Consider the following 40,432-nt stretch of genomic DNA (forward strand, 5'->3'; position numbering starts at 1 on the left):
CGCGCGGCCCGGCCCGGCTGCCGCTGCGCCGCCTCCGGTCCGCCGCCGCGGACGGCCCGGTCGGCCCCGCCGTCGCGCCGCTCCTCGCCGTCCACCGGTCCGCCTGCCCGGGCGGCGACGAGGCGGAGCTGCTGCGCGGCTACGAGGTCGCCGAGCGGCTGCACCGCGGGCAGCTCCGCAAATCGGGCGCGCCGTACATCACCCATCCGCTGGCCGTCGCGATGATCCTCGCCGGGATGGGGATGGACACCACCACCCTCGTCGCCGCGCTGCTGCACGACACCGTCGAGGACACCCCCTACACGCTCGGCGAGCTCCGCGCCGACTTCGGCGAGGAGGTCGCCGTCCTCGTCGACGGCGTGACGAAGCTGGACGGCAGCCGGTGGGGCGAGCGCGCCGAGGCCGAGACGTTCCGCAAGATCGTGCTCGCGGCGGCCGCCGACCTGCGCGTCCTGGTCATCAAGCTGTCGGACCGGCTGCACAACCTGCGGACCCTGCGCTACCGGCCCGCGCACAAGCGGGCCCCGTACGCGAAGGCGTCGCAGGAGCTGCTCGTCCCGTTCGCCGAACGGCTCGGCATCCATGTGCTGAAGCGGGAGATGGACGACCTGGCGTTCGCCGCGCGCGCCCCCGAGGCGCACGCCGCGACCGACCGCGCCGTGCGGGCCGCGCTGCGGCGGGCCGACGCGGTGTTCGCACCGGCGGTCGCGCGGATACGGGACGCGCTCGCCGAGCACGGCGTGCGCGCGCGCGTCCAGATCCGTCCGTCGCACCTGTACGCGGTGCACGTGTCGTCCGGCGGCGACCTCGCCGGGCTGCGGCCCTGCGAGGCGGCGCGGCTCCTGGTGCTGGTCGACGGCGAGGAACGCGACTGCTACATCGCGCTCGGCGCGGTGCACGCCGCGCTGCACCCCGTCGCCGGGCAGGTCCGCGACCACATCGCGATGCCGAAGGACAACATGTACCGGTCGCTGCACACCCGCGTCATCAGCCCGGACGGCGACCCGTTCGACGTGATCGTGCGCAGCGAGGCGATGCACCCCGTCGCCGAGTACGGCATCGTCGCGCACATCCGGCAGGCCCGCGACGACGCCGCCACCGCCGACGCCGTCGCGGGCCGCCGCGACCTGGCGTGGCTGAGCCGGCTGCTCGCCTGGCAGTCCAACGCGCCGTCCGCCGACTTCCTCGACGGCCTGCGCACCGACCTCGCCGCCGGGCACCTCGCCGCGTTCACCCCGGACGGCCGCGCCGTGCCGCTGCCCGAGGGCGCGACCGCGCTCGACTTCGCCTACGCGCTGGACCCCGGCACCGGCGACCGCTGCATCGGCGCCGTCGTCAACGGCCGGCTCGCACCGATGTCCGTGCAGGTCCGCACCGGCAACGTGGTGGAGGTGCTCACCGACCCGGCCGGCTCCCCGTCCGAGGACTGGCTCGACTTCGCCGTGACGGTCCCGGCGCGCATGCACATCCGGCGGAGCCTCGCGCTGCGGCGCGCGGAGGAGGCCGCGGACGCCGGGCGCCGCACCCTCGTCCGGGCCCTCGCGCAGCGGCGGCTCGACCTGCTCGCCGCGGAGGCGCGCGGCGACTCGCTCGCCGTCGCCCGCGACCTCGGCTACGGCGAGATCGACCAGATGTACGGGGCGCTCGCGGCCGGGGCGCTCGGCCTCGACGACCTGGTGGCCCGCTTCACCCGACTCTGACATTCCCGACTACTGTGGTCGGCGTGATGATCGCATGACCGGCGAGGGGCCGTTCGAGTACGGCGTGGACGGGCCGAAGGTGATCGTGGCCGGCGTCGACGGGTCGGAGACCTCGCTGCACGCCGGCGCCTACGCGTGGGGCCTCGCGCGCCGCGGCGGGGCACGGCTGATCCTCGTGCACGTCGAGCGGATCGCCGCGCTGTCCACCCTCACCGCCGGCGGCGCCGCGGTGATGCGGGAGGCCGGCGAGGCCGTCGCCGACGACCTGCGCCGCGAGCTGGAACGCGCCGCCGCGAACGCCGACGTCCGCTACGAGTTCGTCACCGAGCAGGGCGACCCGTTCACCGTGATCTCCCGCATCGCCGACGAGAACCGCGCGGACGCGGTGATCGTCGGCGCGTCCGCGCAGGCCGGGCACCGGCTGATCGGGTCCGTCGCGGTCAAGCTGGTCCGCACCGGCCGCTGGCCGGTGACCGTCGTCCCGTGACCCGCCCGCGCCCCGCGGAGCGGCGGTCAGGTTGGACGGCGGCGGCGGGGGAACGGGTCCGGTGAACCGTGCGGAGGACGAGGCGGGGGCGGCGATGTCGGAGCCTTACCTGACGGAGGTCGGCTGGGCCGGCTCCGCGCTCCGCGTCGCCGGCGCGATCAGGCGCGACGACGACCTGCCGGCGGCACCGGAGATGGAGCTGCTGCTGCACGAGCGCGACGGCGACGGGCTGCTGCGGCTCCCCGCGTCCGTCGGCGCCGAGAACGGCCTCGTCACCTTCGAGGCGCTGGTGGACGTCGCGTCCGTCGAGCGCGGCGAACCGCTGCCCGGCGGGCTCTGGGACGTCGGCCTCGCGATCGGCACGCCGCCCGGGGGCCGCGTCGTCGAGCTCGGGCCGGAACGCGCGCCCGGCCTCGACACCTCCCCGCAGCGGCGGTTCCTGCCGGGCGCGGTCACCGTCGCCGCCTACTTCGGCGGGCGCGGGACGCTGTCCATCGACGTCGGCGGCCGCTCGCACGTCGCCGGCACGACGTCCGCCGACGGGGTCGCCTGGGACGAGCGCCGCGCCGAGGTCGTCATCACCGGGCACATCGACCGGCGGTGGCTCAGCATGCCGGTCTCCGGGACGCTGATCCTCACCGAGCGGGACACCCGCCGCACCTTCGAGGTCATCGCCGCGCTCGAGGAGACCGACGACCGGCTCGGCTACCGCGCCGCGCTGCCCGTCACGCGGGCGTTCGTCGACGACCCGCTGCCGCGCGGCACCTGGGACGTCTCGCTCTGCCTCGGCTTCTCCGGCATGCACCGCGAACTCGGCGTCCTCGCCCCGGAGGGCACGGTGGACGTCCAGGTGTGGAGGCGGCTCCGGCACGTGCGCGTGTCGTCGTCGTCCGCGCCGGACCCGCTGGCCATCACGGTCGGCCGCGCCTGAACGCCCGGTCGGGCCAGAACGGCCGCGAGCCCGCGGCGACCACCCCCGCGAGCAGCACGACCACCGACGTCCCGCCGATCAGGTTGACGCACGCGGTCGCCACCGCCGCGTCGGGCGGGCCGTTCAGCAGCAGCGGCAGGAGCGTCAGCAGCACGACCGCGAACCCGCCGATCCACGCGAACGCCCGGATCGGGCGCGCCGCCGTCGCCAGCAGCAGGTGCATCAGCGCGGTCGCCTGGATCGTCCCGGCCATCGCGACCAGCGCGTAGCTCGTCGCCGCCGGTCCCGCCGCGGTGTGCCCGCCCGCGAACACGGGCACGTCCAGCCCGAACAGGCCGCGCAGCCCCATCACGGCCGCGAACGCCATGCCGCCGGCGGCCAGTGCCGCCGCGATCCCCGCCCACCACAGTGGCCGGAGCGGGAGCGCCGAGCCCGCCGAGATCTCCTCGTGCAGGGCGACGAACTCCTGGTACCTCCTCGCCGGAGCCTCCGCCCGGCGCCGCCGCGCCGTGGAGGGACACCGGAACGACCGCTCGTACGGCCGTGGCGCAGGACGGCCGGCGTGCCTGCCCGGCAGGCCGCCGGGGTACCGCCCGAATGGCGTATCGGGCATGTTCCCTCCCCCCGGTGCGAACGATGTAGGTGCTACCCGGCACCGATAGGGGGAACTCTCACAAGCACAACAATTTGCAGATGTTTGGCCCCGTCACCGGTCATAGCGGCGTTCTTCGCGGAACGCGAAGGGCCCCGGGAAGCGCGCTTCCAGGGGCCCTTCGACGTGCGTTCGGTCAGACCTGGCCGGCCTTCTCCAGCGCCGCGCAGCAGGTGCCGGTGATGAGCCGGGCCACCACGTACGGGTCGACGTTGGCGTTCGGGCGGCGGTCCTCGATGTAGCCCTTCTTCTCCACCTCGACCTGCCACGGGATCCGCACGGACGCGCCGCGGTTCGACACGCCGTAGCTGAACTCGCTCCACGGCGCCGTCTCGTGCATGCCGGTCAGGCGGCGCTCGATGTCGGCGCCATAGCCCTGGACGTGCTCCTGCGCGCGCTCGGCGAGGGCCTCGCAGGCGGTGATGATGGCGTCGTAGTTCTCGCGCATCGCCTTCGTCGAGAAGTTGGTGTGCGCGCCGGCGCCGTTCCAGTCGCCCTCGACCGGCTTCGGGTCGAGCGTCGCGGACACGTCGAACTCCTCGGCGATGCGGTAGAGCAGCCACCGCGCGATCCACATGTGGTCGCCGACCTCGAGCGGCCCCGCCGGGCCGATCTGGAACTCCCACTGCCCGGGCATGACCTCGGCGTTGATGCCGGAGATCTTCAGGCCGGCGTCGATGCAGGCGTCCAGGTGCCGCTCGACGATCTCGCGGCCGAACACCTCGTCGGCGCCGACCCCGCAGTAGTAGAAGCCCTGCGGCGCGGGGAAGCCGCGCTCGGGGAAGCCGAGCGGGCGGCCGTCCTTGAAGAACGTGTACTCCTGCTCGATGCCGTACCAGGAGTCCTGGTCGGCGTACTGCTCCGCGATCGGGCGCAGCTCGGCGCGCGTGTTGGTCTTGTGCGGCGTCCCGTCGACGAGGTACACCTCGCACAGGACGAGCTTGTGGTCACCGCCGCGCAGCGGGTCGGGGCAGGAGAACACCGGCTTGAGCACGCAGTCCGAGTGGTCCCCGGGGGCCTGGTTCGTGCTGGAGCCGTCGAAGCCCCAGTCCGGCAGGTCGGCACCGTCGGGGAGGATCCTGGTCTTGGACCGCAGCCGCGCGGTGGGCTCCGTGCCGTCGATCCAGATGTACTCGGCCTTGTAGCTCAACGTCGATCCCTTCGCTCACTGCCGGGCCTTGTGGGTTCCGCGGCACCCACCACGCTGCCAACCAGCCATTTCGCACCTGTTGCCCAAATGTGAACGCCATGTAACACGCCACCCCGTCCCCGAGTCCCTCCTCACATCCCACGAGCCGGGATCAGGACCACCGAAACCACCAAGGCGCGGCAACAACTCCTGTTAGCGTCAGTCAACACCGCCGTCCTCCATGGAGTGGGACCGACGTCACCCGCCGGGCCGCCCGCATAGGCGAGGCCCTGGGCCGGTCGAACCACCAGCTCATGCAGACCGGCGGCCTCCCCGAACCGCCCGACGTCCCGCCCGACCCCGGACCCGCCACGACGATCCGCACCGACGTCCCCATGCCTTCGCCCGGCGCCGCTCTCTCGGTGCCTCCGAAGTCCACCCCGAAACCGCATCCGGCGCACACGTCCTCGACGCCCGCCACCCCGAACCCCCGGCCCGACATCGCGCCCGACGCGAACGCGTGGAAGAAGACGGGTTCCCTCTCGAGCGGCGGCCCCTGGCCGTCAGGCGACGTGTCCAGGATGGAGGAGGCCGCCGACGCCTGGAAGGACCTGGCCGGCGCCCTCGACGCCGGCATCGCCGCGAGGATCACCTACGCCATCGAAGACTTCGCGCTCAACGGCGGGAAGCTGACGGCGGCGATGGAGAACGCGATCAGCACCCTCTCCTCCATCACTGCGAAGACGATCGTCGGCGGCGGCAAGGGGGCGCTCACGGCGGGCATGGCGCTTCCCTTCAACAACTCCGTCGCCGGGGCGTTCGGCGACGACCCGAAAGCGGGCAACGCGACGCTGGAGTCCCTGATGTGGGGCGGGCTCCTCGGGAGCGCGGGCGGAGCGATCGGCGGTTCGGCCTCGGCGATGTCGTCCACGCTCCGATCTCTGGCCGCGCAGGGCGGCCCCGGCGCCATGAGGCTGGACGCGCTGGCAAGCGACCTCGACAGCGGCTCGATCAGCGTCACCGCGGCGAGCAACACGCTCGGTCAGCTTCTCCAGAAGGGAACCGTGGATCCGGCGGCACTCGCGTCCGCGGTCGTCGGCACGAAACTGCAATCGACGATCCAGGCGCGCAGGAACGGCTGACCCGCGATCACGGGGCGTCCGAGTTCGCGCCCGGAGATTCCACGGCGTGGGAGGTATCGAGTATTTCGAGGCGCGGCCCCGCGACCTGCTTGATTCTTTCGACTGCTTCCGCCATGGGGATGTCGACGTCGTAAGGCAGGACGCCGACCACTAGCCACCGGCCTGCAGGGGGACGAACCTCGCCGCCGCGCAGCAGTGCGGCGTCCGGAACAAGCCGGATGCGGACCGCGGAAACCGGCTTCCGCCCTTTCAGGGCATGTCGCAGGACCATCTGCTCAATGTCCGCCCAGGGGACGGCGACGTCCCCTCGGCGCGCCTGGAACCGTACCCCGTCCGCTCGGAGCACGGCAGGCGGGCGCCGATATCGGCCCCAGATCCGCCTCGTCTTGATGGCCCCGAAAGCGAGGAGACCGCACCACGTCAGCGAGAAGAGGGTGAGGAGACCGCCGAAGATCAGCGATCGCATTTCAAGCAGAACACCCATGTGGAAATCCGAGCCTCCCCAATGGCCCATTGCCACGCCACCCCAGAAAAGGGCGGCGGCGGCCGCCGGGACCCCCGCCCAGGCGAGCCCCCCGCCGTACAGCGTCCAGCCGGAAGGCCGGAAGCGCACCTCGGAACTCACGTCCTGGGGGCCGGTCATGGTCTTACCTCCGGGGGCCGGGAGCCTTCAGAGCGTAGACCGGGAGTGCGGGCGGTGGTCGACCTTCGTCTGAATCCGGGGTTTTCCGTGTCGACGGGCGGCGGTCAAGCCGCCGATCACCACGCGGGGATTTGGGCGGTGAGGGCGGTTGGGGTCATTGAGCCGGGGGCGCGGGTGGTGCGGGCGAAGTCGTTCGCGACTCGCAGGAGGGTTTCGTTGACGGGTGTGGCGATGCCGTGGAGGCGTCCGAGGAGCACGATCTCGCCGTTGAGGTAGTCGGCCTCGACCGAGGTGCTGCCGCGTCGCAGGCTCTGCCAGGTGGAACCGCCGGCGGGGTCGCCGCCCTCGACCGGCCGCACCTCGACCCGGCCGGACCGCAGGTCGCGCTGCTCGGCGTCGGTGGCGCGGTCGATGCCCGCCGCGTCCAGGACCTCGACGGCCTCCGCGCGCGCACGCGCGATCAGGGACTTCGCGTCGTCGCCGGCCAGCGAGCCGCAGACGGCCTCGACCGCGTTCGCGAGGTTGCCGAGCAGTTTCGCGTACTTCCAGCGCATCACCTCCGGTGTGACGGGCGCGAGGAAGTTCGCCTTCTCCAGCCCTTCGGCGATGCGGTGGGCGGTCTCGTCGGCGCCGGACGGGTAACGTCCGAGGTTGAGCGCCCCGGTGTACGGCGCGCAGCGGACGGTGACGGCACCCGGCTCGAGGTAGCTCGCCGGGAGGAACACGCACATTCCGTAGACGCGGCGGAAGCGGCGCAACGCCAGCCGTTCGGCTTCCACGCCGTTCTGGGCGCACACCAGCGGCAGGCGCTCCGCCGCCGTCCCGCCGCCGGCGACCGGGCGCGGCGCCCACGCGTCCAGGGCGGCGACCGCGTCCTGGGTCTTCACGGCGAGCATGAGCACGTCGTCGGGGGTCAGGTCGAGCGCCTCGGGTCCGTCGACGGCCGGGACCGGCAGGTCGAAGGTGCCGTCCGGTCCGACGAGCCGCAGCCCGCGCTCGCGCAGCGCCTCGTACTGCGCGCCGCGTGCGACCAGCACCACGTCCTGGCCCGCCTGCTGCAGCCGGCCGCCGACCGCGCCGCCGATCGCCCCGGCGCCGATGATGACGTAACGCATGTAAGCCCCGTTCGACCTGGACGTCCGTGACCTCCACACCTTATGCGTCGAGATCATCGGCCATGTGCCCGGCCGAGGGGTCCTGCGTCAGGAGGTTCCGGCGGGCCAGTCCCAGCGGGGGACCTCGCGCAGCGGATGCAGTTCGTCGTCGGTCTTGGCGTGCGAGTTCTGCTTGGCGACCTGCGTACCGAACTCGACGTGCTCGAGCAGCGCCTGCCGGAACGGCGCGTCGTCGGGCAGGCCGGTCGCGTCGGCCGCCGCCATGTACAGCTCGACGAACCTGCGCCGCTGCTCCTCGGTGATCTGCAGATGGCGGTGCACGTCAATGAGGTGGGCGAAGCCGCCCATCTCCCGGGAGAAGGTGTCGGGGCCGCCGAACGTCTCGGCGGTGAAGGCCGTCAGGTGCTCGACGTGCGTGGGCCGCCCCTCGCCGAAAAGCGGCTTCAGCAGCGGGTCCGCCAGCAGCGACCCGTAGAAGACATCGATGAACCGGTGCAGGCCTTCGTGGCCGCCCGCGTGCTCGTACAGCGTCCGCATGTCCCCGCCTGGGCTCGCCGTGTCGCGTACAAGCCGTTTATCGCAGCCGCCGGTTCCCTTGTCCACCGGATCGCCGCTTCCGGCCGCCGGGCAGGCCCGGTGGCGCCGCCTCACAATCCGGCGGCCCGTCTCGTCATAGAGGCGAGGAACGAGGTTAGGAGAGCACCATGACCGATCTGCAGGCCATCGCCAACCGCGTCGAGATCGAGGCGCTGCGCGCCGAGTTCTCGGACGCGGCGATGATGCGCGACCGCCCCCGCATGGCGTCGCTGTTCACCGAGGACGGCGTGCTGCGGATGCCCAACGTCCCCGTCGAGATGACGGGCCGCGAGGAGATCCGCACCGGCGGCGAGAAGCTCCAGGCCCGGTGGGACTTCTTCGTCCAGACGACGCATCCGGGCGTGATCGAGCTCGACGGCGACACAGCGACGGGCCGCGCCTACATCCAGGAGATCGTCCGCACCCTCGACGGCATCGAGGGCGTGAACTTCGCCGTCTACCACGACCGCTACCGGCGCACCCCGGACGGCTGGAAGTTCACCGAACGGGTCTACGAGGTCAGGTACCTCGACACGACGCCGCTCGGCGGCTCCGCGCCCCGCCCCGTCCGCGAGGGCAGGATGTGACGTAGGTCATAGCGTTGCCGCGTCGGATCCTCCTCGGGCGCACGGTCTTGATATCGACCGTCCCCCCGAAGGGAGCCCGAAGGGAGCCCGATGCGATCCGACACGGAGTTCGCCGCCCTCGCCGAGCCGTTCCGGCCGGAACTGCTCGCCCACTGCTACCGGATGCTCGGCTCGATCCACGAGGCCGAGGACCTCGTCCAGGACACCTATCTGCGCGCGTGGCGCGCCTTCGACCGGTTCGAGGGGCGCTCCTCGCTGCGCCGGTGGCTGTACGCGATCGCCACCCGGAGGTGCCTGACCGCGCTGGAGAAGCGGCCGCGGCGGCCGGTGCCGTCCGGGCTCGGCGCCCCGTCCGACGACCACCGGACGGCCCTCGCGCCCGACGAGTCGGCGGTGCCGTGGCTCCAGCCCGTGCCGGACGCGCTGCTGTCCGGCGACGATCCCGCGACGGTGGTCGCCGGACGGGCCGGAGTGCGGCTCGCGCTCATCGCCGCGCTCCAGCTCCTGCCCGCGCGGCAGCGGGCGGTGCTGACGCTCCGCGACGTGCTGGCGTTCCGGACCGCCGAGGTCGCCGAGATCCTCGGGACCACGACCACCGCGGTCGACGGCGTCCTCCGCCGCGCCCGGGCCCGCCTCGCCGAGGCCGGCCCGGTCGAGGAGGACCTCGCCGAGCCCGACGAGGAGTCCCGCCGCGCCCTGCTCGACGACTACGTCGAGGCGTTCGCGCGGGCCGATCCCGCCGCGCTGATCGAGCTGCTGAGGGCCGACGTCGAGCTGGAGATGCCGCCGACCCCGACGTGGTTCACCGGACGGGACGCGGTGCTCGGATTCCTGTCCGCGGTCGTCCTGCGAAGCCCGGGCCTGTGGCGCATGGTCCCCACTCACGCCAACGGCCAGCCCGCGTGCGTCGTCTACCGCCGCTCCGCCGCGGGCCGGTACGAGGCGTACGGCGTCCAGGTCCTCACGCTGATCGGGCCGCGCGTCGCCCGGATCACGTCCTTCAACGACCCGAGCCTCGTTCCGACGTTCGGGCTCGCTCCCGCGCTCACCAGCTGACCCGGCCGCGTCCGCGACCGGGCCTGTCCCGAGGAACACCTAAGGAGAGCGGCAGCATGCCGACCATCACCGACAAGTCAGTACTGATCACCGGAGCCAACCGCGGCATCGGCCGCGCGCTGGTCGAGGAGGCGCTCCGCAGGGGCGCACGGCGCGTGTACGCCGCCGCGCGCGCCCCCCAGCCGCACCCGGACGAGCGGGTCACGCCGCTGACCCTGGACGTGACGGACCCGGAGCAGGTCCGGCGGGCGGCCGAGGCGGTCGACTCGCTCGACGTCCTCGTCAACAACGCCGGCGTCGCGATCTACGACGACCTGACCGACCGGTCCGTCCTCGAACGGCACCTCGCGGTGAACTTCTACGGCCCGCACCGGGTCACCGAGGCGTTCCTGCCATTGCTGACCAGCGCCAACGGCGCCATCGTCAACAACCTGTCGGTGAACGCGCTCGCCGCGCTGCCGCTGGTCCCGGGCTACTCGATCTCCAAGGCGGCCGCGTTCTCCATGACGCAGTCGCTGCGCGCGCTCCTCGCCCCCCAAGGGGTGTCGGTGCACGCCGTCCTGACGGGGATCGTGGACACCGACATGTCGCGCGGGGTGGAAATGCCCAAGGCGTCGCCGGAATCCGTCGCGAGCGCCGTCTTCGACGGCCTGGAGAAGAACGAGGAGGACATCTTCCCCGACCCCATGGCGGAGGCGATGGCCGTGGGCTGGCACGGCGGCCCCATCAAGACCCTGGAGCACCGGTACGCCGGCCTCGCCCAGGGGGCGTCCGCCGCCACGTGACCGATGACTTCCGGGGACGGGCGCGGTCTACCTCTGAGGACGCCGAACCGTGAACCCTCGGAGGAGACCATGACCACCAAGGCACTGCCGCCCGTCGTCGACGCGGAGACCTGGCGACGCCATCTCGACGAGCTGCGCGCCCGGGAGAAGGCCGCGACCCGGGAGCTCGACGCGATCGCCGCGCAGCGCCGCCGGATGCCGATGGTCGAGATGCCCGCCTACACCCTGGAGGGCGAGGAGGGCCCGGTCGCGCTGGCCGACGTCTTCGACGGCCGGTCCCAGCTGATCGTCTACAACCACATGTGGTTCCCCGGCAAGACGTGGCAGTGCCCGGGCTGCACGGGCTTCACGTCGCAGTTCACGCGGCTGGAGTTCCTGGACGCCTACGACGCCCGGTTCGTCATCGTCACGCAGGGCCCGCTCGACGAGGCCCTCGCCTACAAGCGGCGGGTCGGCAACAAGATGACCTGGTACTCCACGGCGAACAGCCCGTTCGGCACGGACGTGGGCGCCCCGCCCGGCGGCGGCTTCGCGGTCAACGTGTTCCTGCGCGACGGCGACACCGTCTACCGCACCTGGCACACCGAGGGCCGCGGCACCGAGCAGCTCAGCCACACGTTCCCGCTGATCGATGTGCTGCCGTACGGGCGCCAGGAGGAGTGGCAGGACGTCCCGGACGGCTGGCCCCAGTCCCCCACCTACAGCCGCTGGCCCGGCAGCAAGGACATAGCGGCCCTCTACGGCGAGGACGCCTAGAGCCTCGGGTGCCTGCGGCGTGAACCACGGCCGAGGGCGGGTTCCCTCCCGCCCTCGGCCTGTGCGCGCCGCCGTCACGTGGAACCGTGAGTTCCGCACGTGCCCGGGGTGCCGCCGTCACGGATCGGGTGTGCGGAACGCCCATATGATCGACTCGTGGTGGGGATGGCAGCCGGGGGCGCGGCGTGATCCGCGTGCTGATCGCCGAGGACATGGACCTCCTGCGGGAGGCGCTCGCCGAACTCCTCGACCTGGAGGACGACGTGCAGGTCGTGGCGCGGGTGGCCGCCGGCGACCGGATCGTCCCGGAGGCCGAGCGCCACGCGCCCGACGTGGCGATCGTCGACATCGACCTGCCCGGGATGGACGGCGTCACCGCCGCCGCGCTCCTGCGGTCGCGGGTGCCCGGCTGCCGGGTGCTGATCCTCACCGCGCTGAGCAGGCCCGGCGAGCTGCGCCGCGCGCTGGAGGCCGACGTCGCCGGGTTCCTGCCCAAGGACGTCCGGCCGGACGAGCTGGCGGCGGCCGTCCGCACCGTCGCCGCGGGCGGCACGACGATCGACCAGGCGCTGGCGGTGTCCGCGCTGAGGGCGCCGCAGAGCCCGCTCACCCAGCGGGAGACCGAGGTCCTGCGCCTGTCGGCGACCGGCGCCCGGCCGCTGGAGATCGCCGAACGGCTGTTCCTGTCCCACGGGACGGTGCGCAACTACCTGGCGTCAGCGGCCGGCAAGCTCGGCGCCCGCAACCGGGTCGACGCCATCCGCATCGCCACCGAGGCCGGCTGGCTCTGACGGGAACTCGGCCACCACCTCGAACCCGCCTTCCGGCCGCGGACCGGCCGACAGCCGTCCCGCGGCCCGCGCCGCCAGGCTCTCCAGCCCCACGCCCCCGGCGCCCGGCCCCGGCGGCGCGCCGGCGCCGTCGTCGACGATCCGCAGCCGCACGGCGCCGTCCGCGCCGGTGACCGTGATGGAGCAGGTGCGCGCCCGGCTGTGCCGCAGGACGTTGGTGACGCCCTCGCGGAGCACGGCGGCCAGGGCGGTGCCCGTCTCCTCCGGCGGCGGCCCCGCCGCTACCTCGGCCTGGACGGTCACGCCTGCGGCCTCCAGCACCTCGACCGCCGCGCCGACCTCCCGGCTCAGCTCGAGCCGGACCCGTCCGCCCGCGATCGAGCCGAGTTCGGCCTCCGCCTTCTCCAGCACCGGGACCAGCGCCGCCAGCTCCGTCGCGGCGCGGACCGGGTCGCGGTCGAGCAGCCGCAGGGCCAACTCGCCGCGCAGCGCGACCGCCGACAGGCTGAAGCCCAGCACGTCGTGCAGGTCGCGGCCGATCCGGACGCGTTCGGCGGCGACGGCCGCCGCCGCCAGCTCGTGCCGCGTCCGTTCGAGCAGCACCACCAAGTCGGCAAGCCGCGACAGGCTGTAGAACAGCCACGCGAGGATCATGGTGGAGAGCAGCTCCGCCACCACGCCCGCCGGCGGGGAGACCGGCGGCGGGGTGACCGACAGCACGGCCACCAGCGCCAGCACGGCCGCGGCGATCGCCCACGACCTGGGCGGACGCACCCGGACCAGCACCGCGCCGACGAACAGTCCCCACAGGCCCTCGACCACGCCCAGGACGTTCGCGACATAACTTCCCGGCCAGGCCACCGGAACCACCAGCAGGCCGAGCACGATCAGCCGCCCGCGCCCCGGCCTCGACAGCAGCAGCGGCACGGCCACCGCCAGCAGCGGGACCAGCAGGAACAGCCAGCGCGGGTCGCCGGCAAGAAGGAAGACGTTCACGACCGCCCTCACCGCCTGGATGAGCACCACCACGACGAGGATGACGCGGACGAACCTCGGCGACCTCACCGGCGGCGCCGCACGGCGGCCGCCCGCTGCGCGGTAGCCGCTCGCCATCGAACGCACCTCGGCCAGCGTCCGTCTCGCCGTCTCGGTCGCCTCCCGCACCTCGGCGCGGGCGTCCTCGGGCGGCGCGCCGGCCGCCGCGGCCAGCCTGCCGGCGATCGACCGCAGCCCGGTCCCCACGGTCCCGCGCAGCTCGGCGTCCATCCGCAGCCGTTCCCGGAACGTCTCCAGCGTGGCCAGCTCGTCGCGTGCGGCGTGCAGGTCCATGACCATCCTGCTGATGGTGTGCAGGCTGAACACGATCAGCGCGTCCGTCGCGACGGCCAGCGGCCGCCACACCCAGACACCGATCGGGTCGCCGTCCATCAGACCGGCGACCGCCGTGCCCGCCAGGACGACACCGAGCAGCGGCCAGGACACCCGCGCCGGAAGCGCGACCAGCACGCCGGCCCCGATCGTCCAGGGCAACCACTCCCACTCCATGCCGACCAGCGCGAACGGCATGAGGGCGAGCATCACCAGCACCGCCAGCAGCCCGTACCGCACGCCCGCCCGCCACCGCCGCGCCAGCAACGCCACCAACGGCGGATAGGGCGCCATGGCCACCATCCACACCTCGACGCCCAGGCCCTTCTGGACCGCATTGAACAGCCGGATGCAGAAGACCATCCCCAGCGCGGTCCACAACATCGCCCGCGCAACCCGCGCCCGAAACTCCCCAGCCCCCACGCCGCCTCCCGGCAAACCCCACCCCCACCCCCACCCCATTCTCCCCCGACCGACCAGACCCCCACTCGACCAGGAACGCGGCACAGTGACCAGCGCGGACAGGGACGAGCCGGCTCGGCTGCGGCGGGAGGTCCGCCAACTGCGGGAGGACCGGGAAATCTTGAAGAAGGCTGCGGCTTTCTGCGCACCACCCGGCTTGAGGGTGTGCACCGGCGCCGGTGCAGGTCGGCGGGCATTCGCACCTCGACCGGCAGCGTCGCGGACTGCTACGACAACGCCGTCACCGAGAGCTTCTTCGCCACCGTCGAGACCGAACCGCTCGCCCCGCACCACTTCACCAACCGCGCCCCAAGGCGGTCTGCTTCGACTTCAGCGAAGGGTTCTACAACCCACGCCGCCGCCACTCCAGCCTAGGCATACTCAGCCGGCCGGATACGAAAGGAGAAACGCCCACCAACACGCTCACGCTGCCGTGTCAGCATAAGCCCCGGCCCATCCACAGAACCGGCGCAACTTCAGGGCTTCAGCTCAGGCGCTGCCTAGCTTGGTGCCATGGCTGTGGCTCTGAGAAATCATCACTCGTCGCGGCTTCTTCCATGTACCACCCTGCGTCCGAGAGCCAGGTCTGTAGCCAATCAGAGAGGCTCTCGGCATCCAGGAACCATGCAGTGCTCCAATCGTCATCTACGGCGTTCGGCTCGAAGAGCAGGACGGGTGCTTCGGAGCTGGTGCAGTCGATCGCCGCGTACATGCCGCAGCCCCAGTCGAGGACGGGAAGGATCCCAGTCGGCCATCGGCCGGGCTTCTGCTCCTCCCGGTAGGCACCCACGACAGTGCGGCCTTCAGAGCCGATAAGGGGAAGTAGTTGGTAGTCGGGTCCGAACCCGCCGTTACCAACTTCCTGGTATAGCCGTGCCAGTAGCGGAGGCAGCGGGAACCCGAGCATCGCTTCGGCCTCTCTGATCTGCTCTTGTGTGGCGCAGGAGAGCTCGCCGTCGGACTGGTGCCTCGCGCGCTCGGTGACCCGGTTCAACAACTCGTCGTGGTTCGTCACGCGGCTCATGATGGCATTCGCCGCTGATATAGGCGGTCGGCATCTCCATCGAGGACATCTCGCGGCTGGTCGGCCACCGCAGCACGGCCGTCACCGAGACCGTCTACCGCCTGCAGATCCGTCCCGTGATGGAGAAGAGCGCGACCGCCATGGACCGGATCTTCACCACGGATGCCGGAGTCGAGCAGGAAGGCTAGAGCTGCAGCCACTCGCGTTCGCCCTACGCGCGACATGCCAGACGGCATGTCGGAGAGGCCCAGAGCAAGGACCCATATGCGTCAGTTGATCAGCTCAAGGCCATCAGTGATGTCCTGAAAGCTGTCCGGCAACGTCAGCCAGTCCCCACTCGCTCGGCGGTCCAGGAACAACGCAACCTGAATCACTCCGCGCACCATGGCCCGCAGTGGCTGCGAGCCGCTCTTGCCCAAGTACTCGAAGACCGTCTGGAGGAACGCCCGGAGCTTCACCGGGTCGATGTGGACCTCGTCGTAGCCGGTGTCGTGCACGCCGCTTGGTTGCCGGACGAGCTTCTCGAGCAACAGGATCTGCCCGCAGAACATCTGCGATGTGCGAAGGCCGCGATCCCAGATTTCCCGGCCGTCCACCTCGAAGCGCATCCCCACCGGTGAACTCCCGTCGTCTCGCAGCCGCACCGTCCAACCAGCCATTGGCCTGGGCTGGACGCCCATGGTCCGGGCCTTAGTCACTCACTTTGTCACTCGGATGAGGAAGGGCCATGATCCAGCTTGCCGGGTCACGGCCCTGACCTTGGTGGGCGCGGACGGGTTCGAACCGCCGACTCCTCGCTTGCAAGGACTCGTGATCACCCGGAAACATCCCTGACCTGCACCGAAGCATGCTCTCGGACGGCCCGCCTCCCCCACCCGACGCAACCTAATGGCACGCGCATGGCACGCCCGCGGCGCCCGATCACCAGCATGATCACGCCCGCGACCTGCCACGACCCACGGACCACCCTCTTCCAAGTGGCACGCGAATGGCACGCTCACCCCTTGAGCGTCCCCACCCCTGCCTGCCCCCCCCGGACAGCGCTCCCCGTGGCGGCCGTGGGTGTGCGGCGTAGCCGCTGTTCTTCCCCCACCTTCCTCCCCCGGCCCTGACGAGACCTGCACTTAGCGGCGGACGGGTTCTGTCAGGGGTGGCGTAGCCATCACGCAGTGACGCCCGAAGAGCGCCCTTGACGGGTTCCGGCCGCCGCCATCCTCGACAGCTCGGGGCCGGGGGAGCCCCACACCCTTCCAGCCCAGCTTGTGATGTCCCTGTGGTTGGGGCCTGGTGGGATGCGGGGATGGACGAATCCCCTCGGCTGGTCACGCAGTTGCTCAAGGCAGTGGTCGCGTACACGTGGTTCTTCGAGACCTGTGACGAGACGGTCTTGGACGATGACACGGCGCTCAAGCAGCAGGAGTACGCCGGTTACCTCCTCAACCAGCTCTCCGACACGGACAAGCAGCGGGTTACTGACGAACTGGCGGCCCTGGCGGCGAGTGAGACGGACCCGGCGTACCGAGAGTTCGTGGAGACGTTCGCCTTCGCCATGGGCCTGGTGGAGTCGGAGGACGGCTGAGATGGCGGCGCGACCCCCGCGGCGAGCGGTTGGGGCGGCGCCGGCGGATGCGTCGCGATGCGCGGCCCGGCGCGGCCGCCCGGTGACCGGCGCCCACGCCGCACGCTCCGGGCGGCCAGGTTCGCGCGCAACCCGTGCCGGATCAGAGGGGCCGGCGAAGAAAGCCGGACGAGCGGCCGGTCCTCACGGTCGCCCAGGTCTTCAAGCTGGCCGAGATGGTTCCGGAGCACTTGCGTGCGCTCGTGCTCCTCGCGACGTTCGCGAGTCTGCGGTGGGGCGAGGTCGCGGCGCTCCGGCGCATGGACCTGGACCTCAACGCGCGTACGGTGACCGTCCGGCAAGCACAGGTCGAGCTGGACACCCTTTCGCGGCGGACTCCGGCGCATCCCTGCGGGACCTCATGGAACGGATGGGCCATGACAGCGTGCGGGCCGCGCTGATCTACCAGCACCGGACGGCGGGCGGGAACCGGGCGATCGCTCAAGCGATGGGCGACAAGATCAACGACGACGGGACCGCCGGAGGGCTCGCGCGCGTCGGCTAATGGCACGAAGACCCTGTTCCCTTGATCGGGAACAGGGTGTTTTGGCTGGTGGGCGCGGACGGTTTCGAACCGCCGACTCCTCGCTTGTAAGGCGAGTGCTCTACCCCTGAGCTACGCGCCCGCGTGCTCGTGACCGGGAAAGCGTACCTGGTTCGGTGGGGCGATCGCGAAACGGTGGCGGGACGGTCAGGAGGCGGGGACCAGGCGGGTGAGGGCGGCGGCGAGGCGGTCGGCGGACGGGTCGGTGAGGTTGCCGAGGAGCTTGAGGACGAAGCGCATCAGGGGCGGGCTGCCGAGGCCGGCGCGGGTGGCGGCGCGCATGACCGCGGGGTTCTCGATGGCGCGGGCGAAGGCGCGGCCGAGGGTGAAGGGGCGCCCGTTGGCCTGGCGGATCGCGGACGGGTAGGTGTAGAGGGCGCGCTCGCGGGCGCCGGGGGTGGGGGCGGCGAGGGCGGTCGTGACGGTCTCGGCGGCGATGCGGGCGGCTTCGAGGGCGTACGCGATGCCCTCGCCGTTGGACGGGTTGATCATGCCGCCGGAGTCGCCGGTGAGCAGGAGGCCGGGGAGGTAGTGGGGGCGGCGGGTGTAGCCCATGGGGAGGGCGGCGCCGCGGAGGGGGGACGTGGCGTTCTCCTCGGTGAGGCCCCAGTCGGGCGGGGTGCGGGCGAGCCAGTCGCCGAGGAGGCGGCGGTAGTCGGCGTGGGCGGTGCGGAGGAGGGCGACGCCGACGTTGCAGGTGCCGTCGCCCATGCCGAAGACCCAGCCGTATCCGGCGGGGACGAGGTCGAGCCACGCTTCGAGGTACGGGTCGTCGTGGCGGGGGCTGCGGTAGTAGCGGCGGGCGGCGGTGCCGATGGGGCGGTCGCGGCGGGGGTGCAGGCCGAGCGCGACGGAGAGGCGGGAGGACGCGCCGTCGGCGGCGATGACGATCGGCGCGCGGTGCTCGCCGGCGTCGGTGCGGACGCCGGTGACGCGGCCCGTCCGGTCCCGGAGCGGGGCGGTGACCTTGGTGTTCTGCGACAGGACCGCCCCGGCCGCGACGGCCTGGCGGGCGAGGATGTCGTCGAAGTCGTGGCGGGTGCGGGTGAGGCCGAAGGACGGGTAGGGGCCGCCGGACGGCCACGGGAGTTCGAGGAGGCGGCCGCCGGCGATCAGGCGGAGCCCGCGGTTGCGGAACCAGCCTGGGGCGTCGATGTCGATGCCCAGGTCGAGGAGTTCCCGGACGGCGCGCGGGGTGAGGCCGTCGCCGCAGACCTTCTCGCGGGGGAACGCGGACTTCTCCAGCACGTGGACGTCGAGTCCGGAGCGGGCGAGGTGGCAGGCGGCGGCCGAGCCGGCCGGCCCGGCTCCGACCACGATGACGTCGGGCATGCCGACATCGTGCCCCGGGGGCCGGTTCCGAATCAGTTTCCGTGGTCGAGGTGGCGGTTGAACCAGTCGGCGGCCTGCGTGGTGACCTCTTCCAGCGCTCCCGGTTCCTCGAACAGGTGGGTGGCGCCGGAGACGATGTGGAGTTCGGCGGCGTCCAGCTGCTGCCGGGCCTGCTCGTTGAGGCGCAGCACCTCGGGATCGGCGCCGCCGACGATCAGCAGGACGGGCGCGCGGACGCGGGGCAGCGACGGGCCGGCGAGGTCGGGGCGGCCGCCGCGCGACACGACGGCGCCGATGTCCGGGCGGGCCGCGGCGGCGGCGAGCGCGGCGGCGGCGCCGGTGCTGGCGCCGAACAGCCCGATCCGCAGGCCCGCGGTGTGCGGGGCGGACTCCAGCCCTTCGGCGAGCGCGTCGACGGTGCCGATCAGCCGCATCGCCAGCAGCTCGATGTCGAAGCGGAGCGCGGCGGTGACCCGGTCGACCTGGTCCTCCTGCTCGGTGAGCAGGTCGAGCAGCAGCGTGCCGATGCCGGCGGCGTTCAGGCCCTCGGCGACGGCACGGTTGCGGGGGCTGTGCCGGGAGCTGCCGCTGCCGTGCGCGAACACCACCATGCCCGCGGGGTCGTCCGGGATCGCCAGGTCGCCGTTCAGCTCGGCGTCCGGCAGCTTCAGCGTGATCATGTGTTGGGGGGTTCCGCGCTGATGTCGGCGAGCGCGGAGCGCTCGTCGCGCTGCACGGCGAGGTCGCCGATCGACACCATCCCTATCGGGCGGTCGCCGTCGACGACGGGGAGCCGCCGGACGGCGTGCCGCCGCATCAGCCGGACGGCCTCGTCGGCGTCCTCCTCGGGCGCCACCGTCACCATGTTGGTGCTGCAGATGTCGCCGACCGTGGTGTCCCCGACGTCCTTCTGGACGGCGACGGCGCGGACGACGATGTCGCGGTCGGTGACGAGTCCCCGCAGGCGCCCCTCGTGCACCACGAGCACGTCGCCGATGCCGTGGCGGCGCATCAGGTCGCTCACCGTGACCAGCGTGGTGTCCGGGGACACCGCCACCGGCACCGGCGTCATCACTTCGTTCACTCTCTGGGCCATGGGCGGTCCTCCCCCCTCGGGGGCTCGCCTACCCAGCGCCCGGCCGGATATGTCAGGACACCCAAGGGGGCCGCCCGCCGGGGTCAGGACGAGGAGTCGGGGCCCTCCTGCTCGGCCAGGAACCGCTCGAACTGCGCGCCGAGCTCGTCCGCGGTCGGCATGTCCTGCGACTCGGCGAGCAGGCTGTCGCGCTCGGCGGCGCCCGCGAACGCGTCGTACTGCTGCTCCAGCGCCCGGACGACCTTCTCGACCTCGGCGTTGCCGTCGACCTGCTCGGCGATGTCGGCGTCGGTGGCGGCGGCGGCCTCGCGGAGCCGCTCGACCGGCAGCACCAGCCCGGTGGTGGAGACGATCTGCTCCAGGGCGGCGACCGCGGCGGCCGGGTAGGCGGACTGGGCCAGGTAGTGCGGGACGTGCACCGCCAGGCCGAGCGCGTCGCGGCCCGCCTCGCCGAGCCGCAGCTCCAGCAGCCCGGCGGCGCTGCCGGGCACCTGCACCTTGTCGAACCAGGTGTTGCGGGTGATCAGCTCGGGCCGGGTGGCGTGCGCGGTGACGCCGACGGGGCGGGTGTGCGGCACGCCCATCGGGATGCCGTGGAACCCGACGACCAGCCCCACGTCCAGCCGCTTCACCAGGTGCACGACGGACTGGGTGAAGCCCTCCCAGAGCCGGTCGGGCTCGGGCCCGGACAGCATCAGGAACGGGCTTCCGACCTCGTCGCGGAGCAGCCGCACCACCAGCTCGGGCGCGTCGTAGGACGCCCAGTGGTCGCGGTCGAAGGTCATCGTCGGGCGGCGCGCCCGGTAGTCGATCAGCGAGTCGACGTCGAAGCGGGCGATGACGCGGTGCTCCAAGGCCTCCAGCAGGTGCTCGCGCACGAGCTGCCCGGTGGATCCGGCGTCCACGAAGCCGTCGAGGCTGTGCAGCAGCACCGGGCCGGTCATCTCCGGCAGGTCGGTGTCCAGCTCGTACAGATCCTCAGGGTTCAGCAACTTCTCCCCCACCTCTTCATGTCTCGTCTTAACACTAGGACATGAAGAGGTGAATCCCTTTCCCGACTGTGATCGCGACCTCATTCGGGGTGCCGTGAATCACAGGAAGACGCGGCTGGTGAGGAAGTCGTCCGGTTCCAGGGTGGTGAGGGCGGCGCGGTCGACCTCGCCGCCCGCTGCCAGGAGGCGGTTGGCGTGCCGGAGGCGCGCGCGCTCGATGGCGTTGCGGACGGAGCGGGCGTTGGCGAAGCGCGGCTGGACGCGCCGCCGGTCGAGGTAGTCGCGGAAGACCGGCTCGGTCTCCGGGGCCAGGACGTACCCTTCGCGCTCCATCATCAGGTGGCCGATCGCCTCCAGCTCGTCCGGCTTGTAGTCGGGGAAGTCGATGTGGTGGGCGATGCGGGAGCTCATGCCGGGGTTGGACGCGAAGAAGGAGTCCATGCGGTCCTTGTAGCCGGCCAAGACGACGACGAGGTCGTCCCGCTGGTTCTCCATGACCTGCAGGAGGATCTCGATGGCCTCCTGCCCGTAGTCGCGCTCGTTCTCGGCCCTGTACAGGTAGTACGCCTCGTCGATGAACAGGACGCCGCCCATGGCGCGCTTGAGGACCTCCTTGGTCTTCGGCGCGGTGTGGCCCACGTACTGTCCGACGAGGTCGTCGCGCGTGACGGAGACCAGATGCCCCTTGCGGATGTAGCCGAGCCGGTGGAGCAGTTCGGCGAGCCGGACGGCGACGGTCGTCTTCCCGGTTCCGGGGCTGCCGGTGAAGCACATGTGCAGGTTGGGCCGTCCGGAGTCGATGCCGAAGCGCGCGCGGACGCGGTCCACCAGCAGCAGCGCGGCGATCTCCCGGATGCGGGTCTTCACCGGGGCGAGGCCGACGAGTTCGGCGTCGAGGGCGTCCAGGACCTCGTCGGCGTGCGAGTCGGCGCGCTCCTTGGCGAGGTCGACGCGGGCGTCCGCGGGCAGCGTGGCGGGCGGGGCCGGCTCCCCGGCGGCGGGAGCGTGGGGTGGGACCGCCGGGGAGCCGTTTTCGGAGGGTCGCATGCCGAACCCGGGACGGTCGCTCAAAGCGGGTCCCCGTAGCGCTCGCCTTCGGGACGGTCCGTCGCGTACGAGTGCAGCGTGTACCGGATGCGCCGGTCGGAGGTCTCCTCGCGGTCGAGCCGGAAGCCGGGCTCCACGGGCGGGCGCTGCACGATGAACGACAGCGCCGTGGTCTGGCGCCCGTAGTGCGCGTCGTAGGCGTTCAGCCGGACGTAGTGGTTCGGGTACGCCTTGCGGCATTCCTTCACCTCGTAGAGGACGCCGGCGGGGTCGGTGAGGTCGAACATGGGCAGTCCCCACATCTCCCAGTAGGAGTTGCGCGGGTGCGGGTCGTCGGTGAACTCGACCGAGCAGGGCCAGCCCTGGTCCAGGGCGTACGCGATCTGCTTGGCGATCTCGTCGTCGGTCAGCTCGGGCAGGTAGGAGAAGGTGCCTTGGGTGATCCGCATGTCACACGCTCACGGGGGTCTCGACGGCGTCGGGGGTGTCGGTGGAGGCGTAGGTGAAGGTGATGTCGCCCCAGGTGGACAGGGCGATGTCCAGCTCGCGGCTGTGCTTGGCGGCGGCGCGCAGGATGTCGGGGCCCTCGGCGAGGTAGTCGCGGCCCTCGTTCCGCGCCTTGATCATCGCTTCGAGCGCGACGCGGTTGGCGGTGGCGCCGGCGGCGATGCCCATCGGGTGGCCGATCGTCCCGCCGCCGAACTGCAGGATCGAGTCCTCGCCGAGGTAGTGCAGGAGCTGGTGCATCTGCCCGGCGTGGATGCCGCCGGACGCGACCGGCATGCAGCCCGGCAGCGACGCCCAGTCCTGGTCGAAGTACAGGCCCTTCACCGGGTCGGCGGCCGCGTGGTCGAGGCGGAGGGTGTCGTAGTAGCCGCGGACGCTGTTCGGGTCGCCCTCCAGCTTCCCGACGACCGTCCCGGCGTGGATGTGGTCGACGCCCGCGAGGCGCATCCACTTGGCGATGACGCGGAAGTTCACGCCGTGGTTCTTCTGCCGCGTGTAGGTGGAGTGCCCGGCGCGGTGCAGGTGCAGGATGACGCCGTTGCGGCGCGCCCACTTGGCCATCGACTGGATCGCCGTGTAGCCGATCGTCAGGTCGATCATCACGATGACGCTGCCGAGGTCCTTGGCGAACTCGGCCCGCTCGTACATGTCCTCCATCGTCGCGGCGGTGACGTTGAGGTAGTGGCCCTTGACCTCGCCCGTCGCGGCCTGCGCCCGGTTGACGCCCTCCATGCAGTAGAGGAACCGGTCGCGCCAGCGCATGAACGGCTGCGAGTTGATGTTCTCGTCGTCCTTGGTGAAGTCGAGGCCGCCGCGCAGCGCCTCGTAGACGACGCGCCCGTAGTTGCGGGCCGACAGGCCGAGCTTCGGCTTGACGGTCGCGCCGAGCAGCGGGCGCCCGAACTTGCCGAGGTACTCGCGTTCCATGACGATGCCGTGCGCCGGGCCCTGGAACGTCTTCACGTAGTGGGTCGGGATCCGCATGTCCTCCAGGCGCAGCGCCTGCAGCGCCTTGAACCCGAAGACGTTCCCGATGATGGACGACGTCAGGTTCGCGATCGACCCCTCCTCGAACAGGTCGAGGTCGTAGGCGATGTAGGCGATGAACTGGTTCTCCTGGCCGGGGACCTGCTCCACCTTGTAGCACTTGGCCTGGTAGTTCTCGTAGGACGTGAGCCGGTCGGTCCACACGACCGTCCAGGTGGCGGTGGACGACTCGCCCGCGACGGCCGCGCCGGCCTCCTCCGGCGGGACGCCGGGCTGCGGCGTGATCCGGAAGGCGGCGAGGATGTCGCTGTCCTTCGGCTCGTAGTCGGGCTTCCAGTAGCCCATCTCCGCGTAGGGGATCACGCCCGCCGACCATCTGCCCGAACCCATCGCCGATCTCCTTCGCGTGCTGGGCGGGACGCGGCGGCCCGTCCCGCGAAAGGACGGCATGCCCAGGGGAATGGGGGCGGAGCGCCGCGTCCCGGCCACGTGGAACCGTGACGCGATGAGCTTCGCCCCCCGACACTTGCGCTGTCCATCAAGTGTTCTACGGTGATCCTCAAGTGTTCGCTTGAACGAGGAGGCCGGACGTGACGGAGGCGCGGCTGCGGACGTTCGTGGCGCTCGCCGACACCGGGTCCGTGCGGGCGGCGGCGCTCCGGCTGTACGTGACGGAGTCGGCGGTGTCGGCGGCGGTGTCGGCGCTCACCCGCGACCTCGGCGTCCCGCTCGTCCGGCGGGTGGGGCGCGGCGTCCGGCTGACCCCGGCCGGGACCGTCTACGCCGGGTACGCGCGGCAGGTGCTCGGCCTGCTGGAGGAGGGGCGGGCGGCGGCGCGCGGCGCGGCCGACCCGGGACGCGGGCCGCTGCGGCTGGCGGCGGTGACGACGGCCGCCGACCAGATCCTGCCCGAGCTGCTCGCGTCCTTCCGGACGCGCTGGCCCGACGTCGAGCTGACCCTGGAGGTGGGGCATCGGCGGCAGGTGTGGAGCAGCCTCGCCGCCCACGAGGCCGACCTCGTGCTGGCGGGGCGCCCGCCCGCGGACGCCGCCGCGACCGTGCTGGCGACGCGTCCGAACGAGCTGGTCGTGGTCGGCTCGCCGGACGTCGCGGACGGCTTCTCCGCCGCCCGGACGCCGTGGGTGATGCGCGAGCCGGGGTCGGGGACGCGGGCGTCCGCGGACGCCTACCTGGCCGAACGGGAGGTCGCGCCGCCCCGGCTCGTGCTCGGCTCGAACGGCGCGGTGATCGCGGGCGCGGCGGCCGGGCTCGGGGTGGCGCTGGTGTCGCGGGACGCGGTCGGCGCCGAGCTGGCGGCGGGACGGCTCGTGGTGATCGAGATGCCGGGGATGCCGCTCGACCGTCCGTGGCACGCCGTCGGCGGCGCCGCGCCGACCCCGACGACGCTGCTGTTCGTCCGCCACCTGCTGGACGCCCCGGGCTGGACGGCCCCCAAGCAGACGGCTTCCGAGGCCCCCGCTAGGGCAGGCTCCACAGGGGCACCGACAGGAGGACGAGGCTGACGCCGATGAGCGCGACCGCCACCGACCGTCCGCCGTCGCCGCCGCCCGGCACCGCCGCGGGCCGCAGCACGCCGAGGAGGGACCAGCAGAGGCAGAGCACGGCGACCACGTCCATCGCCACGGCGAGCCCGATCACGCCACCATCCCCCCTCGTAGGGGCCAACACTAGGGCATACGCAGGCATGGGCCGGGCGCGCGCGAGGATCCTGCGTGCGGTCGCTCACATCGGTGGGCTAGGGCGCGCGCGGCGGGACGGAAGCACGACAGAATCAGGTTCGGTACAGGTTCATCGTCAGTACCGGGGAAGGGCGCAGCCATGACCACCGACCGTCCGTACGACATCGTGCTGTTCGGCGCCACCGGCTTCACCGGCGCCCTCACCGCCGAGTACCTGGCGGGGCACGCCGACCCGGGCACGCGCTGGGCGCTGGCCGGCCGAAACCAGGCGAAGCTCGCCGCCGTCCGCGACCGGGCCGCCGCGATCGACCCCGCCTGCGCGGACCTCCCGCTGCTGCACGCCGACACGACCGACCCGTCCTCCATCGAGGAGATCGCGAAGTCGGCCAAAGTCGTCATCACGACGGTCGGGCCGTACGTCCAGTACGGCGAGCCCCTCGTCGCGGCGTGCGCGCGCGCCGGGACCGACTACGTCGACCTCACCGGCGAGCCCACCTTCGTCGACCGGATGTACCTGAAGTACCACGACGAGGCGGTCCGCACCGGCGCCCGGATCGTCCACGCCTGCGGCTTCGACTCGATCCCGCACGACCTCGGCGCCTACTTCACCGTGAAGCAGCTGCCTGAGGGCGTCCCGCTGCACGTCGAGGGGTTCCTGCGTGTACACGGCGACGCGTCCGGCGGCACGATCGCCTCTGCGGTCGGCATCTTCGCCGACGTGACCGGCATGATGCGCGCCGAGCGCGAGCGGCGCCGCGTCGAGGGGCGGCCGGAGGGCCGGACGGTCCGGATCTCGCGACGGCCCGCACCGCGCGCGCGGATCGGCGGCGGCTGGACGCTCCCGCTGCCGACCATCGACCCGCAGATCGTCACCCGGTCCGCCGCCGCGCTCGACCGGTACGGACCGGACTTCTCCTACGGCCACTACCTGGCGGTCAAGCGACTGCCCGCCGCCGCCGGGATGGCGGTGGGCTCCGGTGCCCTCCTCGCGCTGGCGCAGCTCCCGCCGACCCGGTCGCTGCTGCTGCGGCTCCGCGCGCCGGGCGAAGGGCCGTCGCCGGAGCGCCGCGCCCGCAACTGGTTCAGCGTGAAGTTCGTCGGCGAGGGCGGCGGGAAGCGCGTCGTGACGGAGGTCGCGGGCGGCGACCCCGGCTACGGCGAGACCGCGAAGATGCTCGCGCAGTCCGCGCTGTGCCTGGCCCACGACGACCTTCCGAAGACGTCCGGGCAGGTCACCACGGCCACCGCGATGGGCGACGCGCTGATCGCGCGGCTCACCGCCGCCGGCATCGCCTTCCGGGTGCTCAGCCGCGGGTAGCGGGCCCGGGGCGGCCGCGGCCCGGGACGGGGATGACCGCCTCGACGGTCGTGCCGACCCCGGGACGGCTGGTCACGGTGACGCGGCCGCCCAGCAGCTCGGCGCGCTCCCGCATGCCGCGCAGGCCGTAGGAGTCGGTGCGCCGGGTCCGCTCCGCGCGCGCGCCCTGCGCGAACACCTCGCGCACCGAGAACCCCGTGCCGTCGTCGGTGACCTTCAGCAGGACCCGGTCGCTCGCGTGCTCCAGCAGCAGGTCCACGCACGTCGCCGACGCGTGCCGCAGGCTGTTGCCGACGGCCTCCTGCGCGATCCGGTACAGCGCGGTCTGCACGTGGTCGGGCAGCTCCTCCTCCAGCTCGCCCTCGACGGTCACGCTGACGTCGAGCACACCGGACGGCCCCGGGCCGTCGCCCGCCTCCCGGGCGAGCGTCGCCAACGCCGCCGACAGGCCGAGGTCGTCCAGCACGGGCGGCCGCAGCCCACCGATCGCCGCCCGCGTCTCCGCCGCCGCCAGCTCGCACAGCTTCCGCGCGATCATGATCTGCGCGAGGCCCTCCGGGTGGTGCTCGGGAAGCGCCCGCTCGGCCGCCGACAGGTGGAAGCCCAGGCTGGCCAGCCGCTGCGCGATGCCGTCGTGGATCTCCCGGCTGAGCCGGGACCGCTCGGCCTCCTGCGCCTCGACGGCCCGTTCCGCGAACCGCTCGGCGGCGTGCTCACGCTCGCGGGCCGCCCGCAGCCGCCGGCACGAGCACAGCACCGGCGCGAACAGCTCGGCCAGCGCGGTCACCAGCGCCACGTCGTCGTCCGGGCACAGGCCTGCGGACCGCACGTCCACCACCGCGATCGTGGTGTTCCCGCTACGGACGGGGATCGCGACGCCTCGTCCGTCCGTGTGCGCGCGGGCACGGCCATGGGCGGCCACCCAGCCCACATCGCCCTCCCCCAGCGGGACGGCCGGGCCCGACCATTCGAGCGCCCGCTCCTCGTCGTCCAGTACGTAGACGTCGCAGAACGTCAGCGCGCGCGCCGACCGGACGACCAACCCCGCCAGCTCGTCGGCCATCCGCGGCAGCTCCCGGTCGGAGCAGGCCACCGCCACGATCCGGACGAGCAGGTCGTTGCCGCGCCCGGCGAGCAGCTCCGCCGGCGAAGGCGACGCAGGCGACCCCGGCGACGGCGACGCCCCCGGCGATCCCGGGAGCGGCGACGACCCCGGTGACGGGGGCGCGGGCGGCGCCGTCACCGGAACAGCCCCTCGCGCAGCGCGACCGCGATCGCCGCCGACCGGTCGGTCACCTCGAGCTTGCGGTACAGCGCCCGCAGATGGCTCTTCACCGTCTCCTCGCTGAGCACCAGCCGGGCCGCGATCGCCTTGTTGGACAGCCCGCCGACCAGCAGCGACAGCACCTCGCTCTCGCGCTGCGTCAGCCCCCGGTTCGCGCCCGGCCAGAACTCGCCGCGGGTCAGCCGGGCCGCCGTCACCGCCATCCGCCCGGCGAGCGTCGGGTCGACGACGGTCTCGCCCTGCGCGACCTCCTCCAGGCGCCGCACGAGCTCCGGGCCGTCCACCCGTTTCAGCAGATAGCCGCCCGCCCCGGCGCGCAGCGCCTCGAAGACGTACTGCTCGTCGTCGTACACCGACAGGAACACCACCCGCGCCTCCGGGACGCGGCCGGTGAGCAGCCGGCACAGGTCGAGGCCGCTCTCCGGGCCGAGCCGCACGTCCAGCAGGACGACGTCGGGCCGCAGCGTGGTGACCAGGCGGGTGGCCTCCTCCCCCGTCCCCGCCTGCCCCACGACGCGCACCCGCCCGGCGAATCCGGCCAGCATCGCCTGGAGTCCGGCGAGGATCATCTCGTGGTCGTCCACCAGGACGACGCGTACGGGGGCGCCCATTCCGGCACGATAACAACCGCTGGCTACTCACCAGTAGCCCCCGTGCGGCGGGGCCTCCCGCGCACTTCACCCCCGCTCTCCCCCGACCGGGGGACGCGTCCGCGCCGGGACCGCCGTACTCTCCCTGTCGAAAACCGGATTCCGCAGGACGGAGGAGCAAGGTGCCCCATCGGATCGTGCATATGCTCCGGGCGCGCGGGTCGGGCCGCCGCCCCGTCATGCTCGCCATCGCCGGGGACAGCGCGGCGGGCAAGACCACACTGACCAGGGGGCTTGTGCAGTGTCTGGGGGCCGAGCGGATGACGGCCGTCTGCGTCGACGACTACCACCGCTATGACCGGGCCGAACGCGCCGGCAAGCCGTTCACGGCGCTGCACCCGGACTGCAACCACATCGACATCATGGAGCAGCACCTCCAGCTGCTGTCGATGGGCGAGCCGATCCTGAAACCGGTCTACGACCACGCCACCGGCGAGCTCGTCCGGCCGGAACTGGTCGAGCCCCGCGACTTCGTGATCGTCGAGGGCCTGCTCCCCCTGCACACCCGGCTCGCCCGCGCCTGCTTCGACATCACCGTCTACCTCGACCCGCCGGAGCCGCTCCGCCACTCCTGGAAGGTCCGCCGCGACTGCGAGAAGCGCGGCTACACCCCCGAGCAGGTGATGGCCGAGCTCGCCCGCCGCGAGCCGGAGAGCGCCGCCTACATCCGGCCGCAGCGCAAGTACGCCGACATCGTCGTGCGGTTCGCGCCCGTCGCGGGCCGGCTCGACCCGCCCGGCACGCCCCTCTCGGCGGAGCTGCTGCTGCGTCCCACGATCGACCACCCCGAACTCGCCGACGTCCTGGACGGCGCGTCCGGCGACGCCGACAAGCTCCTGCACCTGCGCCTGCACCGCGACGACGACGGCCGTCCCGTCGACGCCCTGCACGTGCACGGCTACGTCTCGCCCGAGGAGTCGCAGGTCGTGAAGAAGGCGATCTGGGAGCGGCTCGGCGCCCGCGCCGGGGACGGGCTGCCCGACCCCGACGCGCTGGGCCGCCTGGGCGACGCCGGCACCAGCGACCCCCTGGCGATCACCCAGCTGCTCCTGCTCTACCACCTGCTGGACGCCGACCACCGCCAGGCCGCCTGAGCACGCGGGCCACCGGACTCCGCGGGCGTGCGGGGAGGCCCCGAGGCCTGGACCTGTGCCTCGGGCCGCACGCGCCGCGGCGGCCGGGAGAGCGTCCCCAGCGGGCGCGAGGGGCGCTCTCCCGGTCCTTCTACAGCTCCTGCCAGGGGATCTCCGGGCGGGACGGGGCGACGATCGCGAGCGACTGGCCGCCGCGGACCACCTCGGCCGGGTCGGACGTGAGCCGGAAGCGGGCGTTCGGGCGGTGCGACTCGCCGACGGCGAGCAGCGTGCTGCCGCGCCGCAGCAGGAAGATCGCCACGTCCAGGCGGGGCCACTCGCCGGCGCCCTCGGGCACGTCCACGCGGTACAGGGTGCCGTCGGCGTCGAGGGTGCTGGCGAGGTTGTGGTAGATCGCGGCGACGCCGGGGTTGCGGATCGCGACCGCGACCACGGCGGGGTCGTCGATGTCGACCGGCTCGATGTCCGGGCCGACCAGCGCGAGCGCCTCGGTGATCTCGGCGCGGCGGCCGCCGTCGTGCACGCCCGCCAGCAGGTGGACGGCCGGTGCGCCGTGGCGCCGCAGGTACGCCGAGACGCCCAGCATCACCCGGACGGTCTCGTCGTCGGTGCGGCCGACCACCACGACCGTCCGCGCCGCCTCCAGGCAGGCCCGCTGGTAGGCGGTGTCGTCGAAGGCGACCACGTCGTACAGGTCGGGGTCGGGGTTCTCGCCGGCCAGCTCGCCCGGCCAGAAGACCGTGACGACCGGGGTGCGGGCGAACTCCGGGTCGGCGCGCAGCTGGGTGATGATGGCGCGCAGCCCGTCCCGTTCGTACCCGACGACCACGATGTGCCGCTTGACGTGCAACTGCGCCTGGCCGTTGGCCCGCATCGTCCTGCCCTTCGCCATCCAGAGCGTCAGCTCGGCGAACAGGACGAGCCCCGCGGTGAGCCCGGCCACGATCACGATCACGCCGCCGATCCGGCCGCCCGTCGAGGACGGGTAGAGGTCGCCGTAACCGGTGGAGGTGCCGCTGACGAAGAAGTACCAGATGTAGTTCCACGGCTGCTTGATCTCGGCGCCGGGCTTCTCGCACACCGCGATCAGCAGCCAGCCGATGCCGAACGCCCCGAGCAGCACCAGGGCCGGCGCGCGCCAGGAGCGTGCCGCGACGCGGTGCGCCAGGCGCAGCAGGATGATCGGCATTCGCGCAGCGTGCCAGCAGGCGAAATACCGCGTCAAGCCCGGAATGCCCCGGAATGCGACCACCGTACGTGACGGGATGCGACAGGGTGGCCGGAGGCGGCCACCAGCGGCTCCGCCCGCCTCGCGCGGATCAGCCCGTCACGCGGGGCTCAGCCGGCCGGACCGCGCCGCAGGACGCGGCTCAGCGCCGCCGCGACCTCCTCCGAGAGCCCCCGGTCGTCCCGGGGCCCGGCGTTCGACGGCACCAGGTCGGGCGGGCGGGGATCGTCGCGGACCGCCTCCCGGGTGTGGCCGCAGTCGCGGCACTCGACCTCGCCGAGCCGGCAGACCAGCGCGACGGAACCGCACGCGGCACAGCGGTCGAGATCGTCCGCCCAGTCGTGGGCGGTCTGGCAGCCGGGGCAGACCAGCACCTGATGGTCGGCCTGGACACCGCGTCTCCACGGGCTCGCCCCGCGCACGGGGTCGGTCTGCCGCGCCCCGCAGCGGAAGCAGGGCATCACACCTCCAGGGGTGCGGGGGCCGGAACCGGCCGCGGGACGCCGCCGCGCGGCCGGGACCGGCCCGTTTCGCTCAGAGCCCGGCGAGCGCCTTGCGGTACTCGTCGAGGTCGCGTGCGTCCGGGATGGCGTTCACGACCTTCCAGCGGACCACGCCCTGCGCGTCGATGATGAAGGTGCCGCGGACCGCGAGCCCCTTCTCCTCGTCGAACACGCCGTAGCGCTGCGCCGTCCCGCCGTGCGGCCAGAAGTCCGACAGCAGCGGGAACTGGTACTTCTCCTGCTCGGCCCAGGCGCGCAGCGCGAACACCGAGTCGACCGACACGGCCAGCACCTGCACGTCGTCGCCGCCGAGGGTGGGCAGCTCGTCCCTGATCTGGCACAGCTCGCCCGTGCACACGCCGCTGAACGCCAGCGGATAGAACACCAGGACGACGGTCTTCTCGCCCCGGAAGTCCGACAGCTTCACCGGCGTGCCGTGCTGGTCCTTCAGCTCGAAGTCCGGTGCGCTGTCGCCTACCTCAACCGACAAAGCCTCTCCCGCGGATCGTCCCCGCCCGGGCGGGGGGTGTGGGCGCCCCCACGGGCGTGGGGACGGGCCCAGTCTGCCACCCGCCGCCGGAGCCGGACGGCCCGGCCGCCCGCCGCTCCGGCGGACGTCCCGGGCCGCGCGGCTACTTGCGGACCTTGGGCGCGACCAGCCGCGTTCCGGACCACTCCTTCGCGGCGCTGACGCTGCTCGTCTGCGACAGCCCGGCCGTCTGCGCGGCCTCGCCGATGTCGCTGGGCTCCACGTGCCCGTCCCGGCCCGCCTTCGGCGTCAGCAGCCAGATGTTGCCGCCGCCGGTGAGCGGGATCATCGCGTCGGTCAGGCCCTCGAACAGGTCGCCGTCCTCCTCGCGCCACCACAGCAGCACGATGTCGACCACGTCCTCGTAGTCCTCGTCGACCAGCTCGGTCCCCGTGACGGCCTCGACGGAGCGGCGAAGCTCCTCGTCGACGTCGTCGTCGTAGCCGATCTCCTGCACCACCTGGCCCGGCTTGAGGCCGAGCCGTTCGGCCAGGCTGCGCTCAGACTGCGCCTGACCCGCGGTCGCGCTCACGAAAGTCCTCCCATTGTCGTCAGTCCGCACGGTGTCCCGCGCATTTCTCGTCTCCAGGCCCCGTGTCGGGCGGCCTGCCCGCACCCGTGCGGTTGTTTGCGGGACAGTCCACACAAGTGAGGGCCCCTAGCGCAAGTGTCTTCCCGGCTTTTGGTGGGCTCATTGGCCCGAACACGGCGACCGTCGTCACAGGACCTCCACAGAAAGTGACAACGCGCGGTCATGCCGGGCCCCCGCGACGGGAGGATTCCCCCGCTCGCCCCGTTCATCCCCGGAGAAAGGACAGCCGGACCTGCCGATCCGGGTTGTCCACGTTGAGGTCGACCAGGGCCACCGACTGCCAGGTCCCGAGCGCGAGCCGGCCGTCCAGCACCGGCAGCGTCGCGTACGGCGGGACGAGCGCCGGCATGACGTGCGAGCGGCCGTGCCCCCGCGACCCGTGCCGGTGCCGCCACCGGTCGTCGGCCGGGAGCAGGTCGCCGAGCGCGGCGAGCAGGTCGTCGTCGCTGCCCGCGCCCAGCTCGATGATCGCGATGCCCGCGGTGGCGTGCGGCACGAACACGTGCAGCAGGCCGTCGCCGCCGGCCTCGCCGGCGAACCGCTCGCACTCGGCCGTGATGTCGTGCACGGCCTCCTGCGTCCCGGTGGTCACCCGGACCACGATGCTCTCCATGATCGCAGGTCTACCCGATCCGCGGCGCCGGACGCATCCCGGCGCGCGCGGATCCGGGCGGGCCCGCCCCGTCCGCTACCGGACGGGGTGCCCGGCGGTCTCGCGGGACTCGACGACGGCGTCCGGCCCCGGGTAGACCAGCGTCTGGTGGCCGTCCTCGAACCGGACCACGTACGGCGGGCCGCCGCTCTCGCCGCGGATCTCGATGATCTCGCCGACGCGGTCGTGCTGGCCCACGACGGTGCCGTGGACGTGCAGCAGGTCCCCGATTCGCGCGTTCATGGCTCCCCTCCGTTCTCTGCGAAAAACGGCTCCTCGAAAGGTGCGTACCCCGGTTGACCGGGGAGAATGGTTACCGGTTGGTAGAGATGCGTTAGCCGTCACGAACGACGACGATGGATCACGAAACCAGGCGGTGAGACACCTCCGCCGGGGACCGCGGGACCGCCGAACGGCGGCCGGGTCCCCACCAGCAAAGACGGCAAGCACAGAGGGGATCCCGTGGCTTCCGGACGTCAACGCTTTTCGATCATCAGCGACGGCCTGCCGAGCCAGCTGCCGGACATCAACCCGGACGAGACCCGGGAGTGGCTGGAATCGCTGGACACGGTCATCAAGACCGAGGGCCGCGGCAGGGCGCGGTACGTGATGCTCCGCCTCCTGGAAAGGGCCCGGGAACTGCAGGTCGGGGTCCCCGGGCTGCGGAGCACCGACTTCATCAACACGATCCCGCCGGAGTCGGAGCCCTGGTTCCCCGGCGACGAGCACGTCGAGCGCCGCATCCGCGCCTACATCCGGTGGAACGCGGCGATCATGGTGTCGCGGGCCAACCGCCCCGAGCTCGGCGTCGGCGGCCACATCGCCACCTACGCCTCGGCCGCGTCCCTGTACGAGGTCGGCTTCAACCACTTCTTCCGCGGCAAGGACCACGGCGAGTCCGGCGACCAGGTGTTCATCCAGGGGCACGCGGCGCCCGGCATCTACGCGCGCGCGTTCCTGGAGGGGCGGCTGCCGGAGGAGAAGCTCGACGGGTTCCGGCAGGAGCAGTCGCACCCCGGCGGCGGCCTGTCGTCCTACCCGCACCCGCGGCTGATGCCGGACTTCTGGGAGTTCCCCACCGTCTCCATGGGCCTCACCGCGATCAACTCGGTGTACCAGGCGCGGTTCAACCGCTACCTCTACAACCGGAAGATCAAGGACACCTCCCGCTCGCACGTGTGGGCGTTCCTCGGCGACGGCGAGATGGGCGAGCCGGAGTCGCTCGGCGCGATCGGCCTCGCCGCCCGCGAGGAGCTCGACAACCTCACCTTCGTCGTCAACTGCAACCTCCAGCAGCTCGACGGCCCGGTGCGCGGCAACGGCAAGATCATCCAGGAGCTGGAGTCGTTCTTCCGCGGCGCCGGCTGGAACGTCATCAAGGTCATCTGGGGCCGCGACTGGGACCCGCTGCTCGCCCAGGACGTCGACGGCGTGCTGGTCAACCAGATGAACACCACCCCCGACGGGCAGTTCCAGACCTTCTCGGTGGAGACCGGCGACTACATCCGGGAGAAGTTCTTCGGCGCCGACCCGCGGCTCCGCAAGATCGTCCAGCACCTGTCGGACGACGACCTGCGCAAGCTCTCGCGCGGCGGGCACGACTACCGCAAGGTGTACGCCGCGTTCAAGGCGGCCCGCGAGCACGTCGGCCAGCCGACGGTGATCCTCGCGCACACCATCAAGGGCTGGACGCTCGGGTCCGACTTCGAGGCCCGCAACGCCACCCACCAGATGAAGAAGCTCACCAAGGCCGAACTGAAGGAGTTCCGGGACCGCCTGTACCTCGACATCCCGGACTCGGCGCTCGAGGCGCCGCTGCCGCCCTACTACCACCCGGGCGAGGACTCCGACGAGATCCAGTACATGCGCGAGCGCCGCGCCGCCCTCGGCGGGTTCCTGCCGAAGCGCGTCGTGCGCGCCAAGCCGCTGAAGCTGCCCGGCGACCCGGTCTACAGCGAGCTGAGCAAGGGCTCCGGCAAGCAGAACGTCGCGACGACGATGGCGTTCGTCCGGCTGCTCAAGGACCTGATCAAGGACGAGAACCTCGGCGCCCGGTTCGTCCCGATCGCTCCGGACGAGTACCGGACGTTCGGCATGGACTCGCTGTTCCCCACGTCCAAGATCTACTCGCCGCACGGGCAGACCTACGACGCCGTGGACCGCAAGCTGCTGCTGTCCTACAAGGAGTCCGAAAGCGGCCAGATGCTCCACGAGGGCATCAGCGAGGCCGGGTCGATGGCGTCGGCGATCGCCGCGGGCACCGCGTACGCCACGCACGGCGAGCACATGATCCCCGTCTACATCTTCTACTCGATGTTCGGGTTCCAGCGGACCGGCGACCAGATGTGGGCACTCGGCGACCAGATGGGCCGCGGGTTCCTGCTCGGCGCCACCGCCGGCCGCACCACCCTCACCGGTGAGGGCCTCCAGCACGCCGACGGGCACTCCCCGCTCCTCGCCGCCGCGAACCCCGCGTGCGTCCACTACGACCCGACCTGGGCGTTCGAGCTGGCGCACATCACCAAGGACGCGCTGCGCCGCATGTACGGCTCGTCCGAGGAGCACCCGCAGGGCGAGAACGTCTTCTACTACCTGACCGTCTACAACGAGCCCTACCAGCAGCCCGCCGAGCCCGAGGGCCTCGACGTCGACGGCCTGCTCAAGGGCCTGTACCAGTTCCGGGAGGCGCCGGAGGTGTCCACGGGCAACGGGCAGCCGCCGCGGGCGCAGATCCTCGCGTCCGGCGTCGGCGGCCGCTGGGCCCTGGAGGCGCAGCGGATGCTCGCCGAGGACTGGGGCGTCGCCGCCGACGTGTGGTCGGCCACCTCCTGGAACGAGCTGGCCCGCGAGGCCCGCGAGTGCGACGAGCAGAACCTCCTCGACCCCGAGGCGGAGCAGCGCGTCCCGTACGTCACCCGGACGCTCGACAACGTCGCCGGGCCGATCGTCGCGGTGTCGGACTTCATGCGCGCCGTCCCCGACCAGATCGCGCCGTGGGTGAACGGCGACTTCACCTCGCTCGGCACCGACGGGTTCGGCTTCTCCGACACCCGCGCCGCCGCCCGCCGGTTCTTCCACGTGGACGCCGCGTCGATCGTCCTCGCGGTCCTGACCAGGCTGGCCCGGCACGGCGAGGTCAAGCCGGAGGCGCTGCCCGAGGCGATCCGCCGCTACCGCCTCGACGCCGAGGTCAGCGACGTCTTCGCCGGCGGCGTCGGCAGCGCCGAGAGCAACACCGGCGGCGACGCGTGAGACGGGTGATCGCGGAGGTGTAGGCCGCGATCACCCGCGGAAGGGCCCCGAGGAACGTCCTCGGGGCCCTTTTCAGGCGCCGAGGTCAGGGCGTGGGCGGCGTGAACACGGCGAACCGGTTGCCGGACGGGTCCTGCAGGTGCGCGAACCGCAGGCCGTCGGGCGTCGTCACGCTGGGAACGGCGACGCTGCCCCCGGCCTTCTCGGCCTGGGCGCACGCCGCGTCCACGTCCTCGACGAGGACGAAGAAGACCGCGTGGTTCTGCGACGCGTCCGGCACGCGCGCGACGCCGCCGCTCGGGTGCTCGGCGCCCTCGTAGCTGACGAGGTCGTAGCCGTCGCTCTGCGGGTCGGACGTGAACTTCCACCCGAACATGTCGCCGTAGAAGCGGCGCGCCTCCTCCGGCGCGTCGGTGCCGACCTGGAACCAGGCGACGGTGTTGTATGCGGGAACGCTCATCGTTCTCCTCCTTCGAACGCTGTGGACATCAGCGTCGAGGAGCCCCGCGACAGCCCCCTGTCGGAGTTTCCGAACAAAACGGGGCCGACCGAACGGAACTCCGCCCACACGACCGTGCCCGGACCGTCCGGCCGGTATCCCCAAGCGCGCGCCAAGGCGTCCACGATCCGCAGCCCGCGCCCACTCTCGGCGCCCGTCTCCGCCCTGACCTGCGGACACCCACCGCCCGCACCGTCGTCCGCGACCTCCAGCCGCAGGAAGCCGTCCCCGGCCAGCAGGCTGACCGTCACCCATCCCCCATCGCCCGAGGCCGTGTGGGTGACGGCGTTGCAGACGAGCTCGCTCACGACCGTCACAAGATCGTCCAGGCCGGGCTGGTCCGGGGCCAGCATGTCCCGCAGGAACCGCCGCGCATTCCCGACGGACCGCCGGACACCCGGAAGCGTGAGCGCGCCCACCACGACCAGCACGGGCCCCGTCCCTCTGTTCTCGGGCGCTCCCATCATGCGCCTCCCCTCGATTCGGAAACGCCCGCCACATTCGCCGCTCGCCGGCCTCCCGGTACCGCCTCTGAACGTTCCCCGACTGAACGTTCAACCGGTCACCACTCGGACACGCTCGGTGACATTCTTGAAGGATGCCTTCCGGTACCGCCCCCACCGTCCGCCAGCGCCGGATCGGCTCGGCGCTCCGCAAAGCCCGCGACCGCCACAACCTGACCGTCGCCACCGTCGCCCGCCGCTTCGGCCGCTCCCAGGGCTGGATGAGCATGGTCGAGAACGGCCTCCAGGCCATCGCCCCCGACGAGCTCAGCGACCTCCTCGACCTCTACGGCATCGAGGACGGCCCCCTCCGCGAATCCCTCCTCCACCTCGCCACCCACAAACCCGGCACCTGGGTACGAGAACGAGTGGGCCGAATCTCGGCGGCCGCTCTGGACTTGGCGAGCCTCGAAGAAGACGCCGCCGAGATCCGCAATTTCGAACCGAGCATCGTCCCCGGGCTCCTCCAGACCCCTGACTACGCCCGGAAGATCATCGCAATCGGCCGCGCCAAACACCCGCGTGACGTCAAGACGCTCGTCGACTTCAGACTGTCGCGCCAGGGTGTGCTGAGTCGTCCTGACCCGCCCCGCTACGTGGCGGTCATTGCAGAGGCCGTTCTTCACAACCAGGTCGGCGGCGATCCGACAATTCAGCTTGCGCAGGTTCGACGACTGGCCGGAACCGCCCGGCTCGATCACGTGGAACTCCGCATCCTGCCCAACACGGCTAGCGAGTACCTCGCGCTCATCACCCCGTATCTTCTTCTCTCCTTGCGCCCGCCCGGACGACTCACCGTGTCGGTGTGCGATCTGCTCGGTGAGAGCATCTTCGTGGAGGACGAGGAGAAGGTCGCCTCACACGAGGACACCTTCGAGCAACTGCTCGAAGCGGCGCTCAGCAGAACCGCTTCGATAGAACTCATTGACGAGGTAGCGTCGCAAACATGAAGACCCCCCAGCCGTCACAGGTCCATTGGCGCAAGAGCACCCACAGCGGCGCCGACGAAGGCAATTGCGTCGAGGTCGCCGACCTGAACGGCCGTGTTGGCGTCCGCGACAGCAAGGACCCCGACGCCGGACACCTCACCCTCACCCGCCAGGACTTCGCCGACCTCCTCGCCGTCCTGGGGGCGCGGGGCTGATCAGAGGGATTCGCCGGAGTGGTCTTCCTCCGCGTCGAACCTGCGTTGTTCCTCGTCCCTGCGGATCTCCACGCATTGCTTGCACGTGGCCTCGCGCGTTGCGTCACGGACCTCGTCCGGGGAGACGTACTGGCCGCACAGCGTCTGGATGATGCCGTGCTTGTCCTTTTCCGGCAGGTGGAGCACGGGCTCCTCTGACGCGCTCATGGTCGAGACGTTACGCCGGTCGGGCGAATCGGTGCAGGCCGGACGGGCGTGCGCTCTGTCAGAACGGCAAGGTCAGCAGCCTGTCAGCCAGAGAACCGCCGGGACGCTGAGGGCCACGCCCCAGATACCGGACACCCTGAAGGCAGCCAAGGCGATCCCCAGCCAGGCCACGCGGGTCGGCGCGAGCACGCGTGAGGGTTCTCGGGGTCGTATCTGATCTCGTCGCGGCACCGGGTGCGCCGTGACCCCCCCGGCCGTCGAGAGTGCGAAAGTGAACGATGCGTCGAGGTCGGCCCCGCTTTGCGGGTCGTTCTCGAATCGGGCGCGCACAGTGACGCCCTGCCGCCATGCGATGGCGGCTGCGTGGGTGCGCGTGGTGGGCACGCCCAGGCGCCCTCCCACCGGACGTTGCGGTGGTGGTGATGGGGGGTGGTCAGGCGGCCCAGCCGGTGGGGGGCGGGGGTTCCCAGGCGGAATCGCCTTCCTCTGGTGAGTGCCACGTTCGCGTGGGGTCGCTCGGCCAGGGTGGGTCAGCGGTTCGAGGCGGTGTCCTGGTGGGTGGCAGGAGCCGGTAGACCCAGCGCCCATCCGGATCCTTGCTGATGGCGATCTGGTGGGGCTTGGCGTGCTTGAAGCGGTTGTGCCAGCCGCAGGTGAGGGCGAGCTGGTCGATGTCGGTCGGCGAGTTCCCGAGTGCCCAGCCGTGGACGTGGTCGACCTCGCACAGCGTCCCGGGGATCTCGCACTCCCGTACCGCGCACGACGGATACAGCGCCTCCAGTACCTGACGCTGCGCCGCGCTGGCGAACCGCTGTCGATGTCCCAGGTACAGCGGGGTGTTGCCGCGTCCCAGCAGCAGGGGCGACACCCCTGCCGCAAGCGCGATGCGGCGGGCCTGCGCCGCCGGGATCGGTGTCCCGTCGGTCAACCGTGCCGGTGCGTCGCCGCCGGTCAACGTGTCCAGGTCGCAGAGGACGGTGACCTTGGTGGCCCGGTGCCCGCCCGACAGCACGCTGGACAGCGCCGCCGCCGTCCGCTCCGCCACGTCCCGGCGATCGTCCGGTCCGGCCGGTTTGACCAGGGGCCCGAGGGTGCCGTCCCAGATCGCGGCGTCCTCGGCGTTCAGCCATCCCCTGATGTAGCGGCCGCCGTCCAGCGACCGCGTCGAAGTGATCCAGGACCGCTCGTATCCCCGCTTGACGTCGTCGGGTGCTTGCCCGGTGCCGTCGCGGTCGGCGATGACCTCCCGGATCCGCCGCCCGAACGCGGCCACCTTGCCGGGAGAGAACCCGTCGCCGGCCATCCGCAGGAGGGTGACCTCTGCGGTGGCACAGTCGGTGTCGTCCAGGCGGGTGACCGAGTCGGCGACGGTGGTGGCGTAACCGTAGGACAGGTCCCCGGCTGCCAGCCGCTCAGCCACGTGCGGGAGACGGTGCCGTTGGCGGGCGAGGGTGAGGCGTTCCTTGGCGCGGCTCTCGCGCATCCCGAGGCGTGAGCGCAGCCATGCCCGCGCGGAGGGATAACCCCATCGGCAATGCTCACCCGCGGCGTCGACCCGGCCAATGAACCCGGCGAGCGCACTTTCCTGCATATCGGTCGCGGCGGCGAGGGTTTCGGTGAGTTCCAGGCAGGCGGCGGCTGATTCTGGGACGTCTCTGGTAGCGAGTTCAGTGGCGATGACGGAGAGCGCGTTCACCAATTCCATGGTGGACGCGACCCCAAGCTCGACCGTCACTGATTGCATAGGTAAATAGTACCCTGTGCGACTGACATTCGAGGCCGTTCAAGTCACATTCTTCTCGGTATTTTTTGGCGAGAAAGGCAGCCAAGTTCGAGCCTTCCACCGAAGGAAGTTTTGTGCCTTACGGAGGGGGCGGTGGGGTGGCGCGACCCGGGGGCGGGGCAGGCGGAGCCTGCCCCCATCACCTGCCCAGGGGCCGCAGAGGCTC

General features: G+C 72.1%; 45 protein-coding genes and 1 tRNA gene. 17 read left to right on the plus strand and 29 right to left on the minus strand.

Annotated elements, in window-relative coordinates:
* The 3 genes from F9B16_RS24515 to F9B16_RS24525 form a co-directional block, all read left to right on the plus strand.
* The coding region (locus tag F9B16_RS24515) for a RelA/SpoT family protein (RefSeq protein WP_151542471.1) at nucleotides 1–1,700 on the plus strand (1,700 nt) is incomplete at its 5' end.
* Nucleotides 1,701–1,734: 34 nt separating this feature from the next.
* Complete coding sequence (locus F9B16_RS24520; RefSeq protein WP_151542472.1) at nucleotides 1,735–2,187, plus strand: universal stress protein; 453 nt, start codon at nucleotides 1,735–1,737, stop codon at nucleotides 2,185–2,187.
* 61 nt (nucleotides 2,188–2,248) lie between these two features.
* Nucleotides 2,249–3,118 (plus strand): hypothetical protein, encoded by an 870-nt coding sequence (locus F9B16_RS24525; protein ID WP_225991910.1) that lies wholly within the window; start codon nucleotides 2,249–2,251, stop codon nucleotides 3,116–3,118.
* Here F9B16_RS24525 and F9B16_RS24530 read toward each other — a convergent pair.
* Together F9B16_RS24530 and glnII are read right to left on the minus strand one after the other, a co-directional pair.
* Nucleotides 3,099–3,731 (minus strand): hypothetical protein, encoded by a 633-nt coding sequence (locus F9B16_RS24530; RefSeq protein ID WP_151542473.1) that lies wholly within the window; start codon nucleotides 3,729–3,731, stop codon nucleotides 3,099–3,101. The genes F9B16_RS24525 and F9B16_RS24530 overlap by 20 nt on opposite strands.
* 175 nt (nucleotides 3,732–3,906) lie before the next feature.
* Nucleotides 3,907–4,920, minus strand: a complete 1,014-nt coding sequence (glnII, locus tag F9B16_RS24535) for a glutamine synthetase GlnII (RefSeq protein WP_151542474.1) — start codon at nucleotides 4,918–4,920, stop codon at nucleotides 3,907–3,909.
* 560 nt (nucleotides 4,921–5,480) lie between these two features.
* Between glnII and F9B16_RS24540 the strand changes: the two genes are divergently transcribed.
* Nucleotides 5,481–6,041, plus strand: coding sequence for a hypothetical protein (locus F9B16_RS24540; protein WP_151542475.1), 561 nt, complete (start codon nucleotides 5,481–5,483; stop codon nucleotides 6,039–6,041).
* A gap of 7 nt (nucleotides 6,042–6,048) precedes the next feature.
* Here the strand turns inward: F9B16_RS24540 and F9B16_RS24545 are convergent, their stop codons facing one another.
* The 3 genes from F9B16_RS24545 to F9B16_RS24555 form a co-directional block, all read right to left on the minus strand.
* A complete protein-coding gene (locus F9B16_RS24545; protein WP_151542476.1) occupies nucleotides 6,049–6,684 on the minus strand; it encodes a hypothetical protein in 636 nt (211 codons plus the stop codon).
* Nucleotides 6,685–6,800: 116 nt separating this feature from the next.
* Nucleotides 6,801–7,799: a ketopantoate reductase family protein gene (locus tag F9B16_RS24550; RefSeq protein WP_151542477.1), complete on the minus strand. Its 999-nt coding sequence runs from the start codon at nucleotides 7,797–7,799 to the stop codon at nucleotides 6,801–6,803.
* Between the two features lie 87 nt (nucleotides 7,800–7,886).
* On the minus strand, nucleotides 7,887–8,336 hold the full coding sequence (locus F9B16_RS24555; protein WP_151542478.1) for a group II truncated hemoglobin: 450 nt from the start codon (nucleotides 8,334–8,336) through the stop codon (nucleotides 7,887–7,889).
* A 167-nt stretch (nucleotides 8,337–8,503) separates the two neighbouring features.
* Between F9B16_RS24555 and F9B16_RS24560 the strand changes: the two genes are divergently transcribed.
* From F9B16_RS24560 to F9B16_RS24580, 5 genes are all read left to right on the plus strand, one after another.
* Nucleotides 8,504–8,962: a nuclear transport factor 2 family protein gene (locus tag F9B16_RS24560; RefSeq protein WP_151542479.1), complete on the plus strand. Its 459-nt coding sequence runs from the start codon at nucleotides 8,504–8,506 to the stop codon at nucleotides 8,960–8,962.
* 90 nt (nucleotides 8,963–9,052) lie between these two features.
* Nucleotides 9,053–10,018 (plus strand): RNA polymerase subunit sigma-70, encoded by a 966-nt coding sequence (locus tag F9B16_RS24565; RefSeq protein WP_151542480.1) that lies wholly within the window; start codon nucleotides 9,053–9,055, stop codon nucleotides 10,016–10,018.
* Between the two features lie 56 nt (nucleotides 10,019–10,074).
* The gene (locus F9B16_RS24570; protein WP_151542481.1) at nucleotides 10,075–10,803 is read left to right on the plus strand and encodes an SDR family NAD(P)-dependent oxidoreductase; all 729 of its coding nucleotides are present in this window, start codon (nucleotides 10,075–10,077) and stop codon (nucleotides 10,801–10,803) included.
* Nucleotides 10,804–10,872: 69 nt separating this feature from the next.
* Nucleotides 10,873–11,559: a DUF899 domain-containing protein gene (locus F9B16_RS24575; RefSeq protein ID WP_151542482.1), complete on the plus strand. Its 687-nt coding sequence runs from the start codon at nucleotides 10,873–10,875 to the stop codon at nucleotides 11,557–11,559.
* Between the two features lie 185 nt (nucleotides 11,560–11,744).
* Entirely contained in the window at nucleotides 11,745–12,350 is a 606-nt protein-coding gene (locus tag F9B16_RS24580; RefSeq protein WP_151542483.1) for a response regulator transcription factor, read from the plus strand.
* On the opposite strand, the gene F9B16_RS24585 is transcribed toward F9B16_RS24580, so the two are convergent.
* From F9B16_RS24585 to F9B16_RS24600, 3 genes are all read right to left on the minus strand, one after another.
* Nucleotides 12,276–14,081 (minus strand): sensor histidine kinase, encoded by a 1,806-nt coding sequence (locus tag F9B16_RS24585; protein WP_151542484.1) that lies wholly within the window; start codon nucleotides 14,079–14,081, stop codon nucleotides 12,276–12,278. The genes F9B16_RS24580 and F9B16_RS24585 overlap by 75 nt on opposite strands.
* A 583-nt stretch (nucleotides 14,082–14,664) precedes the next feature.
* Nucleotides 14,665–15,204: an SMI1/KNR4 family protein gene (locus F9B16_RS24590; protein ID WP_151542485.1), complete on the minus strand. Its 540-nt coding sequence runs from the start codon at nucleotides 15,202–15,204 to the stop codon at nucleotides 14,665–14,667.
* A gap of 269 nt (nucleotides 15,205–15,473) precedes the next feature.
* Nucleotides 15,474–15,812, minus strand: a complete 339-nt coding sequence (locus F9B16_RS24600) for a DUF6086 family protein (RefSeq protein WP_225991914.1) — start codon at nucleotides 15,810–15,812, stop codon at nucleotides 15,474–15,476.
* A gap of 692 nt (nucleotides 15,813–16,504) precedes the next feature.
* Between F9B16_RS24600 and F9B16_RS24605 the strand changes: the two genes are divergently transcribed.
* Nucleotides 16,505–16,783, plus strand: a complete 279-nt coding sequence (locus F9B16_RS24605) for a hypothetical protein (RefSeq protein WP_151542487.1) — start codon at nucleotides 16,505–16,507, stop codon at nucleotides 16,781–16,783.
* Nucleotides 16,784–17,192: 409 nt separating this feature from the next.
* Nucleotides 17,193–17,327 carry a hypothetical protein gene (locus F9B16_RS53685; protein WP_264159777.1) on the plus strand — a complete coding sequence of 45 codons (135 nt, stop codon included), beginning with the start codon at nucleotides 17,193–17,195 and terminating at the stop codon, nucleotides 17,325–17,327.
* 46 nt (nucleotides 17,328–17,373) lie between these two features.
* Here F9B16_RS53685 and F9B16_RS24615 read toward each other — a convergent pair.
* The 8 genes from F9B16_RS24615 to F9B16_RS24650 all read right to left on the minus strand — a co-directional run bounded on the left by F9B16_RS24615 (nucleotide 17,374) and on the right by F9B16_RS24650 (nucleotide 23,717).
* Nucleotides 17,374–17,448 (minus strand) — tRNA-Val (locus F9B16_RS24615).
* Nucleotides 17,449–17,513: 65 nt separating this feature from the next.
* A complete protein-coding gene (locus tag F9B16_RS24620) occupies nucleotides 17,514–18,698 on the minus strand; it encodes a geranylgeranyl reductase family protein (protein WP_151542488.1) in 1,185 nt (394 codons plus the stop codon).
* A 32-nt stretch (nucleotides 18,699–18,730) separates the two neighbouring features.
* Nucleotides 18,731–19,378, minus strand: coding sequence for a dienelactone hydrolase family protein (locus F9B16_RS24625; protein ID WP_151542489.1), 648 nt, complete (start codon nucleotides 19,376–19,378; stop codon nucleotides 18,731–18,733).
* The gene (locus F9B16_RS24630; RefSeq protein ID WP_151542490.1) at nucleotides 19,375–19,794 is read right to left on the minus strand and encodes a CBS domain-containing protein; all 420 of its coding nucleotides are present in this window, start codon (nucleotides 19,792–19,794) and stop codon (nucleotides 19,375–19,377) included. The genes F9B16_RS24625 and F9B16_RS24630 overlap by 4 nt, the downstream gene beginning before the upstream one ends.
* 83 nt (nucleotides 19,795–19,877) lie before the next feature.
* Nucleotides 19,878–20,786, minus strand: a complete 909-nt coding sequence (locus F9B16_RS24635; RefSeq protein ID WP_225991911.1) for a proteasome assembly chaperone family protein — start codon at nucleotides 20,784–20,786, stop codon at nucleotides 19,878–19,880.
* Nucleotides 20,787–20,885: 99 nt separating this feature from the next.
* Nucleotides 20,886–21,833, minus strand: coding sequence for a CbbX protein (gene cbbX, locus F9B16_RS24640; protein ID WP_151542492.1), 948 nt, complete (start codon nucleotides 21,831–21,833; stop codon nucleotides 20,886–20,888).
* A gap of 20 nt (nucleotides 21,834–21,853) precedes the next feature.
* The gene (locus F9B16_RS24645) at nucleotides 21,854–22,282 is read right to left on the minus strand and encodes a ribulose bisphosphate carboxylase small subunit (protein ID WP_151542493.1); all 429 of its coding nucleotides are present in this window, start codon (nucleotides 22,280–22,282) and stop codon (nucleotides 21,854–21,856) included.
* A 1-nt stretch (nucleotide 22,283) separates the two neighbouring features.
* Nucleotides 22,284–23,717: a form I ribulose bisphosphate carboxylase large subunit gene (locus F9B16_RS24650; protein WP_151542494.1), complete on the minus strand. Its 1,434-nt coding sequence runs from the start codon at nucleotides 23,715–23,717 to the stop codon at nucleotides 22,284–22,286.
* A 200-nt stretch (nucleotides 23,718–23,917) separates the two neighbouring features.
* Between F9B16_RS24650 and F9B16_RS24655 the strand changes: the two genes are divergently transcribed.
* The gene (locus F9B16_RS24655) at nucleotides 23,918–24,850 is read left to right on the plus strand and encodes a LysR family transcriptional regulator (RefSeq protein WP_151542495.1); all 933 of its coding nucleotides are present in this window, start codon (nucleotides 23,918–23,920) and stop codon (nucleotides 24,848–24,850) included.
* Here F9B16_RS24655 and F9B16_RS24660 read toward each other — a convergent pair.
* Nucleotides 24,807–24,986 (minus strand): hypothetical protein, encoded by a 180-nt coding sequence (locus F9B16_RS24660; RefSeq protein ID WP_151542496.1) that lies wholly within the window; start codon nucleotides 24,984–24,986, stop codon nucleotides 24,807–24,809. The two genes, F9B16_RS24655 and F9B16_RS24660, sit on opposite strands and share 44 nt — an antisense overlap.
* 180 nt (nucleotides 24,987–25,166) lie before the next feature.
* Between F9B16_RS24660 and F9B16_RS24665 the strand changes: the two genes are divergently transcribed.
* Nucleotides 25,167–26,345 (plus strand): saccharopine dehydrogenase family protein, encoded by a 1,179-nt coding sequence (locus F9B16_RS24665; RefSeq protein ID WP_151542497.1) that lies wholly within the window; start codon nucleotides 25,167–25,169, stop codon nucleotides 26,343–26,345.
* Here F9B16_RS24665 and F9B16_RS24670 read toward each other — a convergent pair.
* Complete coding sequence (locus F9B16_RS24670) at nucleotides 26,332–27,588, minus strand: GAF domain-containing sensor histidine kinase (RefSeq protein WP_225991912.1); 1,257 nt, start codon at nucleotides 27,586–27,588, stop codon at nucleotides 26,332–26,334. The genes F9B16_RS24665 and F9B16_RS24670 overlap by 14 nt on opposite strands.
* Nucleotides 27,585–28,241 carry a response regulator gene (locus F9B16_RS24675; RefSeq protein ID WP_151542498.1) on the minus strand — a complete coding sequence of 219 codons (657 nt, stop codon included), beginning with the start codon at nucleotides 28,239–28,241 and terminating at the stop codon, nucleotides 27,585–27,587. The genes F9B16_RS24670 and F9B16_RS24675 overlap by 4 nt, the downstream gene beginning before the upstream one ends.
* 182 nt (nucleotides 28,242–28,423) lie before the next feature.
* Between F9B16_RS24675 and F9B16_RS24680 the strand changes: the two genes are divergently transcribed.
* Nucleotides 28,424–29,374: a phosphoribulokinase gene (locus F9B16_RS24680; protein ID WP_151542514.1), complete on the plus strand. Its 951-nt coding sequence runs from the start codon at nucleotides 28,424–28,426 to the stop codon at nucleotides 29,372–29,374.
* Between the two features lie 130 nt (nucleotides 29,375–29,504).
* Here F9B16_RS24680 and F9B16_RS24685 read toward each other — a convergent pair whose 3' ends face one another.
* The 6 genes from F9B16_RS24685 to F9B16_RS24710 form a co-directional block, all read right to left on the minus strand.
* Complete coding sequence (locus F9B16_RS24685) at nucleotides 29,505–30,563, minus strand: potassium channel family protein (RefSeq protein WP_151542499.1); 1,059 nt, start codon at nucleotides 30,561–30,563, stop codon at nucleotides 29,505–29,507.
* A 149-nt stretch (nucleotides 30,564–30,712) separates the two neighbouring features.
* Nucleotides 30,713–31,063 carry a hypothetical protein gene (locus F9B16_RS24690; RefSeq protein WP_151542500.1) on the minus strand — a complete coding sequence of 117 codons (351 nt, stop codon included), beginning with the start codon at nucleotides 31,061–31,063 and terminating at the stop codon, nucleotides 30,713–30,715.
* Between the two features lie 73 nt (nucleotides 31,064–31,136).
* A complete protein-coding gene (locus F9B16_RS24695) occupies nucleotides 31,137–31,595 on the minus strand; it encodes a peroxiredoxin (RefSeq protein WP_151542501.1) in 459 nt (152 codons plus the stop codon).
* 142 nt (nucleotides 31,596–31,737) lie between these two features.
* Complete coding sequence (locus F9B16_RS24700; protein ID WP_151542502.1) at nucleotides 31,738–32,166, minus strand: DUF3052 domain-containing protein; 429 nt, start codon at nucleotides 32,164–32,166, stop codon at nucleotides 31,738–31,740.
* 265 nt (nucleotides 32,167–32,431) lie between these two features.
* Nucleotides 32,432–32,839 (minus strand): secondary thiamine-phosphate synthase enzyme YjbQ, encoded by a 408-nt coding sequence (locus F9B16_RS24705; RefSeq protein WP_151542503.1) that lies wholly within the window; start codon nucleotides 32,837–32,839, stop codon nucleotides 32,432–32,434.
* 75 nt (nucleotides 32,840–32,914) lie between these two features.
* Complete coding sequence (locus F9B16_RS24710; protein ID WP_151542504.1) at nucleotides 32,915–33,121, minus strand: DUF1918 domain-containing protein; 207 nt, start codon at nucleotides 33,119–33,121, stop codon at nucleotides 32,915–32,917.
* A gap of 219 nt (nucleotides 33,122–33,340) precedes the next feature.
* Here F9B16_RS24710 and aceE point away from each other — a divergent pair, with 219 nt between their 5' ends.
* Nucleotides 33,341–36,130, plus strand: coding sequence for a pyruvate dehydrogenase (acetyl-transferring), homodimeric type (aceE, locus tag F9B16_RS24715; protein ID WP_151542505.1), 2,790 nt, complete (start codon nucleotides 33,341–33,343; stop codon nucleotides 36,128–36,130).
* An 85-nt stretch (nucleotides 36,131–36,215) separates the two neighbouring features.
* Here the strand turns inward: aceE and F9B16_RS24720 are convergent, their stop codons facing one another.
* The gene (locus F9B16_RS24720) at nucleotides 36,216–36,590 is read right to left on the minus strand and encodes a VOC family protein (protein ID WP_151542506.1); all 375 of its coding nucleotides are present in this window, start codon (nucleotides 36,588–36,590) and stop codon (nucleotides 36,216–36,218) included.
* On the minus strand, nucleotides 36,587–37,096 hold the full coding sequence (locus F9B16_RS24725; protein WP_151542507.1) for an ATP-binding protein: 510 nt from the start codon (nucleotides 37,094–37,096) through the stop codon (nucleotides 36,587–36,589). The genes F9B16_RS24720 and F9B16_RS24725 overlap by 4 nt, the downstream gene beginning before the upstream one ends.
* 131 nt (nucleotides 37,097–37,227) lie before the next feature.
* Here F9B16_RS24725 and F9B16_RS24730 point away from each other — a divergent pair, with 131 nt between their 5' ends.
* Both F9B16_RS24730 and F9B16_RS24735 read left to right on the plus strand, forming a co-directional pair.
* Nucleotides 37,228–38,082 (plus strand): helix-turn-helix domain-containing protein, encoded by an 855-nt coding sequence (locus F9B16_RS24730; RefSeq protein WP_151542508.1) that lies wholly within the window; start codon nucleotides 37,228–37,230, stop codon nucleotides 38,080–38,082.
* Complete coding sequence (locus F9B16_RS24735; RefSeq protein ID WP_151542509.1) at nucleotides 38,079–38,276, plus strand: DUF397 domain-containing protein; 198 nt, start codon at nucleotides 38,079–38,081, stop codon at nucleotides 38,274–38,276. The genes F9B16_RS24730 and F9B16_RS24735 overlap by 4 nt, the downstream gene beginning before the upstream one ends.
* On the opposite strand, the gene F9B16_RS24740 is transcribed toward F9B16_RS24735, so the two are convergent.
* Nucleotides 38,277–38,483 carry a hypothetical protein gene (locus F9B16_RS24740; protein ID WP_151542510.1) on the minus strand — a complete coding sequence of 69 codons (207 nt, stop codon included), beginning with the start codon at nucleotides 38,481–38,483 and terminating at the stop codon, nucleotides 38,277–38,279.
* 433 nt (nucleotides 38,484–38,916) lie between these two features.
* Entirely contained in the window at nucleotides 38,917–40,047 is a 1,131-nt protein-coding gene (locus F9B16_RS24745) for an HNH endonuclease signature motif containing protein (protein ID WP_264159778.1), read from the minus strand.
* Nucleotides 40,048–40,432 lie beyond the last annotated feature (385 nt).

This window comes from Actinomadura montaniterrae (genome assembly GCF_008923365.1).
GTDB lineage: Bacteria > Actinomycetota > Actinomycetes > Streptosporangiales > Streptosporangiaceae > Spirillospora > Spirillospora montaniterrae.

Coding starts and splice junctions, on each gene's coding strand:
- F9B16_RS24705 (WP_151542503.1), bottom strand. CDS start 32,839: ATGGAGAGCATCGTGGTCCGGGTGACCACCGGGACGCAGGAGGCCGTG.
- F9B16_RS24560 (WP_151542479.1), top strand. CDS start 8,504: ATGACCGATCTGCAGGCCATCGCCAACCGCGTCGAGATCGAGGCGCTG.
- F9B16_RS24645 (WP_151542493.1), bottom strand. CDS start 22,282: ATGCGGATCACCCAAGGCACCTTCTCCTACCTGCCCGAGCTGACCGAC.
- F9B16_RS53685 (WP_264159777.1), top strand. CDS start 17,193: ATGGGCCATGACAGCGTGCGGGCCGCGCTGATCTACCAGCACCGGACG.
- F9B16_RS24605 (WP_151542487.1), top strand. CDS start 16,505: ATGGACGAATCCCCTCGGCTGGTCACGCAGTTGCTCAAGGCAGTGGTC.
- F9B16_RS24600 (WP_225991914.1), bottom strand. CDS start 15,812: ATGCGCTTCGAGGTGGACGGCCGGGAAATCTGGGATCGCGGCCTTCGC.
- F9B16_RS24620 (WP_151542488.1), bottom strand. CDS start 18,698: ATGCCCGACGTCATCGTGGTCGGAGCCGGGCCGGCCGGCTCGGCCGCC.
- F9B16_RS24730 (WP_151542508.1), top strand. CDS start 37,228: ATGCCTTCCGGTACCGCCCCCACCGTCCGCCAGCGCCGGATCGGCTCG.
- F9B16_RS24570 (WP_151542481.1), top strand. CDS start 10,075: ATGCCGACCATCACCGACAAGTCAGTACTGATCACCGGAGCCAACCGC.
- F9B16_RS24540 (WP_151542475.1), top strand. CDS start 5,481: ATGGAGGAGGCCGCCGACGCCTGGAAGGACCTGGCCGGCGCCCTCGAC.
- F9B16_RS24725 (WP_151542507.1), bottom strand. CDS start 37,096: ATGATGGGAGCGCCCGAGAACAGAGGGACGGGGCCCGTGCTGGTCGTG.
- F9B16_RS24665 (WP_151542497.1), top strand. CDS start 25,167: ATGACCACCGACCGTCCGTACGACATCGTGCTGTTCGGCGCCACCGGC.
- F9B16_RS24710 (WP_151542504.1), bottom strand. CDS start 33,121: ATGAACGCGCGAATCGGGGACCTGCTGCACGTCCACGGCACCGTCGTG.
- F9B16_RS24530 (WP_151542473.1), bottom strand. CDS start 3,731: ATGCCCGATACGCCATTCGGGCGGTACCCCGGCGGCCTGCCGGGCAGG.
- F9B16_RS24735 (WP_151542509.1), top strand. CDS start 38,079: ATGAAGACCCCCCAGCCGTCACAGGTCCATTGGCGCAAGAGCACCCAC.
- F9B16_RS24675 (WP_151542498.1), bottom strand. CDS start 28,241: ATGGGCGCCCCCGTACGCGTCGTCCTGGTGGACGACCACGAGATGATC.
- F9B16_RS24625 (WP_151542489.1), bottom strand. CDS start 19,378: ATGATCACGCTGAAGCTGCCGGACGCCGAGCTGAACGGCGACCTGGCG.
- F9B16_RS24685 (WP_151542499.1), bottom strand. CDS start 30,563: ATGCCGATCATCCTGCTGCGCCTGGCGCACCGCGTCGCGGCACGCTCC.
- F9B16_RS24545 (WP_151542476.1), bottom strand. CDS start 6,684: ATGACCGGCCCCCAGGACGTGAGTTCCGAGGTGCGCTTCCGGCCTTCC.
- F9B16_RS24575 (WP_151542482.1), top strand. CDS start 10,873: ATGACCACCAAGGCACTGCCGCCCGTCGTCGACGCGGAGACCTGGCGA.
- F9B16_RS24630 (WP_151542490.1), bottom strand. CDS start 19,794: ATGGCCCAGAGAGTGAACGAAGTGATGACGCCGGTGCCGGTGGCGGTG.
- F9B16_RS24520 (WP_151542472.1), top strand. CDS start 1,735: ATGACCGGCGAGGGGCCGTTCGAGTACGGCGTGGACGGGCCGAAGGTG.
- F9B16_RS24550 (WP_151542477.1), bottom strand. CDS start 7,799: ATGCGTTACGTCATCATCGGCGCCGGGGCGATCGGCGGCGCGGTCGGC.
- F9B16_RS24740 (WP_151542510.1), bottom strand. CDS start 38,483: ATGAGCGCGTCAGAGGAGCCCGTGCTCCACCTGCCGGAAAAGGACAAG.
- F9B16_RS24585 (WP_151542484.1), bottom strand. CDS start 14,081: ATGGTCTTCTGCATCCGGCTGTTCAATGCGGTCCAGAAGGGCCTGGGC.
- F9B16_RS24680 (WP_151542514.1), top strand. CDS start 28,424: ATGCTCCGGGCGCGCGGGTCGGGCCGCCGCCCCGTCATGCTCGCCATC.
- F9B16_RS24720 (WP_151542506.1), bottom strand. CDS start 36,590: ATGAGCGTTCCCGCATACAACACCGTCGCCTGGTTCCAGGTCGGCACC.
- cbbX (WP_151542492.1), bottom strand. CDS start 21,833: ATGCGACCCTCCGAAAACGGCTCCCCGGCGGTCCCACCCCACGCTCCC.
- F9B16_RS24590 (WP_151542485.1), bottom strand. CDS start 15,204: ATGAGCCGCGTGACGAACCACGACGAGTTGTTGAACCGGGTCACCGAG.
- F9B16_RS24555 (WP_151542478.1), bottom strand. CDS start 8,336: ATGCGGACGCTGTACGAGCACGCGGGCGGCCACGAAGGCCTGCACCGG.
- F9B16_RS24650 (WP_151542494.1), bottom strand. CDS start 23,717: ATGGGTTCGGGCAGATGGTCGGCGGGCGTGATCCCCTACGCGGAGATG.
- F9B16_RS24565 (WP_151542480.1), top strand. CDS start 9,053: ATGCGATCCGACACGGAGTTCGCCGCCCTCGCCGAGCCGTTCCGGCCG.
- F9B16_RS24690 (WP_151542500.1), bottom strand. CDS start 31,063: ATGCCCTGCTTCCGCTGCGGGGCGCGGCAGACCGACCCCGTGCGCGGG.